The organism is Pseudoalteromonas atlantica, from assembly GCA_007988745.1.
Taxonomy (GTDB): Bacteria; Pseudomonadota; Gammaproteobacteria; order Enterobacterales; family Alteromonadaceae; genus Pseudoalteromonas; species Pseudoalteromonas atlantica.
In genome coordinates, this window is sequence record BJUT01000017.1 from 1 (window position 1) to 57,671 (window position 57,671).

General features: G+C 41.4%; 44 protein-coding genes and 1 tRNA gene (1 of these 45 running past the window's edge). 22 read left to right on the forward strand and 23 right to left on the reverse strand.

From position 1 onward, the window contains the following. Positions 1-150: 150 nt before the first annotated feature. Together nadA and PAT01_RS09195 are read left to right on the forward strand one after the other, a co-directional pair. A complete protein-coding gene (nadA, locus tag PAT01_RS09190) occupies positions 151-1,191 on the forward strand; it encodes a quinolinate synthase NadA (RefSeq protein ID WP_004589501.1) in 1,041 nt (346 codons plus the stop codon). A gap of 167 nt (positions 1,192-1,358) precedes the next feature. Then, positions 1,359-1,448: transfer RNA gene (locus PAT01_RS09195), tRNA-Ser, on the forward strand. Positions 1,449-1,606: 158 nt separating this feature from the next. Here PAT01_RS09195 and PAT01_RS09200 read toward each other — a convergent pair. Genes PAT01_RS09200 through PAT01_RS09210 form a run of 3 tightly spaced genes read right to left on the reverse strand, consistent with a single transcriptional unit; the run spans position 1,607 to position 4,780 of the window. Beyond that, entirely contained in the window at positions 1,607-2,674 is a 1,068-nt protein-coding gene (locus PAT01_RS09200) for an ABC transporter substrate-binding protein (protein ID WP_154945377.1), read from the reverse strand. Next, positions 2,671-4,116: a sensor histidine kinase gene (locus PAT01_RS09205; RefSeq protein WP_154945378.1), complete on the reverse strand. Its 1,446-nt coding sequence runs from the start codon at positions 4,114-4,116 to the stop codon at positions 2,671-2,673. The genes PAT01_RS09200 and PAT01_RS09205 overlap by 4 nt, the downstream gene beginning before the upstream one ends. Further along, entirely contained in the window at positions 4,109-4,780 is a 672-nt protein-coding gene (locus PAT01_RS09210; protein WP_029774040.1) for a response regulator transcription factor, read from the reverse strand. The genes PAT01_RS09205 and PAT01_RS09210 overlap by 8 nt, the downstream gene beginning before the upstream one ends. A gap of 272 nt (positions 4,781-5,052) precedes the next feature. Here PAT01_RS09210 and PAT01_RS09215 point away from each other — a divergent pair, with 272 nt between their 5' ends. From PAT01_RS09215 to PAT01_RS09245, 7 genes are all read left to right on the forward strand, one after another. Next, positions 5,053-6,378, forward strand: a complete 1,326-nt coding sequence (locus PAT01_RS09215; protein ID WP_154945379.1) for an OprD family outer membrane porin — start codon at positions 5,053-5,055, stop codon at positions 6,376-6,378. Between the two features lie 190 nt (positions 6,379-6,568). Next, positions 6,569-6,751, forward strand: a complete 183-nt coding sequence (locus PAT01_RS09220) for a hypothetical protein (protein WP_054983681.1) — start codon at positions 6,569-6,571, stop codon at positions 6,749-6,751. A gap of 42 nt (positions 6,752-6,793) precedes the next feature. Next, a complete protein-coding gene (locus tag PAT01_RS09225) occupies positions 6,794-7,897 on the forward strand; it encodes a 4-oxalomesaconate tautomerase (RefSeq protein WP_054983682.1) in 1,104 nt (367 codons plus the stop codon). 332 nt (positions 7,898-8,229) lie between these two features. Continuing rightward, positions 8,230-9,342 carry a Bug family tripartite tricarboxylate transporter substrate binding protein gene (locus PAT01_RS09230; protein ID WP_024032569.1) on the forward strand — a complete coding sequence of 371 codons (1,113 nt, stop codon included), beginning with the start codon at positions 8,230-8,232 and terminating at the stop codon, positions 9,340-9,342. A 74-nt stretch (positions 9,343-9,416) separates the two neighbouring features. Beyond that, entirely contained in the window at positions 9,417-11,405 is a 1,989-nt protein-coding gene (locus tag PAT01_RS09235; RefSeq protein WP_055255331.1) for a tripartite tricarboxylate transporter permease, read from the forward strand. An 84-nt stretch (positions 11,406-11,489) separates the two neighbouring features. Beyond that, positions 11,490-12,353, forward strand: a complete 864-nt coding sequence (locus tag PAT01_RS09240; RefSeq protein WP_024032571.1) for a universal stress protein — start codon at positions 11,490-11,492, stop codon at positions 12,351-12,353. A 125-nt stretch (positions 12,354-12,478) separates the two neighbouring features. After that, positions 12,479-13,348, forward strand: a complete 870-nt coding sequence (locus PAT01_RS09245) for an alpha/beta fold hydrolase (protein ID WP_154945380.1) — start codon at positions 12,479-12,481, stop codon at positions 13,346-13,348. Between the two features lie 55 nt (positions 13,349-13,403). Here PAT01_RS09245 and PAT01_RS09250 read toward each other — a convergent pair whose 3' ends face one another. Then, positions 13,404-13,796, reverse strand: coding sequence for a DUF2750 domain-containing protein (locus tag PAT01_RS09250; protein ID WP_004588808.1), 393 nt, complete (start codon positions 13,794-13,796; stop codon positions 13,404-13,406). A gap of 368 nt (positions 13,797-14,164) precedes the next feature. Between PAT01_RS09250 and PAT01_RS09255 the strand changes: the two genes are divergently transcribed. From PAT01_RS09255 to PAT01_RS09300, 10 genes are all read left to right on the forward strand, one after another. Further along, the gene (locus PAT01_RS09255; protein WP_096739789.1) at positions 14,165-15,208 is read left to right on the forward strand and encodes an alkene reductase; all 1,044 of its coding nucleotides are present in this window, start codon (positions 14,165-14,167) and stop codon (positions 15,206-15,208) included. 196 nt (positions 15,209-15,404) lie between these two features. Next, a complete protein-coding gene (locus PAT01_RS09260) occupies positions 15,405-17,678 on the forward strand; it encodes a TonB-dependent receptor domain-containing protein (protein ID WP_138579704.1) in 2,274 nt (757 codons plus the stop codon). A gap of 86 nt (positions 17,679-17,764) precedes the next feature. Beyond that, a complete protein-coding gene (locus PAT01_RS09265) occupies positions 17,765-18,892 on the forward strand; it encodes an alkaline phosphatase family protein (protein WP_138579705.1) in 1,128 nt (375 codons plus the stop codon). After that, positions 18,889-19,950 (forward strand): alkaline phosphatase D family protein, encoded by a 1,062-nt coding sequence (locus tag PAT01_RS09270; RefSeq protein WP_138579706.1) that lies wholly within the window; start codon positions 18,889-18,891, stop codon positions 19,948-19,950. The genes PAT01_RS09265 and PAT01_RS09270 overlap by 4 nt, the downstream gene beginning before the upstream one ends. A 160-nt stretch (positions 19,951-20,110) precedes the next feature. After that, positions 20,111-23,404, forward strand: coding sequence for an exodeoxyribonuclease V subunit gamma (gene recC / locus PAT01_RS09275; RefSeq protein ID WP_138579707.1), 3,294 nt, complete (start codon positions 20,111-20,113; stop codon positions 23,402-23,404). Next, positions 23,391-26,954 carry an exodeoxyribonuclease V subunit beta gene (gene recB / locus PAT01_RS09280; protein ID WP_154945381.1) on the forward strand — a complete coding sequence of 1,188 codons (3,564 nt, stop codon included), beginning with the start codon at positions 23,391-23,393 and terminating at the stop codon, positions 26,952-26,954. The genes recC and recB overlap by 14 nt, the downstream gene beginning before the upstream one ends. Then, complete coding sequence (gene recD, locus PAT01_RS09285) at positions 26,951-28,909, forward strand: exodeoxyribonuclease V subunit alpha (RefSeq protein WP_138579709.1); 1,959 nt, start codon at positions 26,951-26,953, stop codon at positions 28,907-28,909. The genes recB and recD overlap by 4 nt, the downstream gene beginning before the upstream one ends. Before the next feature lie 695 nt (positions 28,910-29,604). Further along, positions 29,605-30,003 carry a hypothetical protein gene (locus PAT01_RS09290; protein WP_096042570.1) on the forward strand — a complete coding sequence of 133 codons (399 nt, stop codon included), beginning with the start codon at positions 29,605-29,607 and terminating at the stop codon, positions 30,001-30,003. A gap of 465 nt (positions 30,004-30,468) precedes the next feature. Beyond that, entirely contained in the window at positions 30,469-31,518 is a 1,050-nt protein-coding gene (locus tag PAT01_RS09295; RefSeq protein WP_154945382.1) for a hypothetical protein, read from the forward strand. 87 nt (positions 31,519-31,605) lie between these two features. Continuing rightward, complete coding sequence (locus PAT01_RS09300; protein ID WP_154945383.1) at positions 31,606-32,673, forward strand: hypothetical protein; 1,068 nt, start codon at positions 31,606-31,608, stop codon at positions 32,671-32,673. A gap of 59 nt (positions 32,674-32,732) precedes the next feature. Here PAT01_RS09300 and ttcA read toward each other — a convergent pair whose 3' ends face one another. The 11 genes from ttcA to ccoN form a co-directional block, all read right to left on the reverse strand. Beyond that, the gene (ttcA, locus tag PAT01_RS09305) at positions 32,733-33,650 is read right to left on the reverse strand and encodes a tRNA 2-thiocytidine(32) synthetase TtcA (protein WP_029774533.1); all 918 of its coding nucleotides are present in this window, start codon (positions 33,648-33,650) and stop codon (positions 32,733-32,735) included. Positions 33,651-33,753: 103 nt separating this feature from the next. Then, positions 33,754-34,680, reverse strand: a complete 927-nt coding sequence (gene uspE / locus PAT01_RS09310; protein WP_024032584.1) for a universal stress protein UspE — start codon at positions 34,678-34,680, stop codon at positions 33,754-33,756. A 106-nt stretch (positions 34,681-34,786) separates the two neighbouring features. Next, positions 34,787-35,524 (reverse strand): FNR family transcription factor, encoded by a 738-nt coding sequence (locus PAT01_RS09315; RefSeq protein ID WP_024032585.1) that lies wholly within the window; start codon positions 35,522-35,524, stop codon positions 34,787-34,789. Between the two features lie 68 nt (positions 35,525-35,592). After that, positions 35,593-36,264 carry a sulfite exporter TauE/SafE family protein gene (locus PAT01_RS09320; protein WP_138579712.1) on the reverse strand — a complete coding sequence of 224 codons (672 nt, stop codon included), beginning with the start codon at positions 36,262-36,264 and terminating at the stop codon, positions 35,593-35,595. Then, positions 36,257-36,424, reverse strand: coding sequence for a cbb3-type cytochrome oxidase assembly protein CcoS (gene ccoS, locus PAT01_RS09325; RefSeq protein ID WP_002963071.1), 168 nt, complete (start codon positions 36,422-36,424; stop codon positions 36,257-36,259). Before ccoS ends, PAT01_RS09320 begins: the two co-directional genes overlap by 8 nt. Further along, positions 36,421-38,796: a heavy metal translocating P-type ATPase gene (locus tag PAT01_RS09330; protein ID WP_154945384.1), complete on the reverse strand. Its 2,376-nt coding sequence runs from the start codon at positions 38,794-38,796 to the stop codon at positions 36,421-36,423. Before PAT01_RS09330 ends, ccoS begins: the two co-directional genes overlap by 4 nt. Before the next feature lie 8 nt (positions 38,797-38,804). Continuing rightward, positions 38,805-39,296 (reverse strand): FixH family protein, encoded by a 492-nt coding sequence (locus tag PAT01_RS09335; RefSeq protein ID WP_138579714.1) that lies wholly within the window; start codon positions 39,294-39,296, stop codon positions 38,805-38,807. A gap of 141 nt (positions 39,297-39,437) precedes the next feature. After that, on the reverse strand, positions 39,438-40,472 hold the full coding sequence (gene ccoP, locus PAT01_RS09340) for a cytochrome-c oxidase, cbb3-type subunit III (protein ID WP_054982343.1): 1,035 nt from the start codon (positions 40,470-40,472) through the stop codon (positions 39,438-39,440). After that, entirely contained in the window at positions 40,469-40,654 is a 186-nt protein-coding gene (locus tag PAT01_RS09345) for a CcoQ/FixQ family Cbb3-type cytochrome c oxidase assembly chaperone (protein ID WP_004588824.1), read from the reverse strand. The genes ccoP and PAT01_RS09345 overlap by 4 nt, the downstream gene beginning before the upstream one ends. 5 nt (positions 40,655-40,659) lie before the next feature. After that, positions 40,660-41,334: a cytochrome-c oxidase, cbb3-type subunit II gene (gene ccoO, locus PAT01_RS09350; protein ID WP_004588825.1), complete on the reverse strand. Its 675-nt coding sequence runs from the start codon at positions 41,332-41,334 to the stop codon at positions 40,660-40,662. Between the two features lie 12 nt (positions 41,335-41,346). After that, positions 41,347-42,780 carry a cytochrome-c oxidase, cbb3-type subunit I gene (gene ccoN / locus PAT01_RS09355; protein ID WP_004588826.1) on the reverse strand — a complete coding sequence of 478 codons (1,434 nt, stop codon included), beginning with the start codon at positions 42,778-42,780 and terminating at the stop codon, positions 41,347-41,349. Positions 42,781-43,119: 339 nt separating this feature from the next. Here ccoN and PAT01_RS09360 point away from each other — a divergent pair, with 339 nt between their 5' ends. From PAT01_RS09360 to PAT01_RS09370, 3 genes are all read left to right on the forward strand, one after another. Then, positions 43,120-43,545 carry a hypothetical protein gene (locus PAT01_RS09360; RefSeq protein ID WP_054982344.1) on the forward strand — a complete coding sequence of 142 codons (426 nt, stop codon included), beginning with the start codon at positions 43,120-43,122 and terminating at the stop codon, positions 43,543-43,545. An 895-nt stretch (positions 43,546-44,440) separates the two neighbouring features. After that, positions 44,441-47,143, forward strand: coding sequence for a TonB-dependent receptor (locus PAT01_RS09365; protein WP_154945385.1), 2,703 nt, complete (start codon positions 44,441-44,443; stop codon positions 47,141-47,143). A 103-nt stretch (positions 47,144-47,246) separates the two neighbouring features. Further along, positions 47,247-48,599, forward strand: coding sequence for a hypothetical protein (locus PAT01_RS09370; protein WP_024032591.1), 1,353 nt, complete (start codon positions 47,247-47,249; stop codon positions 48,597-48,599). A 67-nt stretch (positions 48,600-48,666) separates the two neighbouring features. On the opposite strand, the gene PAT01_RS09375 is transcribed toward PAT01_RS09370, so the two are convergent. From PAT01_RS09375 to PAT01_RS09410, 8 genes are all read right to left on the reverse strand, one after another. Next, the gene (locus tag PAT01_RS09375; RefSeq protein ID WP_004588905.1) at positions 48,667-48,918 is read right to left on the reverse strand and encodes a hypothetical protein; all 252 of its coding nucleotides are present in this window, start codon (positions 48,916-48,918) and stop codon (positions 48,667-48,669) included. 17 nt (positions 48,919-48,935) lie between these two features. Further along, positions 48,936-49,772: a peptidoglycan binding protein CsiV gene (locus tag PAT01_RS09380; RefSeq protein ID WP_154945386.1), complete on the reverse strand. Its 837-nt coding sequence runs from the start codon at positions 49,770-49,772 to the stop codon at positions 48,936-48,938. Continuing rightward, positions 49,772-53,245, reverse strand: a complete 3,474-nt coding sequence (gene mfd / locus PAT01_RS09385) for a transcription-repair coupling factor (protein WP_054982347.1) — start codon at positions 53,243-53,245, stop codon at positions 49,772-49,774. Before mfd ends, PAT01_RS09380 begins: the two co-directional genes overlap by 1 nt. 51 nt (positions 53,246-53,296) lie before the next feature. Then, a complete protein-coding gene (locus tag PAT01_RS09390) occupies positions 53,297-54,190 on the reverse strand; it encodes a carbon-nitrogen hydrolase (protein ID WP_138579720.1) in 894 nt (297 codons plus the stop codon). Beyond that, positions 54,187-55,242 carry an agmatine deiminase family protein gene (locus PAT01_RS09395; RefSeq protein ID WP_138579721.1) on the reverse strand — a complete coding sequence of 352 codons (1,056 nt, stop codon included), beginning with the start codon at positions 55,240-55,242 and terminating at the stop codon, positions 54,187-54,189. The genes PAT01_RS09390 and PAT01_RS09395 overlap by 4 nt, the downstream gene beginning before the upstream one ends. A gap of 57 nt (positions 55,243-55,299) precedes the next feature. Next, entirely contained in the window at positions 55,300-55,908 is a 609-nt protein-coding gene (locus PAT01_RS09400; protein WP_138579722.1) for a PilZ domain-containing protein, read from the reverse strand. A 381-nt stretch (positions 55,909-56,289) separates the two neighbouring features. Then, the gene (locus PAT01_RS09405) at positions 56,290-57,057 is read right to left on the reverse strand and encodes a haloacid dehalogenase type II (protein ID WP_138579723.1); all 768 of its coding nucleotides are present in this window, start codon (positions 57,055-57,057) and stop codon (positions 56,290-56,292) included. After that, positions 57,057-57,671, reverse strand: partial view of a peroxiredoxin-like family protein gene (locus tag PAT01_RS09410; protein WP_154945387.1) — the 3' portion only. Its footprint extends 36 nt past the window's final position; only the last 615 of its 651 coding nucleotides appear in the window; its start codon lies beyond the right edge, outside the window; its stop codon occupies positions 57,057-57,059. Before PAT01_RS09410 ends, PAT01_RS09405 begins: the two co-directional genes overlap by 1 nt.

The following is a 57,671-nucleotide window of genomic DNA, read 5'->3' on the forward strand; positions in this document are numbered from 1 at the left end:
CTTCTAAAAAATCTCAACTCTTCTCTTATTTTATTTAAATCAGTTTCTTATTTTTATTTATAAACAGCATGCCCAGATAGCTGTTATTTGCCCGTGTATTCTCGTATAATTTGCCGTAATTAATGCACTGTAGATGAAGTGGTCGAGAACATGAGTCTAGCTCAAACTATTATGCCTGAAGGTTATATCTTTCCTCCTAAGCCAGCGCCGTTGACTAAAGACGAGCAAGGCGAATATAAAGCACGTATTAAACAACTACTGCAAGATAAAAATGCAGTGCTGGTAGCCCATTACTACACAGATCCTGAAATTCAGGCACTTGCCGAAGAAACAGGGGGCTGTGTTGCCGACTCATTAGAAATGGCACGTTTTGGTGCTCGCCACGATGCAGACATGATCATCGTTGCAGGCGTACGTTTTATGGGTGAAACCGCTAAAATTTTAACGCCAAACAAAACAGTTGTTATGCCAACGCTAGAAGCAACGTGTTCGTTAGATATTGGTTGTCCTATTGATGAGTTTTCAGCGTTTTGCGATCAGCACCCTGATCGTAAAGTTGTAGTGTATGCAAACACCTCTACAGCGGTTAAAGCCCGTGCAGATTGGATCGTAACCTCATCGTGCGCGCTTGAAATTGTAGAGCACCTAGATGAGCAAGGTGAAAAAATTATTTGGGGCCCAGATAAACACCTTGGTAGCTACATTCAAAAAAATACTGGCGCCGATATGATCATGTGGAACGGCGCATGTATCGTACACGATGAATTTAAAACAAAAGCGCTTAAAGATATGAAAGCCCTGCACCCAGACGCGGGTGTATTGGTGCATCCAGAGTCACCTGCAGAAATAGTGGCACTGGCAGATGCGGTTGGCTCAACCAGTCAACTAATAAAAGCTGCGCAAACAATGGATAACGATAAGTTTATTGTAGCGACAGACCGCGGTATTTTTTACAAAATGCAGCAGCTATGCCCAGAAAAAGAGTTTTTTGCAGCCCCAACAGCGGGTGAGGGCGCGTCATGTAAAAGTTGTGCACATTGCCCGTGGATGGCAATGAATGGCTTAAAAGCGATAGAAGAAGCTCTGATAGACCCCCGTGGTAAAGAAGTGTTTGTAGATATGGACTTACGCGAAGGCGCGCTCAAGTCACTTAATCGCATGTTAGACTTTACAGCTAGCATGGCTAAGTAATTAGCCTAATGCATAAAAAACGGCTAAACCCTAAGGTTTAGCCGTTTTTTTATAACTAAAGTAAATTGCTGATTGATTATTAGACACTTAACAGCACAAATTTAAAAAGACCTTGCACCTGTGTAACCTATTTCATACTATAACGCGCTGTTGCTAAGCAACACCGTGGAGGAATGGCTGAGTGGCTGAAGGCGCACGCCTGGAAAGTGTGTTTAGGTTAATCCCTAACGAGGGTTCGAATCCCTCTTCCTCCACCATCATTCTTGAACCCAGTTATTGAATATCAATAACTGGGTTTTTTAATGCCTGCTGCCCAAACCTTAGTTATACGCTAATAGGCATGTATTTAGTGGGTAATCTCAATCGGCCCTTAAAGTCGTTCCTTTAAGTAAGTGACATGGTATAAGTCCCGAATTTATTGGTACTCAAATAACGCGTTTTCCCATTCCTGAATGATTATTTGGCGCTTCATCTGATCGTCTATCACTAATATTTCTATGCCAAGGGGGACGGGGCGCAGCTGACCTTCTGATATATCAAGTAAATGTTTATGCTTAATTCTTACTTCGTTATTTATTGGCTCAAAATTAGTAAAGTTGGCCATGTCTGTTTGCCCTTGTACAGACACTAAGTAATCAATAAACAGCTGTGCGCCAATTACATTTTTAGCATCTTTAGGAATAATGGCACTGCGCATAATAACCGAGGTGTAGTCTTTAGGTTGCACCACAATAATATTAGGGTGCTGCGCCGCCCATGTGCGCGCATAAGAGCTTAATATGTTATAGCCAACAGTGAGCTCGCCCGTTGAAAGTGCCTTGAGTATGTCGGCGCTGCGTCTAAATACACGCGTGCTGTGATAGCCAAACGATTCAAGCATTCGGCCATAGCTTGAGCTTTGCTCGCGGTCATGAGCCCACAGCAAATAGCCTATGCCCACTTGAGTAATATCGTAAATGCCAATGCGGCCTTTAATTTGCTCACTGCGCCTACGAATTAGCTCTAATAATTCGTTGCGGCTACTTGGTGCGACCTCTTCGCCTAAAAATTCTTTATTAAATGCAATTACCGCTGTTTCATAGGTAAAGCCAAATACTTCATTTCGCCATTTAGCCCATGCAGGAAGCTTATTTGTTTGCTCAGAGCTGTAAGGGTGTGCGTAACCATCGTTAACTAACTTTACCTGCAAGTTCATTGCTGAACTTAATAACACGTCGGGCGGGTTTTTAACGTCGGCTAAAAATTCGCTATACACTTCGAAAGTACTCAGCTCGTAGTAATCAATTTGTACAAAAGGGTATTTTTTTTGAAAGGCCGATAAAAAAGGGGCAATTTCCATTTTGTCAGCGCCGCCATATATTTTAAGCACGGATTTATTTTCGCTTTGTGCCGGAAATACTAAAGGGGTTTTTGCTGCAACGAATGGCGAGCCTACAAAGCACGTAAAAACAACGGCAATATAAATCAGCGATAAAAGTTTCAATGTTCGTCCTCGGTCAGCATTAACGGAAAGTTTATTTCAAAAATAAGCCCCGACGGGGTGTTATCAAGCAGCTTAATAGCAGCGTTATGATGCTCTGCTACCTCCTTTGCAATGCTTAAGCCTAGGCCACTGCCGGCACGTGGGTCGCCTTTACTTTTGTAAAACCGCTCAAACACATGTTGTTTTTGCGCATCGGGTACACCTACGCCTTGATCAGCCACGCATAATCGGGCTATGTAGCCACTGTCTGTACTGTGAAGCTCGGTAGACACATTAACTTCTTTGTTTTGCGGGCTAAATTTAATCGCGTTTTCTAAAATGTTGCGTAGCATTTGGCTAAGTGCAAACGAATCACCATTGATCATTAAATTATCATCACCTTGATATGTGATGATCACGCCGCGTTGAATCGCCGATACCGCTACATCTCTACACACAGACTTTACCAGCTCCGGCAACGAAAGCGTTATTAAAGGCTGGCTATGAAAGCGGTGCGCAAGAGTGGCTTGGTTGAACAGTTGCGTAACGGTGCTGTCGAGTAAATCTGTTGAATATAAAACACGATTTAACTGCTCTGTTCTTATTTTTTCATCGCTTTCTTCAATGGCATTTTGCGCCTGGCTTTTAAGGCCTGCTAGGGGCGTTCTTATTTGATGGGCGACTTCGCCGGTAAAGCGCTTTAAATGATTAAGCGAGACTTCTAATTGCGATATAAAATGGTTAATGGTTGAAATTAAATCGGCCATTTCTTTAGGAACCGACATATCAATAGGGCGTAGATCAGTGGGGGAGCGCCGACGTATTTTTTTATTTATGCTGTAAATAGGGCGCAAAATTTGATTTACTCCCAGTAATATAAGCACAATAGCTATTACAAACGTTAAAATAACCATTTGTATTACATTTAAATTCATTTCATAGGCGAGCTGATCGCGAGCTTGGGTGGTTTGGCCTATTAAAATATTTACATCAAACGATTCACCCACTTCATAAAGCTTATCTGAGAGTAAAATAAAGCGGTAGTTTTCGCCTTTGTAATCACCTTCCCAAAATTGTATCAGTAGGTTATCTCGCGGGTCATACTCTGCACGTTGCCACTGGGTGTCGGCTTTTTGTAAAATGTGTTGATATAAGCCATTGTAACCGGTTAAGTGCTCGCCTTGATTTTGTGTTATTTGATACACCAATCTGTCATTTGAGGCCATCGAGAGAGTTTCGAATGTAGCGCTGGGTAAATCAACAACAATTTCGTGGTAATCAATGTGGGTATTTTCAAAAATTTGTAAAGCAGCACTGGCAAGTAGTCTATCGTATGAAATTTGGGCGGCGTTTTTACTGTAATTATTAGCCATAAAATAGGTTATAAGTGTAATTATAACCATTAAAGCAATGGTTATTGTAAGCAGCTGCCGGCGAATAGAGGGGAGGGTTTTGCTACTCATTAGGCTCTGCTAAAAGATAGCCTAAACCACGCAGTGTTTTTATATCAACACTGCTATTTACCAGCTTTTTACGAAGCCTTGCTACGTAGGTTTCTATGGCGTTGGGGCTGGGTGAGTCGTCAAACGAATATAAGTGATCGAGTAACTCATCTTTATTAAGCACTTTGCCTTGATGCGTTAAAAATATTTCTAGCAACCTAAATTCTCGTTGTTTTAAATCAATAAGTTCTTTAGCAATAGTGACCGTGCATGATTTTCGGTCAAAATCGAGATTGCCATAACTTATAATGTCTTTGCCTAGGCCTTGGTTACGCCTAAGTAGGGCGCGGCAACGGGCTTCTAATTCGCCAAAATCAAAGGGTTTAGTGAGGTAATCGTCTGCGCCTAAGTCGAGTAATTCTATACGGTGCTCTACTTGAGCGCGTGCCGTTAAAATTAATACAGGCGTATTTGATGAGCGAGCCCTGAGCTTTTTTAATATTTGCTCACCGTTTAAATTGGGCAAGTTTAAATCAAGTAAAATAAGGTCGTACTCATGGCGTTTTAACAGCGAATTAGCCACATCACCACTGGTTACAAGGTCTATACCTTGGCCCATTTTGGTGAAACGTTGGCAAATTGCTTCTCCTAACACTTCGTCGTCTTCAACTGCTAAAATTCTCATTAAGCACACCCGCAAAGTCGCAATTAAAAAATATAATTTTAAGTTGTGCAAGACACTAAACAATTACTGCAACGTTTACAATAAACAAATGCCTTCGTTTATAGCAAGATAAGCTATAGTTTTAATTTAATAGCCAAAAAATACAATTGCCTAAAATGTAATTATCTTGTGACAGGTTTGTGACAGGTTTGCCGTGTAAATTGCAACATGAATAAACTGATACACACTACACACAACTATAAATTTAATTAAACAAGGTAGCGGAGACAACTATGGCTCAACAGTTCTCTAAAATATTTGCAGTAACAGGCGCAGTATTAACTTGTGTTTCTATTCCTTCGTACGCTTCTTTTAATGGGCTTACAGAGCAAGACGAATTTAATATTAAGCTAAGGTCAATTTACTTTGACCGCGATTACGATAACGACGCCAGCGACGACGCAACGTTTGCACAAGGCATAGAGCTCAATTATCAATCGGGCTATTTTAATGACTTAATTAGCATGGGTGTCTCTACTTATACCGTACTTAATTACAACTCAACCGGCAGCGCACAAAATAATATTTTACCCGCAGGGGATGAAAAAGGCGGCGTTGACGATAGTTTTTCTAAATTTGGTCAATATTTTATCGACGTTAAACTTGGCGACAATGGCCATGTAAAAATAGGCGGGCAAAAAACCAAAAGCATGTTGTTAAAAAGCTCGGGTAGCCGCGCAATTCCCAATACTTTTAGAGGTGTATTTGGTGACTACAAGTTTGGTAATACCAAAGTATATGGTTACGCCTACGATAAATGGAGCCGCCGCCACGACGACAAGTGGGAAGATTTTTCTACCGACCAGTCAGATAACGGCGCAATTAGTGTTATTTGGGGTGTGGGCGCAAGCTACAAAAAAGACGCGCTAAAAATAGACGCGGAGTATTTAAACTCTCATGACTACTTATCAAAGCTTGGGCTTAAAGGCAGTTACGCTATAAAGCTCGATCACAGTAAGTTAACCCTTTCAAGCGGCGTATTTACCTCACAAGACGATGGCGATTTATTTGTAACCGGCGCAGAGGGTGGCGATTTAGATGATGAAGATGCACTCGGTGCGGTTTCCGGCGTTACTAAAAGTGAAAACGATGGTTTTGCCTATTACCTAGATGCCAATTGGAAAAAAGATATTTGGACACTAGGCGCCGCATTTACCAAAGTGAACGATGCTTGGATTGAAGATAACTTTAGCGGCGATCACGGGACTAACCCGTTTCCCACGCGCTCATTAATTGGTGCCGATTTAACAAACCAAAATGAGTCAACTTGGCAGGCTCGCTTAGGTGTTGACCTAAAAGCAGTGGCACCGGGTTTAACCACAAAGTTTTATTACACCAGCGGCAGCGATGCAGAAAATTCAAGCTTAGGTAAAGCAGGTGGCACAGCCGATGAAAAATATTGGGCCATTGATACACGCTACAAAGTAGCGGCTGTAAAAGGCTTAAGCCTACGTTGGTTATTTTTAGATTACACCACAGATGAAACTGGCAGTGTTGATGGTGTAAAAGGAGACAGAGCAGATCACCGTGTATATGTAGATTACACCATTAAGTTTTAAACGCCCCCTTCGATTGGCTTTTAACGCGCAGCATGAAAATGCTGCGCGTTTTTTAATTTTTAAAAGTTATTTTTTAATCAATTTTTATTTCGTGACAGGTTAGTGACAGTTTGGCTCCTTACTCTTAAAAAAAGGGCAACGTTTTGATAACGACGTTACTTGTTTTTAATTGCATTGAAAGGGCGAAACGATGAACTCAACACACGCTACACCTCAGTTAAAACCTACGCCGAGAGCCATTCACTTTCGTGCAAATAGCCAACAAACAGCCACGGCTGCGAGTGCAACAAGTAATACTAATTTTGCCCCTCAATCTTTGCAAAGTAAGCAAGAGCAAGTGCAAGAGTGCGTGGTTATTTTAAGTAATAACTAACCCGTTACTGCTCATTTAAATTGATTTAGAAGCTGGATTATTATGACTATTCAAAAAAAAATACCTTGTGTCATTATGCGCGGCGGAACGTCTCGCGGGACTTATTTTTTAGCCAACGATTTACCGAGAGAGTGGGATAAACGCAAAGAAATTTTAACTGCAGCAATGGGCTCAGGCGATCCGCTGCAAGTAAACGGCGTTGGTGGAGGAAACTCACTAACCAGTAAAGCGGCCATTATTTCACGCTCAACCGACCCCGATGCAGACATTGATTACTTATTTGCGCAAGTTGCTATTGAGCAAAATGAAGTCGATATAACCCCTTCGTGTGGCAATATTTTATCTGGTGCAGCACCTCTGGCAATTGAATACGGACTGGTTACTGCAAACGACGGTGAAACAACGGTACGGGTTAAAAATGTAAATACCAATACCCTGATTGAAGTTGTGGTACAAACGCCTAACGGCTTTGTAGAGTACGAAGGAGATGCCACCATTGATGGCGTACCAGGCTCTGGGGCTCCTATTTTACTTAAGTTTTTTGATGTGTGTGGCACTAAAACCGGTGAATTACTGCCTACTGGCTCTGCACGCGATACCTTTGATGGCGTAGAAGTAAGTTGTGTGGATGCTGCCATGCCAATGGTACTAATACCTGCACCATCACTGGGTGTAAAAGGCTCTGAAACTAAACAAGAGCTTGATGCAAATACAGAGTTACTGCAAAAAATAGAAAGCATTCGCCTGCAGGCGTCACTAAAAATGGGCCTTGGCGATGCAACCGGAAAAGTCATTCCTAAAGTCGGTTTACTGTCGGTGCCGCAATTTGGCGGTACGATAACTTCGCGCTACTTTGTGCCGCAAAATTGCCATACCAGCCATTCTGTTACTGGGGCAATTTGCGTGAGTGTTAGTTGCATGTTGCCAGGCAGTGTGGCGTACGACTTAATTACCCCACAAAGCTCAGAGCAGCAAAATATAGTAGTTGAACACCCCAGCGGTAAAATAGATTTACTACTTGAGGGGCGCTTTGAAAACGACACGCTAGATATAAAATCGGCGGGGCTAATGCGCACAGCCAGAATGTTATTTAAAGGTGAAGTACACATACCTGCAAAAGTATGGGATGAAAGCAAAATAGCTTAACTTATACCAATGGGCAAAATAGCTCACTTAATTAAGCGAATTGGTGTTAAGCCTTAGTAAACCAACCGAAAATGCGATAGCAGATTGTCTGTTATCGCTTTTTTTATGCTTTAAATAAATAAGACAAAGTTTATTTTTATTTAAAAACAATGCCTTATAAATAATTTTAAATTAATGGATAGTTTGGCATCGATGACAGGTAGATGACAGTTTCGGCTATTAGTCTAGCTGATGTTAACTTCTTTTAACGAAATACTTTCATCTACGTAATAGATGCAATGACGTTATTAGGACCTATTTAAATAATTGCAGCGAATAACAGAGGTCAAATTATGAAGATTAAATTAAGTACTTTTGCACCTAATCGACTAAAAGCAATGCTTGTTGTGTTAGCAGCAAGCACTTGTATCAGCTCAGCTTATGCAAACAATAACGACGAAGTAAGCTTTGATGGTGAGCGAGTAGAGTGGGTTGTGCCTTTTAAAGAAGGTGGCGGCTCTGACACATGGGCACGTTTTTTTGGCCCACGTTTTTCTCAGCATTTAAATGGTAAACCTGTGGTTGTGGTTAAAAACATTCCAGGTGGTGGCTCTACCAAAGGTGCTAACCGCTTTGAGCGCCGCGCTAAAGCAAATGGTTTAAATGTATTTAGTACTTCTGCCTCTACACAAATCCCTTATTTACTTGGCGATTCACGCGTTAGATACGAAGTAAAACGTTGGAACGTGATTATGGCCACACCGACAGGTGCGGTGGTATATGTGCGTCCAGAGCTGGGTATTAAAAACGCATCAGAGCTTGCCAAATTGCAGGGTCAAAAACTTAAATTTGGTAGCCAACGCGCCGCGTCAATGGACTTGGTTGGGTTATTAGCCTTCGACATGCTTGATTTAGACATTCACGCCATTTTTGGTATGAAAGGCCGTGGCAGTGCGCGTTTATCGTTTGAACGTGGCGAGGTGGATATCGACTTTCAAACTACCTCTGCCTACTTAAAAAAAGTACAGCCGCTAGTTGATGAAGGCAAAGCGATACCGCTTATGTCGTTTGGCGTACTTAATAAAGAAGGCAAAATTGTACGCGACCCAACGTTTCCTGACTTACCACACGTAGGCGAAGTATACGAAATGATTCACGGTAAAAAGCCAACAGGCGTTGAATACAACGTATGGAAAACCTTTTTTGTAGCCGGTTTTGCCGCGCAAAAAGGACTGTTTTTACCTAAAGGCACCCCAGATGACGTTATTGCAGAGTGGCGCAATGCAGCACAGCGCGTCATTGATCAAGACAACTTTAAAGAAGAGTCTGAATTAGTACTTGGCCAATACCCACAACTTGTAAACGAAGATGCAGTAAACACACTGAGTTCAGCACTGACAATTTCTGAAACTGACAAACAATGGGTAAGAAATTACCTAACCGAAAACTACAACGCGCGTTTTTAAAAAGCCATGTTGATTTGTTGTACACACAGTGGCTCGCATTTAGTGAGCCACTTTTTTAATCTAAGGAGAGCAGTATGTTAGATGCATTTTTAATTGCGCTACAAACTATTCTTACCCCCACACACTTAATGTATTTATGCGGCGGCGTTTTTTTAGGCTTGCTGATTGGTATTTTTCCGGGTTTAGGCGGCATAGCGGGTTTATCGTTATTACTGCCATTTTTATATGGTATGGACCCAATTTCAGCGCTTGCTATGCTTATTGGCCTAGTGGCGGTTATTCCAACCTCTGACACCTTCACCTCTGTATTAATGGGTATTCCAGGCTCCAGTGGCTCACAAGCCACAGTGCTTGACGGCTTCCCACTGTCTAAAAAGGGTCAAGCAGCGCGTGCGCTTTCAGCAGCGTTTGCTTCGTCATTATTTGGTGGCCTTTTTGGCGCGATTATTTTAACGCTGTTTGTACTGATTGCCCGCCCCGTTATTTTAGCGTTTGGCTCGGCCGAATTATTTATGCTTACTTTACTAGGTTTAAGCATGGTGGGTGTATTGGCCGGTAATAGCCTAGTAAAAGGCTTAAGCGCATGTGGCTTAGGTTTATGTTTAGGCTCACTTGGCGGTGCTCCTGCAACCGGTGAATACCGCATGGTATTTGATAACGGTTACCTTATGGATGGGATTCCGTTAGTGGTTGTTGGTTTAGGTATATTTGCATTACCTGAGATTATCGATTTACTGCGTCAAAACCGCTCTATTTCAGAAGCTTCCGAGCTGGGTAGTGGATGGTTTGAAGGCGTAAAAGATGTTGTTAAAAATAAATGGCTAGCCACGCGCTGTGCTGCTATTGGCTGTGTTGTTGGCGCACTACCTGGCCTAGGTGGCAGCGTAGTTGATTGGATCTCTTATGGTCATGCGGTGCAAACCTCTAAAGACACCGAAAACTTTGGTAAAGGCGACATACGCGGTGTTATTGCCCCTGAGTCATCAAATAATGCCAAAGAAGGCGGTGGCTTAATTCCGACCTTATTATTTGGTATTCCAGGCTCTGGCAGCATGGCTGTATTTTTAGGTGGTATGGTTTTAATTGGCTTAGAGCCAGGCCCTGCGATGATCACCACTGACCTTGATGTTACTTACACCATTGTATGGTCACTGGCACTTGCTAATGTAATTGGCGCGGGCGCGTGTTTACTAATTTCTAAATGGGTAGCAAAAGTAACAACTATTCCTTACACGCTCATGGCACCATTTATGGTTATGGTGATCTTTTTTGCGGCGTTTCAGGCAACCCGTGATTTAGGTGATTTAGTCGCACTTATTGGCATTGGTATTTTAGGCATATTAATGAAGCGCTTTGGATGGCCACGACCGGCATTTTTAATTGGTTTTGTACTGGCAAGCGGCATGGAAACTTACCTTTATCAAGCTATTCAGTTTGACGGCATAGAGTTTTTATTAAAACCGGGCGTGATTATTATTGGTGCATTAACCGCGCTTTCTATTTTCTTTGCAGCACGCCACTCTATTAAGGCTGCTAAAAAAGAAAAAGCCAATAAAAACACGGCTAATGCTGAGGTAAAACCAACTAACCTTAAACCACAAATCGCGTTTTCTGGCTTTGTTTGTTTAGTGTTTGCATACGGTTTGTATGACTCGTTCCAACGCACATTTTTAGGAGGAGTATTTCCTGCCGTGGTTTGCTCGTTCATGTTAATACTCTCTGCTGTTGTGCTGATCAAGCTGCTACTTAATAAAGTAGACGATGCTGTAAATTACGATAATGAGGTCTCTGCGGGCTATGTAAACGACTCAAGCGTGACTGGCCTTTGGCATTATGTATTTTGGCTGTGTGGCTTATTAGCTGGGTGTTTTTTACTGGGCTATGTGATTTCGATAGCGTTGTTTTTCATAATATTTTTACTTGTAAAAGCACGTATATCAATTGCTAGAACATTAACACTGACAGTGTGTGCGTTAGCATTCTTACTTACTTTATCGCACTTTATGGTATTAGATTTACCAAGCGGTTACCTACAAGAAGTGGCAAGCTTTACGCAGCTGTAAACGCCGCCGTGCTAAGCAAAACAAGCAGCGCTTAGCACGGTTTACATTCGCTCTAAAAGGCACTGGCTTAAGAAGGATATAATTATGATTTCACCTAAGCTTATTTTAATGCCGCTTTCTACAAGTGGGCATGTAACAGAGCGCTTAAAAGGAGGCTTAGCCGTTGCTAAGTATTTTAATGCGCACCTTGATGTTTATCACACGCACTTAGACCCAAAACGCTTTTTGCCAACAGGGCAGCTTGGCTTACCAACTAAATTGGTAAAAGAGTTAGACTCTGTAGCAGGGCGCTTTGCAACAACCGAATCGGCAAATTTAAAAACCGAATTTGTTAGTTTATGTGCCCAGCAGCAAGTTAAATACACTGATGACAGCGCAGAGCATCCCACGCACCCAAGCGCTTCATGGCATATTAATATAGGTGTGCGCAGCGAAATAATTGCAGAGCAAGGCAAAGTTGCTGATTTAATTATTATTCCGCAGTCTAAAAGTGGTAAATCAACCTCGACCTTTGAGGCATCGGTAATGCGAAGTGGTAAACCTATATTACTGGTACCACGGCAAATGACCCACTTTGATATAAAAACAGTGGTGATTGGTTGGAACGCCAGTACCGAGGTATCGCGCGCGCTCACTTACAGTTTACCGCTTTTAAAACAAGCTAAAAAGGTTGTTATTTGCACCAGCGCAAGTAGCGCCGATAAAATGCCAAACGGCCATGAAGTAGTTAAATATTTAGCCCAGCACGATATTAAAAGTGAATTTGTAACATTTAATAATGGCAGGCAATCGACTGCTAAAGCGTTTATGTCGGTAGCGCAAATGCATAATGCTGATTTAGTGGTGATGGGCGCATTTACTCACAGGCGAATCCATGAGCAAATTTTTGGTGGTATGACTAACTACATGCTAGCAAACACCACCTTGCCAATACTTATGGCGCGATAACACTTAAAGCTTAAAAACTAAATTTTACCCAAAAGCCGATATTTACGTTCAATATCGGCTTTTTATTAAAGCTCCATATGATAAAACTAACCATTACAATAATAAAAGTTAATGGGTAGCAGCCTATGTATACGCTTTCGCAGTGGCAATCAAGCGGGCAGTTTATTGATATAAATGCCCAGCAAATTTTTACTCAAACAGCGGGGGATGCTAATAACCCCGCGCTCCTTTTGATACACGGCTTTCCTAGTGCAAGCTGGGACTGGGAAGGTATGTGGGATGAGCTCAAAAAACACTACTTTTTAATTACACTTGATATGCTGGGGTTTGGCCTTTCGGATAAGCCAATAAATGCGGCTTATAACATTACAGAGCAAGCTGATTCATACACGCAATTTTTAAAGCGTTTAGATATTACCAATGTACACCTATTAGCCCATGATTATGGTGATACCGTGGCTCAAGAGCTATTAGCAAGGCAAGTTGCTGCTCAAAGCGACATACGCATACACAGTGTATGCTTTTTAAATGGCGGGTTATTTCCACACATACATAAACCTTTATTTATCCAAAAGCTGCTACTTTCAAAACTTGGTTGGCTAGTACCTAAGCTAATGAGCAAACAAAAGTTTGCTAAAAATTTAATCACTATTTTTGGTAAAAACACGCCACCAGCCCCTATGGTAATTGATACCCTTTGGGCGTTGTTAATTTACAACAAGGGTTTACGTGTGATGCCCAAGCTAATTAAATATATTACACAGCGAAAACAAAACGAGCAGCGCTGGGTTGGGGCAATGATTCATAGCGATATACCGCTTACGTTTATTACAGGTGAGCAAGACCCAATATCGGGTAAACACATGCTTGAGCACTATAAAAAAACAATACCTAATGCGCGCGTACAAGGGTTTGTTGAACTTGGGCACTACCCACAAATAGAAGATGCCAAGGCTATAACCGAGGCTTATTTAAATTTTAGAAAGCAGATATAAAAAACGCGGCTATTTTAGGCCGCGTTTATAAACTAAATAACGTGATGCTGGCTACTTAGTATTTTCTTTTTTTAGGAATTTTTAACTGGCTTTCAAATTCATCAGGAAAAAGCACCGTGCCGTCGTCCTCTTCGGTAGGGAACACCGCAATAAGTAGGTCGTCTTCTTCAAGGCCGGGTGTCCAGCGGCTAAACCAATCTTTAGTCGGAATGGCTTTTGGGGTACAGCCTTCCCATTCGCCCGTGGCCCAAGCTTGTGCAAAATCGCGGGTTGGCCACACTGGTACACAGTCGTCATCTTCGTTGGCAAGCATTACGCAGCCATCATCGTCGTTTAAAATCCATACTTGTTTGTACTGTTGTACGGTTTCAAACATAAAAGCGAGTCGTTTTTTTGCCCCTAGCCCTAAAATTACGGTTTGTTCTTCAGTCGCATTTGCAGTTGTCATAATTGGCTCACTCTTTATTGCTTCAAATTTGAATTTTACTGTTACAAGTATATCGAGTTATGTGACAGTGTGTTGAAAAATTATTATTTAACCTGAACTCTGGATAATAAATCTATCTCTAGCAGCTATTTTAAGCGCTAACTGCGTTGAATTTACTGAAAATCTCTGGCTAGAGAAAATAAGCTTAACTATCATCATGATAAAATATGTTAGTAAATCTTTTAACCAGAGTTCAGGTTATTTAATTTTGTAATTCAGATCTGTTTTGGTACTCCCTAAGTATATTTTGAGCGAGCATTCAAAATTGCCCTTGAATGTTGTTAAAAAGGCCGCATCTCATATGCATACTCTTAATGAAGGATTTAACAATGACCACAGATTTACTGGCCCCGTATACATTAAACGACTCACTTGAACTTAAAAATCGCGTTTTTATGGCGCCTTTAACCCGTTGTATGGCTGATGATAATTTAGTACCTACGCAAGATATGGTCGAATATTATGCGCGCCGTGCCGATGCTGGCTTAATTATTAGCGAAGCCACTATTATTCGCCCAGATGCACAAGGCTACCCAAATACACCGGGGTTATTTACCAGCGAGCAAATTCAAGGCTGGAAAAAAGTAACCGACGCCGTACACGCAAACGGCGGTAAAATGTTTGCACAGCTTTGGCATGTTGGCCGTGTTGCTCACCCTCACTTTTTTGACGGCGAAGTATTAGCGCCATCGGCAATTGGTGTTGAAGGCTCTGTACCACGTATGCGTGAGCTGACATACATTACGCCAAAAGCGGCCACTAAAGAGGATATTAATTCATTGATAGCCGACTTTGCTAAAGCGGCCGAAAACGCCATTGAAGCAGGTTTTGATGGTGTAGAAATTCATGGCGCAAATGGTTATTTAATTGATCAGTTTTTACATTACGCTGCAAATGAGCGCACAGATGAATATGGCCAAACACCTGAAAATATGGCGCGTTTTGCAATAGAAGTGACCGATGCGGTTATTAATGCTGTAGGTAATGAGCGTACGGCAATTAGGTTATCGCCAGGTGCTTATTTTAATATGGAAGAAGATAAGCGTGATAAAGCGGTATTTGATTATTTATTAGCGCAGCTAGATGACAAAAAACTGGCTTACATTCATGGCGGTATTTTTGATGACAGCACTCAATTTGACTCTTTAGAAGGTAAAACAACCTCGCAGTATTTGCGCGCTAACACTAAAACCAGCCTTGTAGGGGTAGGTAGCTATAGTTTTGATGATGCAAAACAAGCAATAAACAATGACCAGTTTGATTTAATTGCGATTGGTCGTCCATTTATTGCTAATCCAGATTACATTAGTAAAGTGGCTAATAATGAAGAGCTTGTTGCTTATAGTGACGAGATGTTAGCTAAACTATTCTAATGAATTAGTATTTATATATAAATCAGCCTAGGTTTTTGTGCTTAGGCTGACTTACAAATGACATAACAAAGCCATAAAAACCCCACATTTTTTTAACACCCCTGTAAATAAACTTAATTTTTGTTGTCATAATTCGAAATCATACTGTGCCCGCTTTCATAATTACTTTAGATAATTAAAACCAAACGGGATCACAATGTACGCTTTAACTAATAAATCGATTTTGAGCATGGCAATTGCTATGGCTGTATCAACATCAGCTTATGCAAATGACAACGAAATAGAAGAAATAACCGTTACTGCAAAACCAACCAGTTACGCAAATAATGTGATTGAGCCTGCAATGCTTGATCAACAAACAACGGTTTCGAGTGTGTTATCGGTTATCGATAACTTACCTGGCATTAGCATAAACGAAGGCGATGCATTTGGTGGCGATGACTGGTCTACCACAATTACTATGCGTGGTTTTAGTATTGACTCAAACCAACAGCAATTAGGGATGACCGTTGATGGTATTCCTAACGGTGGCTCAAACTATGGTGGTGGCGCTAAAGCAAACCGTTACCTAGACACTGAAAATTTAGCCACTGTAGAAGTAGGCCAAGGCACCTCAGACATTAGATCGGCATCGCTTGAGGCATTAGGCGGTACATTTAACTTTGTAAGTAAAGCGCCAAGTCTTGATAGCAGCACCACTTTTGCTTACACCTCGGGTAGCCACGATGCGACCCGCTTTTACGTTAAGCACGAAACGGGTACTTTATTTGATAATACACAAGCGTATGTAAGTTACTCGCAAACTGATACTAGCCGCTGGATTGGCTCGGGTAGCAATGGCGGAAAAGATAACCAACACGCAGAGCTTAAATTTGTAACAACGCTTGCTGATTTAACAATTACAGGGCGTTTATCTTACGATGATGTAAGCGAGACTAACTACAACAGTGTAAGTCTTGCGCAATTTGAACAAACGCCAGAGTGGGATCAGCTAACGTGGAACTGGACAGGCGTTCCACATTACGACCAAATGTTTGCTGAGGGCTGGGGTACACTGCGTGAAAATACGTTAGCGTATTTAAAGTTTGAGTATGCACTTTCGTCAACATCGCTTATTACAGTGAGCCCTTATTATCATAAAAACTCGGGCCGTGGCGATTGGATCCCACCGTATTTAACAACTCCAGTAGATGAAAACGGCAACCCAACTACAGAGGGCGGCACTAACGCAGGCTCTTACGGTTTTGTAGATAGCGCAGGTAACGCACTGGCACCAAACGAAGGTTGTACGGCAAGTTTAAGCTGGCCGTGGGAGTCGGGCCCTGGTTTAAACCCAGCATGTTACGATGATACGGCAATACCTGTAATGTCGTATCGTCATACGCATTACAAAAAAGACCGCTTAGGGGTTACTGCCAACTACCAAGCTACGTTTGGCATGCACGACATAGAAGCCGGTTTTTGGTATGAGCAAAGCGACCGTGACGAGTCTCGCGATTGGCACAAAGTAATTAATGCCAGCATTTACCACCACTTTGATAGCACGCCATACTGGACCCAGTATAAAAACACTTTTGAGACCGACACCCTCAAATGGTACGCGCAGGATTCAATGGCTCTTGGCGATTTCACGCTTAACGTAGGTGTTAAAAAGTACCTTGTTGATATTGAAAAGTACGACCATTATCAAAATGCCACAACCGCTAAAGTTAATAGTGACTCTGATGTGTTATTTAGTGGTGGTATTTTGTATCAGCTAAATAACTCAACCGAGCTATTTACCAGCTATAGCGAAAACTTTGCAGCCATAAAAGACGGTGTACTTGAGCGCGACAGCTCTGATTTATCAGCCATTGAAGCTGAAACCGCTGAAAACATCGATTTAGGTGTACGTTATCAAAATAACGCGTTAAACCTGACCGCAACAGCGTATTCAATTGAATTTGATAACCGTATTACGTTTATTGCCCCAGGTAGTGACACTGGCGGTATTGATTACACCATAGGTACAAATGGCTCTTACTTAAATGTAGGGGGTATTGAATCGCAAGGTTTAGAGCTGTCGGCAAGTTACATGCTAAGCCCACAATGGAGTGTATATAGCTCGTACACGAATAATGACTCAGAGTACAAAGGCGATGCACCCGGGTTTGAAGCCGGTGAAAAAGTAATAGACTCAGTAGATGACTTATTTGTGCTATCGACCGATTACTTTAGCGGTGATTTCCGCTTTGGTTTATCGGCTAAATACACCGGTGAGCGTGGCGAAGTTGATGGCTATACCGTGGTTGATTTAAACGCAGGTTACGCAACCGATATAAACGCAGGACCATTTAAAGCTATTGATGTTGCCTTTGTTGTTTATAACGTTACCGATAAAAGCTATTTAGCGGGTGGTACGGGTAATGGCAGCACTTACTTTATTGGTGCGCCACGTACAGCAGCACTGACGTTATCGGCTACGTTTTAATAGCCATAATGTACAGTAAATAATTAAAAGCCCATCTTTGATGGGCTTTTTGTTAAAGGTACACAGTAATTAGGTACACAGTAGTTATGAACTCAATTATAAAAGCCACGGTATTTAGCATCATTGTATTAATCAGCAATACCGCGAGCGCAGCGCAAAATGTAGTGCTAGTGACCCTTGATGGTGTGCGCTGGCAAGAGGTGTTTAGCGGCGCAGATAAAAACCTCATTAATAATGCCGATTTTGTTAAAAACCCAACGCAATTAAATAAGCAATTTTGGGCGCCTACCGCCAGTAAGCGCCAGCAATTACTCATGCCATTTTTAACTCAGCATGTGGCTAAAAAGGGCGTAATTGTAGGTGATAGAGCAAAGGGCTCTAATATGTCGGTGAGCAACCCTTGGTATTTTTCATACCCTGGGTATAACGAAATTCTCACCGGTGAAGTAGATGAAAAAATTAATAGTAACAATAAAGTATTAAACGCCAATAAAACCATTTTAGAGCGCCTAGATGAGCGTGCAGACTTTAAAGGTAAAACCGCTTTGTTTGGGAGCTGGGATGTATTTCCTTACATTGTGAATACTCAGCGTAGTAACGTGTATGTGAATGCGGGTTTTATGCCCATAGAAAACGATTTATTTGCTGATGCTAAGCTTTTAAACGCGTTGCAAAATGAAATTCCAAGCCCATGGGGAAACGTACGCTTGGACAGTTTTACTTACCGATTTTCCAAAGGGTATATGCTGGCAAAAACGCCGCGCTTATTAGTTATTAGCTTAGGTGAAACCGATGACTTTGCGCACGATGGCCATTACGACCAGTATTTAAAATCTGCAAGGCAAAGCGATGCGTTTATAAAAGACTTATGGAGCACAATTCAAACTACACCGGGCTATAAAAACAACACAACGCTTATTGTTACCACCGACCACGGCCGCGGAAGCAGTGCAAGTGACTGGCAGCATCATAGCTCTAAACGTGCGTTGGCCGAGCTGCATTTAGCGGGTAATAAATTTCCTGAGGGCATTGTCGGCTCTGAGCATATTTGGCTTGCTGCCATTGGCCCTGCAATAAAAGGGCACGGTTTAATTACAACACAAAATGAGCTTAAACAGTCGCAGGTTGCAGCCACTGTTTTAAGCGCATTTGGTATAAACCCAAAACACCTAAATTCAAACATGGCACCGCCAATAAGTGAGATTTTAAAATGAAGCAGTTAGTAAAACCTATTACACACGCCGTATTAGCATTAGGGTTAGCGTTTAGCGCAAATACTATGGCAGCCCCTTCAAAAATTTTATTTGGCTCGTGTGGGCATCAAGATAAAGACATCCCAATATTTGACACCATTAATAAAGAGCAGGGCGATTTATTTATATTTTTAGGTGACAATATTTACGGCGACACCAACGATATGACGGTACTTGCCAATAAATACCAAAAATTAGGTGCAAAACCAGGCTTTAAAACACTAAAAGCGAATACGCCAATCATAGCGATGTGGGACGATCACGACTTTGGTCAAAACGATATTGGTAAAGACTACCCACATAAAGAGCAATCTCGCCAAATTATGCTCGATTTTTGGGGCGAGCCTAAAAGCTCTCCTAGGCGCACCCGCACGGACGGCATTTACACGTCGTATATTTATGGTGAGGATGAGCAAACCGTACACGTAATAATGCCCGATTTACGCTGGAACCGTGATGCGCTTAACCACGTAAGCGAGCTTGAATATTACACAAAGCGTAAGCTTAATAACCAAGGCCCGTATAGCCCAACAGAGGTGAAAGGCGCTTCTATGCTAGGTGAGGCGCAGTGGCAATGGCTTGAGCAAGAGCTTAAAAAGCCTGCGGCTATAAAGCTAATTGCCTCAAGCTTGCAGTTATTACCCGATTTTACAGGGTGGGAGTCGTGGGCTAATTTCCCAGAGGATCGTAACCGTTTATTTGCGTTAATTAAAAAACATCAAGTGAATGGGGTTATTATCATCAGTGGCGATACGCACTGGGGCGAAATATCAAAGTATCAACAAAACCTTGATTACCCTTTAATAGAAATGACCAGCTCAGGCCTCACTGAAAAGTGGAAAGACGTAAGCCCAAATAAACACCGTGTAGGTGATTACACCCATAATGTAAATTACGGCGATTTAAGCATAGATTGGCAACAAGCAGATCCGGCCATCTCACTTAAGCTTAAAGGAATAGATGGTAAAGTGATTATGCAAAGCGCATTTAGCTTATCAAGCATTAGCCCTTATAAATAAAATGACCTGAGCAATAAAACGCACAGTGATTAAAATTAACGCTGTGCGCTTAAACTCCCTGCTAACCCGCTGATTTATTAGTGCCAATTTGCTGATTGCGCTACCCCTATAAATGAAAATATCTTAAACTGGTTTTACTTCAAGTAAGGACTCCAGTTGTATGCTCAATATTATTCAATCAAACCGTATGGAAGCGCTGCAGGCTCAGTTTAATCAGCTGTTAAAAGTAAACCCGCTGCAAAGCCCATTCGATAAAGAAGTGGTATTAGTGCAGTCGCCGGGTATGTCGCAGTGGCTAAAAATTGGTTTAAGCGAAAACTTAGGGTTAGCCGCGCAGGTTGATTTTCCGCTGCCATCGAGCTTTATATGGCAGTTATATCAGCAGTTACTGCCCAATGTACCTAAAGAGTCGGCATTTAATAAGCCTAACCTTGCTTGGAAATTATTTGCAATACTGCCCAGCTGTATTGATGAACCGCTTTATTTGCCCTTAAAAACCTATTTAGATGGCGATCTAGACGGGCAAAAAACCTTTGCCCTGTGTGAAAAAATTGCCGATGTGTACGACCAATATTTAATGTACCGCCCGCATTGGATTGCCACTTGGGATAGCGGACAAGACGAACTTGACGATGTTGATGTAAGCATTGCCCCGTGGCAAAGCGATTTATGGCGAAAGCTGGTGGCGCACAGTAAAGCGCTTGGGCAAAGCCAATTTCATCGTGCCAATATGCAAGGGCAGTTACTCGCCGCCCTTGAGAATATGGATAATAGCTTACTACCTAAGCGCATTAGTTTATTTGGTATATCGGCGATTGCGAGCTCGCAGCTTGAGGTGTTTGAAGCCTTGAGCAAAAAAACAGAGGTGTTTTTATTCTTTTTTAATCCTAGCGAGCATTATTGGGGCGATGTGGTTGATGAAAAAACAGCAGCCAAAATAAATGCCAAATACGCCAAAATGCCGCTTTTAGAAGCGCAGCAAAAAAAACAAACTAACCCTGATGAAGAATACTACTTTATAGGTAACCCGCTTTTATCGTCATGGGGAAAACTAGGGCGCGACTATTTTGAGCAACTCGTACAACTTGATGCGCGTTGGATTGATGGCTTTATAGATGCGTTTGACGATAGCTTACTGGGCCAAATTCAAAGCGAGATTTACCAACTGGCATTTAAAGGTGAGTCACTTACCGATAACAAGCAGTGGTTTATAAATGATGAGGGCAAATTGCCCATTAGCGACAGCGACACCAGCATTACTTTAAGCGATTGCCACACACCGCTTAGAGAAGTTGAGCGCTTACACGACTATTTACTTACTTTGTTTAATCAAAACCCGTCGCTCACTCCTAAAGACATTATTGTAATGATGCCTGATGTAGGTACGTACAGCCCGTATATTGAAGCGGTATTTGGCGGCGCGCAAAACACCAGTCGCTTTATTCCTTATGCATTGGCCGATTTAGCCATAGAGCAAGAAAAACCGGTGCTGAGCTCGTTTGCCAGCTTAGCCAATTTGCCGTTTTCGCGTTTTGGTGTTTCGGATATTCTTGATTTATTGCAAGTAACACAAATTGCCGAAAAATTTGCGCTAGAGGCGCACGAGTACGAACAAATTCAATATTGGCTTGAGCGTGTAGGGGTTAAATGGGGTATAAATGCTGAGCACAAAAGCAGCTTTGACTTACCCGCAATAGATTTAAATACCTGGCAGCATGGTTTAAACCGTTTACTGCTAGGCATAGCCCAGCGCGATGAGCAATGCCCGTTTAACGGCATTTATAGTGCCGATGAAGTAGAGGGCATGGCGCTTGATACCCTTAATAAATTGGTGCATTTTATTGATGTACTGCAGCGCTTTAAAGATGAGCTAACCCCTGATGATACCCTTAGCAATAAAGCGGATATTTTATCTGAGCTAATAAATGCTATTTATTTCAATGAAGGCGAAGACAGCTGGGATTTACTGGTACTGCAAAATGTTTTAGAGGAGCTTAAAAAGCACCACGATAATGGTGATTACGATAAACATGTATCGCAACGAATTGTAAGCTACCTGATAAAACAAGGCATTCAAGAAAAAGGGGTAGGGCAGCGCTTTTTAGTGGGGCAAGTTAACTTTTGTACACTAATGCCTATGCGCGCCGTGCCGTTTAAAGTGGTGTGTATGCTTGGCTTAAACGATGCCGATTACCCACGTACGGTGCAGCCAATAGGGTTTGACTTAGTGCCGTATTCTAAAAAACAAAAAGGTGACCGTTCACGTAAATTAGATGATCGTTACTTATTTTTAGAAGCCCTCCTGAGTGCCCGCGAAAATTTATACATAAGTTACATTGGCCGCTCGTGTTTTGACAATCAACCGCGTATGCCATCGACCTTAGTAAGCGAGCTTTTAGAGTACATAGGCCGCAGCTTTACGTTAGCAAATGAAAGCGAAAAAACGCTGCCTGAGTGTTTAATTAATCAACAGCACTTACAGCCTTTTAATCGTGCGTATTACACAGCAGCTGATGAAAAACTGAGTAATCACAGTTTTAATCCTATTTGGCTGCCAAGCGAGCGCATAGACGCGCAGCCGCTAACAGCCATTGATGTAACAGCGCCCGCGCAATTAGAGCTTGATGTATTTATTCGCAGTGTGTGCAACGCCCAAGAGAGCTTTTACCAGCAAACATTAGGTTTACGCCTTCCTGAATTTAACGAAGTAGCAAAAGATGAAGAGCCTTTTAGCCTAGATGCGCTGCGCCGCTACTTTTATTTAGACGAAATACTGCAAGCTAACATTAATGAGCAACCTTTAAGTACAGAGCAAATATTGCAACGGGGGGAGCTGCCACAAGCCAATGTGGGCAATTTAGTGTATGAGAGCATGGCGCACCGAGTAGATGCACTAGCCGGGCAAGTAAAAGAGCATATTAAAAGCGGCAAAACCGACCCGCTTGAGGTGTCTTTACGCATAGAGAACACCACCATTGAGGGCTGGCTTAATCATATTTACCTTCAAAAACAAGTGTTTTACCGAAGTGCCAGTATAAAGGCCAAAGATTTAATTAAGGGCTTTATATATCACCTTGTTGCACAAAGTATGGAGCAAAATGTTGAAACCCTTTTACTGGGGCTCGATAAGCAAATTAGCTTTGCACCGCTGAGTAAAAATGAGGCTGATGCCTTGCTCAGTGATTGGTTTTCACTATACCAAGCCTTGCGCAAAGAGCCTGTGGCATTTTATCCGGTAAGTGGCTATGAATACGTTAAAAGTGGTGGCGATATTGGCAAAGCCATTAGCAAGTTTAACCCACAATACATAGGGCGCGGCGAGGGCGAAAACCCGTATATTCGTTTAACGGTGCAATCGCTCAATGACTGCCAAGAAGAGTTTATTAAGTGGAGCGAAAAATTACTCTCCCCATTACATGCACATGCAAAGGAGAGTGACCATGCAAGCGCTTAATCCGCTAACAATGCCGTTAAAAGGGCAAAGTTTAATAGAAGCCAGTGCGGGTACGGGTAAAACCTACACCATTACCGGGCTTTATTTACGTTATTTATTAGGCTTGCAAATACCAGGGGAGATAAACACCCCGTTAAGCGTTGAGCAAATACTTGTGGTTACCTTTACCGATGCCGCTACGCAAGAAATTAAAGACCGCGTACGCAGCCGTATTATTGCTGCGCGCGATGCATTACTTGGCCAAAACCCAAATGATGAATTAATAGAAGGTGTAATAGCCGCAGTAGATGATAAACACCGCGCCTTTGATTTACTCGATGCCGCCGCTAAATCTATGGACGAAGCCGCTATATTTACCATTCATGGTTTTTGCCAACGCATGTTAAAGCAGCATGCGTTTGAATCGGGCGTTGCTTTTAATCTTGAATTTATTTTAGATGAGCGTGATATACTGCTCGACACAATTAAGGATTTTTGGCGCGCCTTTGTATACCCACTTAATAAAGAACGCACTGATGCTATTTTAGAGGTGTTTGCAGCCCCTGAATCGCTATTTAGCCAAGTTAGTAGTGTGCTAAATAAAGCCAATGCGAATATAGTGCCGCAAATAAACTTAGATGACGTATTTAAAGCTCGGGATGAGTACATTGCTAAAGTACCCGCTTTCAAAAAAGCAGTGCTGGAGCAAGAGTTTATAGCTGCAATAAAGGGCTCGGGTTTAAGTGGCTCTAAAACACCTGGGCGAAAAGGTAGTTTAACGGCCCTTGAAGGATTTTGTTTAGGTGATGAGTTATTTTTTGAATTTGGCACCAATAAATACTCGTTTGAGGTGTGGAGCAGCGAAAACCTAAGTGATGCCAGTAATTATAAAAAAAATCAGCCATTATTTAGCCACCCTCTGCTTAGCCTGTTTGATGAGCTCAGTGCACTTAATACTAAAATTAATCAGGGTCTTAAAATTGCTGTTGTACAAACCGCAGCTCGGTGGGTTAAACAGGCAATTGTAAAACGCAAGCAAGAGCAAAGTGTGATCACCCCAGATGATTTACTGACTAATTTACACAGTGCTTTAAATGCCGAGCAGGGCGAGGCTTTATCGCAAAAAATAGCGCAGCTATTTCCTGTTGCCATGATTGATGAGTTTCAAGATACCGATCCGATTCAGTACGGAATTTTTAGCAAAATATACGGCCAAGAAAAAACGACGCTTGCCATGATAGGCGACCCAAAACAGGCTATTTATGGCTTTAGGGGCGCTGATATTTTTACCTATATTGGCGCAAAAGAGTCGGTAGAGCCTGAGCAGCAATTTACTTTAGGTACCAATTTTCGCTCAAGCACCGATATAGTAAGCAGTGTGAACAGTTTGTTTTCTAAACATGCCAATAGCTTTATTTATAACGATGCCATACCGTTTAACGCAGTAGCAGCAAAAGGCAAAAAAGCCGATGAAACATTTACAATAGATGGCAAACCTGCCACCGCGTTTGAATTTAATGTATTTGTAGATGAAGCTGCAGATGAAAAAAACAAACCCACCAGCAAAGGCGTTGGGCAAGGGCATTTGGCCAGCTATTTTGCCAATAAAATAGTGACATTGCTTGAGCAAGCCGAGCAAGGGCGAGCGTGCATTGGTAAGCATAAGGTGACCGCTGCCGATATTTGTATATTGGTGCGCGACCGTGTAGAAGCGCAAATAATGAAAAAAGCACTGAGCAATGCCAATATTGCTAGCGTGTATTTATCGCGCGACAGTGTTTTTAGCCAAGAGCTTAGCCACCATTTACTTAACTTTTTAACGGCATTGCATGGGCAATATAACGAGTCATTACTGCGCGGCGTATTAGCTGGGCCGTTATTTTGTTTAAGCTACAACGAAATTTACGCCCTTGCTGATGATGAAAATAAATGGCAAGAGCACTTAAACTTTTTTGCTCAACTTAGCCATATTTGGAACAAGCAAGGCGCAATGGCGATGCTTGAGCGTTTGTTAAGCCATAATCAGCTGAGCGCTAAGTGGCAAGGACTTGGCTATAACGTTGAGCGCTGGTTAACCGACTTTAGACACTTAGGTGAAATACTGCAGCAAAAGCAAATAGAGCTAGAAGGCACTTTGCGCTTGCTGCGTTGGTTTGCACAAAAGGTTAGCCAGCAAGATGGCGAAACCGTGCAAGTACGCCTAGAGAGTGACGCCAACTTAGTTAAAATTGTGACTATGCATGCCTCAAAAGGGCTCGAGTATCCGCTGGTATTTATGCCTTTTGCCAGTGGCTATCGCGAAACTAAAGAAGCGCTTTATCACCAAAACGGCCAGCTAGTTTACGATTTAAGTAAAAACGAAGACGCCTTAGCACAAGCCGAGCAAGAACGCCTAGCTGAAGACTTACGCTTACTTTATGTTGCCCTTACCCGCGCGGTACATTTTTGTGCACTTGGGGTGTATAACATAGGGCAAGGGCAAAGTAGCCGTTTGGCTATACAAAGTAGTGCATTAGGGCATGTGTTATTTGCAGGGCTTGAGCTTACAAGTAGCCAAACGTGGCGCACCCACTTAAATGAATTTTGCGACGCTCACACCGAAATGCATTATCAGCAATTTACGGCTGAGCAATTGGCCGAACAAGGCCAATTAACACTTAATAGCGCAGTGCAGCAAAGCCAAGCGTTAAGAGTTAATACGGTTACAGCCAACATAGAGCGAGATTGGCGAGCAACCAGCTTTAGCGCGCTGAGCTTTAAAAAGCACACCGATCATATTGAGCCTGGGCGCAGCGATGAAGATCATGAAAAAGATGAATTTGCTAACAGCCAAGATGAAATACCATCGCCTTACAGTTTCCCCAAGGGGGCGAAGCCTGGAAGCTGTTTGCATGAAATATTTGAGCAAATAGACTTTACCAGTGCGCAAGTACACCCTACAAATCCAGAGCAAAATTTAGCAGAGGTAGTTAAACATGCGCTGGATAAATACCATATTAGCGAAAGCTGGCAACACGTGACCGAGCAATGGGTGCTTGATTCGTTAACCTGCCCCTTAAACAATGAGGGATTAAGCTTAAGCCAATTAGCCCCGACAGATTGCCTAGTCGAAATGGAATTTAATTTACCTTTAGATAGTTTAAGCGCGCCTCAATTAAACGAAATACTGGTTAAGCATTTTGGTTTTACCCAAAGCAAACTCGAGTTTGCTCATGTAAAAGGCCTGTTAAAGGGATTTATAGATTTAATTTTTTGCTATCAAGGGAAGTATTATATTTTAGATTATAAGTCTAATTACTTAGGCAATACGCCCGCTGATTATGAAAGCGACCTGCTAGAGCAAGCCATGAATAGCCATCAGTATCATTTACAGTATTTAATTTATAGCGTTGCGCTGCACCGATTACTCAAACAACGCATTAGTGATTATGCAATAGAAACCCACTTAGGCGGGGTTTATTATACGTTTTTACGCGGCATGCCGGCGGGCAAAGGGGTGTATTTTAATAAGCTTAGCGCAGAGCAAATCACACTATTAGATGGCTTATTTAGCCAAGGAGCCATGTTATGAGTGACTACCCTATGCAGCAAAGCCTGTTTGATGAGCCGCCAGCACCTGCCCAACCGTTAAATACGGTGGAGCTGCTTGACTACTTATTAGATGAAAAACGCATAAGAATGGTAGATGTAAAGCTTGCCTTAATGCTGTGCGATAACCAGCAAAACGACGTGTTTTATATAGTGTTATTGCTGTGTTTAGCACAGCAAAGCCAGCATAGCTGTTTAACATTAAAAGAAGTCGACTGGCAAAACCCGTTTAATTTACGCCAAAGCGACTTTACTAAAACCGAGGGCAATGTACCAAATATTACATCGCCTTTTAACGAAGCTTTTAACTACCTCGATGCGCTTAGCTGTTTAAGTGCCCATAACAGTGTGGGCGAGGCCAAACCCTTACAGTTATTTAACGAACGGCTTTATTTTGCGCGCCTAGCTGATTATGAGCACACCTTAGCTACACGTTTACTTGCGATGAGTGAGCGCCATTTAAATATAAATACCCAGTTACTCAGCCAATTATTAAATGACTACTTTGTTGATAACTCAGCGCTTGCGATTGATTGGCAAAAAGTAGCTTGTGCTATTGCCGCAACAAAAGGCTTTAGCGTTATTACGGGCGGGCCAGGGACAGGTAAAACCACCACCGTGACTAAGCTATTAGCTATTTTACAGTCGCTTTATAAAAGTGCACCTTTAAGCATTAAACTGGTGGCGCCTACAGGTAAAGCGGCAGCCCGTTTAAGTGAATCAATTTTAGGTGCAAAAGAGCAACTTAAAAATATTCCTGAGGATATAAAGGCCTTAATTCCCGATAGTGCGCAAACCATTCACCGGCTTCTAGGGGTTAAACCCTTTACTAATAAATTTAAGCATAACAGCACCAATCCGCTGCATTTAGATGTACTTATTATTGATGAAGCCAGCATGGTTGATTTATCACTCATGGCTAAATTAATAGAAGCACTGCCTGCGCATGCGCGTTTAATATTGCTTGGCGATAAAGACCAACTTGCCTCGGTAGATACCGGCAGTGTAATGAGTGACTTATGCCAAGGGTTAGCATTGGGTGAAACGCCTAATTACTCGCAAGCACGATGTGATGAGCTCAATACTTTATGTTTTAAAGGAGAGGCTAAATTAGCGGCGCCTGGACATAGCGAATTTAAACTAGCCGATTGCATTGCATTTTTACAACACAGCTACCGATTTGATGCACAAAGTGGCATTGGCCAGCTTGCGCTGGCGGTTAATACTAACCATAACGGTATTTTAAAATACGTAGAGCAACAAAGCACACAAGGGCAATTTAACGATGTTATTTTAGATTATGACTTTGTTGCAAAACCCATAGAAAAATTAATAAACAGTGCTGCTAAGCATTACGCTCATTATTTAAATTTAATTGCACAAGGGGCTAGTGTTGCAGATGTTCACGCGGCGTTTTCTCAATATCAATTATTAGCCGCCGTGCGTGAGGGTGATTACGGCGTAAATAGCTTAAACAGCCGCATTGAACGCGCACTTGTGCAGCAAGGGTTAATATCGGTAAGCCCCAACCAGCGCCATTACAGTGGTATGCCTATTATGGTGAGCCAAAACGATTATCAACTTAAGTTGTTTAATGGGGATATTGGTATTTTAATGCCCGATGAAAGCGGGCAGTTAAAAGCGTTATTTATTGATGAGCAAAACACGGTTCGGGCGTTTTCACCTGCGCGCCTGCCTGCTCACGATAAAGTGTATGTAATGACCATACATAAATCGCAGGGCTCGGAGTTTAGTTATACGGCTATGGTTTTACCGCCGCTTAAACACGCCAGTATGGGTGTAAATAGGCAGCTGGTGTACACAGGAATAACACGTGCTAAAAACACCTTTGAGCTGGTGGCCGATAAAAAAGTACTGCAATTGGCCATGAGCAAAAGCGTATCAAGAGCCTCAGGGTTGTATGAAAGACTAAAGTAGTTAACTTACTTTACTGATGATTATTTATTCTAATTACCTTTTATAATGTGGGTTAATGCTTTAAAAAATGTAGTAGTAAATTTAATGTTTCTCGGAATCAGAAAAATAGCGACTTCTATACTTTAATCTTCATAACAGTTTGATGGGCTTAAAATCATTCAAAAATACTGTAGTAATGATTGGTTTGGTTATAAGCGCAGCTACTAACGAATTATAATTAACTTAGAAAAAAGGGGTTACGATAAATTATAACTTTGGTGATTTTTAAAAGCGAAATATGAGTTGCATCTAATAAGCTGTATAGGGAAACATCTACGGCAATATGTATAACTAACCCGCAGCACTCATTGGAGGCATCTCTAGCTGTGTAAAACTCTTATTTAGAATAAATTTTTGTCTGACTATTAACGCAATCACCCTAGCCCAGCATAGCTTACTTAATTAGCAAATTAGTATAAGTTTATACTGAACTTACTCTTTTTATAAAGCCGGTTTATTTATAAAATTTTTAAGAAAAGTTAGTTTTATACTGCTGTAAGTTTAAAGCAGAGAGAAAATTATTTTATTAATGGTTCTCAAGGTTGTTTATTGTTATGTTTATATATAATAAATAATAAGAAAAGACTCTATTGAAAGTTAATATTCATTAGGGTATATTTTTCGCTCATTTAATTTATATGGAAATTTATTCAGTTATGCTAAAAAAAATTATTATCAGTGTTTTACCCGTACTTGCTCTAGCTGGTTGTGGGTCAACACCGCCGATTCAAGCACAAGAAAAAACTATTGCATATCAAGGACAAACTTATGTGTTTGGTGGTCAGTATGATGAGAATCGCAACGAATTACAACTTACTGTAAATGGAGATCCTTTATTGAAAGGGCGCTTTCCCCCATATACTCCTACACTAAACTTAGCAAGTGACTATCAAGATGTACATATTTCTAGTTATTGTTACTTTGGCTCAGTTTTGAGTAGCAAAGGAGGGGTTTTTGGTGCAGTGGCTGGTGCAATTCAGTCATCAAACTCAAAGTCTGGCGATAAGTGTGATATTAAAATCGGTGGTGAAACAATAGAAAGCCTATATTTTTAGTTCAGCTTAAGAATTATCATCTTAGATCAAGTGTTCTGCTTGATCTCTCAACTTAGCATTTCCACTTCGATATTTCCTTCAAAATACAATTTAGATAGCTTTTATTAATATAAGCTTCTCTTAAAAGAGTAGATTTATTCGTGACTTAGATTACTAGTAAATATTAGTCATTTTAAAAAAGAAAAAATATTTAAGTATACATTAATTCATTCACCAAAGTGTTAAAAATAGATGGTAATTCTATTATTATAGAATCGTTACAGTCCTAAATATTGCAATTATTTAAATTTAAGTAATTGAATATACAGTCAATATAGATTTAACAGAATTTAAATGATAATAAATTGTTGCATTTTTGAGCGTTGTTCCTAATACTGGTCAATGCATGTGCGCCTGCACATGTGTAAATGAATACCTTAAGTACATAGGCATAAAAATAAAACACTGAACACATTAAGGATTTATATGAACAACTCTAAACGAACACACACACTTAAATATCTACTTTTTGCCAGCGCTGCGTTTTTAATGAGCTTTTCTGCACTGAGTAAAGAGCACAAAATTATACTGATCCACGGCTTGCAGGTATCGCAAATAACCAATAAGTCGGGCAGCGATGTAATTAACGACGGTGAAACCTATTGGAATAACCGTGCTGATGAACGTATTGATTGGCCTGCCTATGAGCGCATTGAAGGTAAAATTGCGACCGATTGGGTATGGCCTAAATTAAAGCAAATATCGCGTTCTAACTTATGTGCTGATGGCTGTGTGTTAGTGACGCATTCAACAGGCGATTTAGTTGCTCGCCATATTATTGATAACCAAGCTAATTGGCTTGAAAATGCCGGCCTGACACCACTTAATATTGTGGCGACCTTTGATTTAGCGGGAGCAGGGGGCGGCAGCGAGCTTGCCGATATTGCCGTAAGTGCTTTAACTGGCGCAGCATGGAACTTTGCAGTGGATGCAGCACTCAAATGGTGGTTAGGCAGCGATGTAACAGAAGCGGTGGGCGTATTACACGATTTAAAAGTAAATAACGCACGCAAAATTTCGCCGTTTCCAGATGCGCGTACGCCGCGTTTACGTTTTGTAGCCGATGGTAATGAGTACCTAGGTTTAACGGGCGGGTTTTTAAAAGGTAATGATGATTCGGTGGTGGCATCGCATTCATCGTGTGGAGCAAGCGCGGCTAAATCGTTTGGTAGTTGTAGTAGCAGTATTGATACTAATGGCCAGTTAAAATCACAAGGCGATGCCGTTAATAGCTTTATGCCGCACCATTATCCAATGATGATGAGCGACAGCTACAGCCACAACGAGATCCATAATGCGCAGCGCAAAGGGAATGTCACAATTGCCATGAACAATATAAATGTAGATGGTCAAAATATTGGCTTTAACACATTTGATAAAACAACGGGTACTTGGTTTTGGAAAAAACACTACCGCTATATTAAGGATTCAAACACACAAAGTGCCTCGGCACTTATTTATAGCGTGATCCCTTAATAAGTACCTAAATTTTATAAACGCGTTAGGTATTAAACGCTAGAGCGTGTAGTTATTTGCTGCACGCTTTGAAAGGATTGATGCAACATGAAAAAGTTTTACATTGGTGCCGCTGTAGTCAGTATTGCGATGTTTTTACTGTGGTTTACAAATAAAAATGAAGTTAAAACGCTTGAGCCTCCCGCTGCGCTGGCAATAAAAAATAAGACAGATCCAGCAAGCCCAGATAAAAACACGGTAATAACCATTGATGTGCCAAAACAAAAACAGGCAAAAAGCCCTCCCAAAATACATTATGATCAGCACTTGGCCAGTGCCGCAGAGCATGTGGCAATGCAATACCAAAGCGCACTAAAATACCCGCCTTATTCGCAGCCTTTAAGCGCACTTGATGAAGACCGTTTAAAGCCTAATCAGTTTTACCCAGTTACAAGCCCCATTGACGATGCGGGTAATGCCCTCGTTGTTAGTTTAGATAAATATCGGTTTGTATATCCGCAAGAAATAACCATTAATATTGCTGCGCAAAACCTAGCAGAGGTAAATGTAGCGCTAAGCGATACCGATACTAAAGCCTCAATCAGTTCAAAAACCACCACAGCTCAGCAGGGTGAAGCTACGGTTAAATTTAAAGCCAGTGAAGACTACCCGCGAAATTTACAGCTATTTGTAGAGGCAAATGTTGCAGGTAAAAAGGTACCTGCAGTAGCGCAAATACAGTATATGCCACCCAGTGCGACGCTTATTGATTTTGATAATGCCTATGCACAAAACGAAAACATGATAGCCACAGCCCATTTAAAAGTACTTAAAAGTGGCTTATATAGAATTAGAGCTAATTTATACAGTGATACGACCCCACTTGCACATTTGGTGACTAAAAAGAAACTTTCACAAGGCAGTCAAACGGTGGATTTAAAGGCGCATTGGTCGGTATTACCACAAGGGGTGGTTAACATGCGTTTAAGTGACTTTGTGATAGAGCGCATGTCGCCAAGCCAAGGTGAGCGTAATAGTTTTGGTAGCAGTGAGATTACTGAGTTTGAAATTACAGATTTTGCCTACGATAGTTTGCAACAGTTGCCTTATCAAGCAAACGAGCAAGAGCGAATGAGTTTAGAGTTTTTAAAAGGGTTAGCTGATAAAGGCGCTTAGCAGGATTAATGAGTATAAAAAAAGGGGCGAGTAGCCCCTTAACTGTATTTTTAAAACCGTTAGCTTAGGTTAATAGTAACCACATCAGCTTGTTGCTGTTGGTTTTCATCTTCATCGCTGACAGGCGCGTTAGGTATATCTGGTTTATCGAGTGCTATATCGCCGCCATCAATAACGTCGCCGGTTTTTAGGTTTTCAAAGTCAAATAGTTCTGTATCGGCTAAATGCGAAGGCACCACATTTTGCATTGCAGTAAAAATACTCTCAATACGCCCAGGGTGGTCTTTATTCCACTGCGCTAGCATGTTTTTAGTGTGTTTACGTTGCAGGTTTTCTTGTGAGCCACATAAGTTACACGGAATAATAGGGTAGCCTTGGCTAAATGCGTATTTACTTATATCGGCTTCTTTACAATAAGCGAGCGGACGAATAACCATATGCTCGCCGTTATCGCTCATTAATTTAGCCGGCATGCTTTTAAGTTTACCGCCGTAAAACATGTTTAAAAAGAGTGTTTCGATCATGTCATCGCGGTGATGGCCAAGGGCAATTTTAGTTGCGCCCATTTCTTTGGCTGTACGGTACAAAATACCACGACGTAGGCGTGAGCAAAGCGAACACGTGGTTTTACCCTCAGGGATGATATCGGTAACAATGCTGTAGGTGTCTTCTTCTACAATTTTGTATTCAATATCTTGTTTATCAAGGTACTCAGGTAAAACGTGTTCAGGAAAGCCTGGTTGTTTTTGATCGAGATTAACAACAAATAAATCAAATTTAATGGGCGCCACACGCTTTAAATGTTTAAGCATATCAAGCATGGTGTAACTGTCTTTACCACCCGATAGGCATACCATTATACGGTCGCCTTCTTCTATCATGTTAAAGTCCATGACGGCTTGGCCTGTAAGACGGCGTAAACGCTTTTGTAGCTTATTTAAGTTGTATTGAGCTTTGGCTTGAGCTGAGTGAGACACTACGCCCCCTTATAAAACAATGCGGCAAATTATTTGCTGAAAATAAAGTGGCGTATTATATACCCAAGTACTATGGGGATTAAAGCGCTAGTTAAGGCTTTGTTTAACTTTTGGCAAGCGGGCTTACGTAGCCATCAGGTTTTAATGCCAAGACATCGCAATCAAGGCTATCAATTACGTGCTCGGCAGTGTTGCCAACCAATGCGGCACTGAGCCCCGTGCGCCCTACGGTGCCAATCACCACCAGTTCGCTATTTAAGCGATTTGCTACATCGGGGATCACATCCTCCGGTAGGCCTTCTTCTATAAAGCATTGCTCATTAGTTAAACTAAAAGTTTTAGCAAGCTCGTTGGTGGATTCTATGTGGTGTTTTTTTACAGATTCGTTATAAAGCCCAGGGTTAAATTCTGGTATCTCTATGGCAATATTAATGGGGGTAGCAGGGTAGGCATTAACTAAGTTAAGTTTAGCGTTGGCAAGTTCACATAAAAATTGTGCATCTTTAATAATGCGTTTATTAAGGGCTACATGCTCATCGTTTTCACTAACCGCATTGACCGCGGCTAAAATATTACCTTGCTCAGGCCAAGCCATTTCTTTTACAAATAACACAGGTGTGGGGCATTTACGTACTAAGTGCCAGTCGGTAGGGGTAAAAATAACCGATTTTAGCGCACCATGCTGATGGGTACTTTTAACAACTAAATCATATTCTTGTTCAATAACGGTATTAATAATGGCTTCAAAAGGGCGGTTATGCCAGACCACCTGGGTGGTGATATTTACATCTGGGTAGGTAGAAATTATATCCTTAAGCCATAATTCTCTATCGTTTATAACGGCTTTTCGCATTGCTTCGCGCTCTTCAAACGACAACATAGTGGTCATTTCGTAAGAAAAGTCGTAAACAGTCATAAAGGCGGTAATACTGGCGCCTGACTTTTTGGCTAAATCAATCGAGCGAGCTAAACCGTGATGGTCATCCTTAGTGGGATCAATAACGGCTAAAATACGTTTAATAGTGTTCATATGCTACTCCCTTTTTAACTTACTTTCAGTGTAACGTAAATACACAGCAGTTAAAGGGGTAGCACTCAAATTGTTGTTCTAAATCAAAGTTACAACACCTATTAGCTTAGCAAGGCTTAATTATTGCTGCCGTTTTGGCCAGTGCGTCACTGTCTAAAATAGTAATAAATTTACCTTCTACCTTTATTAAGTCCGCTTTTTGAAAACGACTTAATAAGCGGCTGATGGTCTCAACGGTTAGGCCTAAGTAGTTACCTATTTCACCACGAGTCATGGTAAATCTAAACTCTTTACGCGAGAACCCGCGCTCGCCAAAGCGCTCCGAAAGGTTATAAATAAAGCTCGCTAGGCGCTCTTCTGCCGATTTTTTATTAAGAAGTAGCAGCATTTCTTGATCGTAGGTAATTTCGCTACTCATTAAACGCATAATTTGTTGGCGAAGTTTGGGTAATTTACCTGCTAACTCATCGAGTGTATCAAACGGGATTTCGCATACCATTGATGTTTCAAGTGCTTGCGAAAAGCTCTGATGAGCCATTTTACTAATAGCATCAAAGCCGACTAAATCGCCGGCTAAGTGAAAACCGGTAATTTGCTCATCACCTTGTTCAGACAATGTGTACGATTTAAATGAGCCTGAGCGTACTGCATAAATTGCATTAAGCGCAGCACCGGATTCAAACAAGTAGTCGCCTTTGTGCAGGGGCTTTTTGCGTTCAATGATTTCGTCAAGTTTATCCATTTCTTGGCCATTTAACGAAAACGGCAAACACAATTGGCTGATGCTGCAGTTGTTACAGCTAATTGCACAATTACTTTTAGCGCGACTTTGAGAGAAATCCATAATTTAATCCGTTTTAATTTTTATACACAGCAGTGAAAATAAACCAAGTGGCTTAATGCCGCTGACGATTAATGTACTAGTTTGTCGGTGGCAATGATCAACAGGTACACACCATACCAAATTATAATACTGCCTAACACAATTCGCGTCCATGGGTGGTTAATAACACTATTAAGTTTTTGGGCGGCCAGGCCTAAGGTGATCATGGCCGGAAAGGTGCCAAGCGCAAAGCAAAGCATCACTAGGGCACCATCAAATGCGCTAGGGCTGGTCATTGCCCATGTGAGCGCTGAATAAACCAAACCACAGGGTAGCCACCCCCACAAAGCGCCGTAACCCAATGCTTTAGCTGTTGAATCTACTGGCATTAAATATTTATTAAGCTTAACTATATGCTGCCAAATAAGTGTTTTGCCTATTTTTTCAAGCCATTGCAAAGTGGGGCCTAAGCGCATTATATACACGCCTACCAGCAGCATAAAAATAGCCGCGATGAATGAAAGGGTTACAGAAAAAAACGTATTTTGCTTTGCAAATTGGCTACTTATACCCGCAACGAGTGCGCCAGCCAGCATGTAGCTACAGGCTCGGCCAAGGTTATAAGCAAATGAATAAATAACAGATTGGCGTTTGTTACTGGCCAATTGCAATGAGCTGGCAATACCACCGCACATGGCAAGGCAATGTCCGCTACCAATTAAGCCCATTAAAAAGGCGCTGGTGTAAAGTGGGTCAATCATTACTTTTGTTGTGTTGTTCTTTATCATCTTCAAACAAAATACTATGACCTTGTTTGTTTAAATCAGAGAATTGCTCGCTTTTAACGGCCCAAAAAAACACGCCAATGGCAATAATCACAAATAATATGGCAATCGGGATTAAAATATAAATTATGCTCATAACTTTAAAAGCCTTAGTGAATTACTAATCACAATAATTGAGCTGGCAGACATACCAATAACGGCCATCCACGGGGCAACAAGCCCAAGCGCTGCAAGCGGTAAAATAGAAGCATTATACAACAAAGACAGCGCCAGGTTTTGCTTAATGATTCGCCTGGTTTGCTTAGCAACTTTGAGTAGGTGCGCAATTGAGGCTAAATCACTGTTTAACAGCACTACATCGGCACTGTTTTTAGAAATGTCGGCACCGGTTTCCATTGCAATGGATAAATGGGCACTGGCAAATACTGGGCTGTCGTTAATGCCATCGCCTACCATGGCAACCACTTCGTTTTGTGATGACCATTGCTCTACGGCGGTTTGTTTATCTTTAGGCGACAGGGCGCTTTGGCTGCTGTTGAGCTTTAATTGTTTTGCTATTTTTTGCCCAGCATCTGATGCATCGCCTGTGAGCATATGACAGCTCAAGTTTTGTGCTTGTAAGGTACTTATAAGCTCATTGGCACCGGGTTTTACTTTATCTATAAAGTAAAAACGAGCAACTACGCGTTTATTTATAAATAGGCTTGCTTGGGCATTTGTTTTTTTACTGTCAAACCAGCCGCTTTTACCAATAGCGTAATGTTCATCTGCGCTTTGTGCACTAATGCCCATACCAGGGTGTACAGTAATGTTTGTAAGGGCAATCTCGGTGGTGGCGTATTTATTAAATGCACTGGCTATGGGGTGCTCAGAATAACGCTCTAACTGGGCTGCAATATTAAGCGCTTGCTCTTTAGAGATTGTGTCATCGAGTATATCAATGGCATCTAAGCTAAATTTACCTTGTGTGAGGGTGCCTGTTTTATCAAAGGCAAACAGCGTTAATTGCGAGAGGGTTTCGAGCACATGTGCTTGTTTAATTAACACCCCTTTGCGGGTGAGCGTGGCTACAGCGCACGTTAATGCGGTAGGTATAGCAAGGCTAAGCGCGCAAGGGCAAGTGGCAACCAATACAGAAATAGTGATCCAAAACGCGTGCTCTGGGTCAATTTGGTACCAGCCAACGGCCGTTATAGAGGCAAAAACTAGCAAGCAGGCAATAAACCACTGGGCAACTTTATCGGTAATTTCTACCAGTTTAGGGCGCTTGGTAAGCGCAGTGTGTTGCAAGTGTATAATTTGGTTTAGTAGGGTGTTTTGGCCAATTTTATTTATTTTTATTTCTATTACGCCATCGTGATTAACACACCCGGCATATACATTGTGGCCAATAAACTTATTAACGGGCTGATGCTCACCGGTCATCATCGACTCATCAACGCTTGTTTGCCCCTTGATAAGCTCTCCGTCAGCGGGAATAGTTTCGCCAGCTTTTATGAGTACAACATCATTCAGCTTAAGTTTTTTTGCAGCAATAATATGCTCTTGGCCGTTATCATCAAGGGTGCGGGCGGTTAAAGGTAGCAGCTTTTGTAAGTTGGCGGTAAACTCGCTGGCTTTTAATCGGGCCCTAAACTCAAGGTATTTACCTAATAATAATAAAAAGGTAAACATACATACCGATTCAAAATACACTTCGCCTACTTGCATAAATGTGGCATAACAGCTGGCGCTATACGCACCAAAAATAGCCAGCGAAACAGGTAAGTCCATATTTAACTGTTTTGCTTTTAAGCCATTAATAGCATTAGTTAAAAAGGGTAATGCGCTGTATAAAATAACGGGGGAGGCAAGCACTAGGCTTATCCACCTAAAGTATTGCTCAAAGTTATTATCCATACCCGAGAACATGCCAAAGTACATGGCAAAGGCAAACATCATCACTTGCATGGTCATCAGCCCTGCAACACCTAAGCGGCGTATATAGGCTTTTGCTGTTTGTTGCTTTTGTTGGGCTTCGTCATCGGCTTGAAACGGGTAAGCTTTATAGCCAATTTTGGCTAAGGAAGTAATAATTTCGCTTAGCGGGGTTTGGGTTTTATCCCATTGGATCATGGCACGGTTAGTTGAGGTATTAACATCAACGCGCTTTACCGTTTTTAAGCTAAGTAATTGCTTTTCGATAAGCCATGCACACGCGGCGCAGGTAATGCCTTCAACACTTAAAAGTACTTGGGATAAGTTATCGGTTGTGGCTATAAACTCATCTTGTATGTCTTCGTTGTCGTAGCTTTTAATAAGCGCGAGTTGCTCAGGGACTAACTGCTCTACTTTACCAGCGCGTACGGTGCGGTATTTGTAATAGTCGGTCATGCCTTGGTCAACAATGTTTTGCGCAACTGCTTGGCAGCCAATACAGCACATAGGCTGTGGCGTGTTATCTATTGTTACGGTTGCGCGAAATCCATTTGGCACACTTTCAAGGCAATGAAAGCAAGAAACGCTCATAGTGGTGGCTACTTATAATTTGGGGTAACTAACAAAGGCTGCTCTGTAGGAAGAGTAATGTTTTCTTTTAACTTCCAACTATCATCCACCGGCTCTATAAATACAGAGTAAGCACCTGGTGTGTAGTTATCTAAAAGGGCAGTAAATTCTTTATTTGCATTAGGGGTAAGCGTTGCTTCAAAGTCATGCGCTTTGATGGTGCGATGATAAAAAGACAGCTTTAAAGCGTGTACGTTACTATAATCGCCTTTGGTAAAGGCAAAACTGGCACGCTCGTTTGTAACATTAAGCTTGCCATGTAAAAACAGAGCTTTGGCTTTTTCAAACTTAGTAAGTTCTAAGTTTATTGCTTTGCCTTTTTTATAGTAATCATCAACCACCATATCTGGGCCGTTGCCCACAGCAGTAATAATTAAGGTTATGCACCCAATAATGGCCGCTAGCGGAAAAAAGATTAAAAACCAAGGCCAAAAATTTTTATACCACGGAGTAGGTTGCATAGTTGCTCTAAAATTAGTTTAGGTAGGGCTATTTTATAGCAAATATTTGTAAAAGACTAAAAAAAAGCCTCCGACTGGAGGCTTTTTTGATCTGGATTAATCTGTTGAAATAAAAAGATTAATTAATAGTTAACTCGGTGTTTATTTATCTTGCGATAAACTGTAAACATAAGCAGTTAACAGGTGAATTTTATCTTCACCTAAAATGTCTTTCCATGCTGGCATTACACCGGCGCGGCCATGGTTAAGGGTTTCTTCAACAGCGCGTTGAGAGCCACCGTATAACCAAATGTTATCTGTAAGATTTGGTGCACCAAACGGTAAGTTATGTGCAACAGAGCCTTTACCATCTGCACCGTGACACGCGGCACACATCGCAAACTTAGCGGCACCTGCAGCGGCATCTTTTTGGTTAACAGTACGACCAGACAAGCTAAGTACGTGCGCTGTCATTTCTTTAACGCCTTGCTCACCAAGTGCTGCACTCCAAGAAGGCATTGCTGCTACACGACCATAAAGAAGTGTTTCTTTAATTTTGTCTGGTGAACCACCGTATAACCAATCTTTATCAGTTAGGTTAGGGAAGCCAGTTGCACCACGTGCATCTGAACCATGACATTGAGCACAGTTTTGCGAGAATAAACGCTGACCAATTTCAAGTGCTAACTGGCCGTCTGTTTGTTCATGCTTTTCGCCATTTTCAAGGGCTACTTGCTGCGCTGCATCACCTTCAAATTTAGAGTTAACTAAATCTAATACTGGTACTTGTGCAAGCTTGTTAAAAATAGGACCAAAGCGCTCTTGTGCTGCTTCGTATTCTTTATCAAGCTTTACATAGCGGCCTTCTTCTTTTGCTTTAGCCGTAGCTTCTTTAGATTCAGCTAAAGAGGTAATACCTTGGTTAGAGCTTGTCCATTTACCTAAGCCTTCCCAGTTACCTAAACCTGGATAAGCTGCTAAGTAATATACCGACCAAATAAATGTTGCGAAGAACATGTACGTCCACCATTTTGGTAGTGGATTATTTAGTTCGGTAATGCCGTCATATTCATGTCCGCAGTCTTCACCTTCTTTTACGCCAGCATAGTTTTTAAGGTTCCAAACTAATAAGCTAAAAATGATGATTAAGCAGGCTAGGGTTAATACAATAACCCAAATACTCCAAAAGCTAGTCATTTTTCAGACTCCTTTTCCTCGTTAGAGAGTGTGTTGTTATGTTTTTTTTCATCTTCGAAAATGGCATTAGCAGCGTCATCAAAACGATTTTTGCTACGCTTGCTGTATGCCCATACAACAATCACAATAAACAATACTAAAATTACCAGAGTCAAAATGCCTCTGTATGTTCCGTAATCCATAATAATTACTTCAAGTGGGTGCCAAGTTGCTGTAAATACGCGATTAGGGCTTGCATTTCTGTTGCGCCTTCGCCGTTATTCATAGCGTTAACTTTATCAACATCTGCTTGTAGCTCTTCGTCGCTGCCATAACCTAAACCCGGGTGTTTAGGGTTTTCTGGGTTAATAGCAAAAGTATCACGGAAAATTTGTAGTTTTTTCAGAGTCAGGCTGGTATCAACCTTTGTCTCTGCTAACCAAGGAAAACCTGGCATGTTCGACTCAGGAACCACGGCGCGTGGGTCAACTAAGTGTGCATAATGCCAATCGTCCGAGTAACGGTTACCTACACGTGCAAGGTCAGGACCAGTACGTTTAGAACCCCATTGGAAAGGGTGATCCCATACTGATTCGCCCGCTACAGAGTAGTGACCGTAACGCTCAACTTCATCACGAAAAGGACGAATCATTTGTGAGTGACAGTTATAACAACCTTCACGTACATAAATGTCACGACCTTCCATTTCAAGCGCGTTAAGTGGGCGCAAACCTTCTACAGGTTTTGTTGTATCGTCTTGGAACATTAGCGGAGTAATTTCAACTAATGCACCAAAACTAATAGCAAAAACAGTCAGAATAGCCATTAGGCCAACGTTCTTTTCTACTATTTCATGTTTGTTTTGTGAATTTTTATTGCTCATCATCTCACTCCGTTATGCTAATTGTGCTTGCGCGTCTAACTTCAGTGATTCTTTCTCAGCTGAAATTGTACGCAGAACGTTATAAGCCATAACTAACATACCTGTAACGATGAATACACCGCCTACAAAGCGCATAATGTAGAAAGGATGTGATGCTTCTAAAGACTGAACAAAGCTGTACATTAGTGTACCGTCAGAGTTAACTGCGCGCCACATTAGACCTTGCATAACACCTGAGATCCACATTGCAACAATGTAAAGTACAACACCTACAGTGTGTAACCAAAAGTGCGTGTTAACCAATTTAACGCTGTACATACGACCTTGTGCGAATAACGCAGGAATAAGGTGGTAAATAGCACCAATTGAAATCATCGCAACCCAACCGAGTGCACCTGAGTGTACGTGGCCGATAGTCCAATCTGTGTAGTGAGATAATGCATTTACAGATTTAATTGCCATCATTGGGCCTTCAAACGTAGACATACCGTAGAAAGACAATGAAACAACTAAGAAACGCAGTACTGGGTCGGTACGTAGCTTATGCCAAGCGCCAGAAAGCGTCATTATACCGTTAATCATACCACCCCAAGACGGTACAAATAGGATAATAGACATAACCATACCTAAACTTTGCGTCCAATCAGGAAGCGCAGTGTAGTGAAGGTGGTGAGGACCTGCCCAAATGTAAAGTGAAATAAGTGCCCAAAAGTGAACTACCGATAAACGGTAAGAGTAAACTGGGCGACCTGCTTGCTTTGGTACAAAGTAGTACATCATACCTAAGAAACCAGCCGTTAGTAGGAAACCTACAGCGTTGTGACCGTACCACCACTGAACCATAGCATCTACCGCACCTGCGTAGATTGAGTATGATTTAGTTAATGACACAGGCACTGCCATGCTGTTTACAATGTGTAGCACTGCAACAGTAATAATAAAGCCAGCGTAAAACCAGTTAGCAACGTAGATGTGCGATACTTTACGTTTGATCAGCGTACCAAAAAATACCACTGCGTAAACTATCCATACTACTGCGATTAAAATATCGATTGGCCACTCAAGCTCTGCATATTCTTTAGAGCTAGTAATACCCAGTGGTAATGTAATTACGGCTAATACAATAACAAGCTGCCAACCCCAAAAAGAAAAAGCGGCGAGTTTGTCTGAGAAAAGGCGCGTTTGACAAGTACGTTGAACGACGTAATAAGACGTCGCAAAAAGTGCACTGGTACCAAATGCGAAAATTACTGCGTTCGTGTGTAACGGACGTAGTCGAGAGTATGTTAACCATGGTGTATCAAAGTTAAGTGCTGGCCAAGCTAATTGGGCAGCAATCAGAACCCCAATACTCATGCCAACGATGCCCCAAATCACTGTCATAATAGCGAATTGGCGTACAACTTTATAGTTATACTCAGTTTGTGATGCTACTGTTTGGCTCATTTTCTGGCTTCCGCTGCAATAAATGCGTTTAGAAATGAATTACCCACCGTTTAAAGTGGGGCCTACTATTTTCCCCAAGCGTATTACCTAAAACGTTCAAAGCCTGAATGCTTCAGAAAACAAACTCGAGAAACCCTTATTTTTTGCGGGTGAAATGATAAATTTTTTGGCCTAAAAAAGATAGGTCAATTACATAAAATTATGACATCAATCAAAGTTTGTGAGTTTGTTGTTTATTTTTTGATACAGATTGTACCTATATTAACCAAACATCACACTGGCTATTGTTATTTCATAGCATGCTAATTAAGATTTGTTTTTATTTAGCGCGAATTTGTTATGCATATATATAGATTATCTTTGTTTTTAATGCTGTTTTTTGTATTAACAGGCTGTGACAATGCCAACCAAAAAGATCAAAAAGCACTGTTAAAAACAAATTGTGACACGAATCAGCGCTGTATTTATAATACCGGTGTTAAAGTATGGTTAAGTGATAAAAATATTACCCCCGAAACCCCCTTTAGTATTTACCTTGATTTACCCGCCCACCTAAAAATAGATAACGCTAAGCTTGAAAGTATAACCATGTATATGGGTTTTATTCCGCAAAAGTTCACTAAAGAAGCAACTATTTATAAAAGTGACACTATGGTGGGCATATGCTCTGAGAAAAATATGCTGTGGCAACTGGTGCTTAATTTAAGCAATGTTCAAACTGGTGAGCAAATCACTCACTTTTATAATTTTTACGTAACGTATTAAGGTAACCTTTTCCTGCCAAACATTTTTTTAACTAGCACATAACAAAAGTCAGCTATTAATTAGGTATTACTATAATAAGGCACTATTATTAAGCGGTACGTCTTATATATGGCAATAGCAGGTGTATAAAATTGTATTTAAAGCACTAACACACATTTAAACCTCTTTGCTGCCTTGTATGCTGAAACTTTTTTTATTCTCATCTGTTTTATGTTGGTGTGCTTACTCGTACTTGTTATGGAGTGAATTGTCTTACGCCAATAGGGTGTATTTTACTTGTTTATAGTAAAAGCGTATTGCTTGCATTACCGAGCATGTAAAAGTAGATCCTGCTTAGTTTCATGATAACTATTTTAATTAAGCTAAACGCCCTCAAATTAAGACCCTCTAATGATTTGCTAAATCAAATAACTCCTCCCGTTTCGAGCAAACGTTGAAGTCTCGCTGAACAAAAAATATTACCAAAAAAACTAAATAAATAGCTTAATAAGACTATTTAAGCGGTAAATCTGCATATTTATGGTTATTAATTTTATTACAGCTTTACGGTTTTACTAATGCGCTGTGATTAATATGTTAATTTTTCTAAAAAGGGTATATTTATCCATTAATTACATTTGATTACAATCTGCATAACTTTGATTTCAGGTGTGTTTTAATTGCTTTATATTAGTTTTATCTCAATGATTTTTAATTGTTTTTTTTAGTTAACACTGAAACAAGTTATAACCTTTGTACCTTTTTTGGTTATTCTTTTTTGATGTTGTATATATAGCGATCTTCCATTAAGTTTTTGTTCAGTTAACTCAGCCTAAGTTGCCCCCCCTGACTCACAATTCTTATAAAAAGTGAGCATTACCAATCAAGGTAAATTTCCAACAAGTAGGGTTTATTCATGAAAAAATCAACTCTTGGTTTAGCTGTAATCGCAGCAATCCCAATGTTCTCAAGTATGCAAGTAGTAGCGGCCGAAGATGGCGCAAACGCTATTGAAAAAATTCAAGTAACGGGTTCTCGCATTAAGCGTTCGGATATGGAAAACGCCAGTCCAGTTACATTAATTGGTGCAGACGATATTAAAGCAATGGGTGCAACAAGCATCGATAGCGTATTACAAAAGATGACTGCTACTGGCGGTGCAATGACCAACCCAGGTATTAACAATGGTTCGGGTGGTAATGCTTCTATCGATTTACGTGGTTTAGGTTCACAACGTACATTAGTACTTGTAAATGGCCGTCGTATGATCAACTCGGGCACAGGCGCTGCTTCTACTGTCGATTTAAATACTATCCCTGTTTCTATGATTAAATCGGTTGAAGTACTTAAAGATGGGGCATCTGCTGTTTATGGTACTGATGCGGTTGCTGGTGTTGTGAATATCATTTTAAAAGATGATTTCGAAGGCCTAGACATGAATGCTAACACAGCAATCACTGGCGAAGGCGATGCTACAGAAAATTCAGTTGACTTCACTGTAGGTACTTCATTCGATAAAGGTAATATTGTTATCGGTATGCAGTACACTGACCGTGGTAAAGCATCGCAGGCAGATCGTAGCTTTTCTAACTGCCCACTTGCTGAAGGCTCTAACGGACTTTACTGTACAGGGTCTTCATATAACGAAGGCGGTCACATTTGGAACGGTAATGGTGAAAAAGGTACCACCGTTGATGCTAGCGGTAAAGATATTAGTGTTTCATTAATTGATGACTCTGGTGTTACTGGTCGTGGTGGCGATTATCATCGTTACACTAATGAAGATGCTTACAACTATTCTCCTTCAAGCTATCTTTACACGCCAATGGAGCGCTTAAACTTAACTGGTCTTGCTACTTATGAGCTATCTGATGACACAAGTTTATTTGCTGAGTTTACTTATACTAAACGTTGGTCAGAGCAGCAAATGGCGCCTCAGCCAGTATGGTTTGATTTTGAATATACAGAAGATATGGGTGATTCACTTCTAAGTCAAAGCTATGATAATCGTGTTGACTTAGATGGCGATGGCTACTTAGATAAAGATGCAAATGGAAATTACGTCACGCAAGAAACTAACTACCAATACGGTGATAAAATTTCTTACGGACGTCGCATGTCTGATACAGGTGCACGTTATTTTGAACAGTCAGTTGATACAGTAAGAGCTGTTGTTGGTGCTCAGGGTTTCATTAGTGATTACTCTTGGGACATATCAGCTAACTTTGGTCGTAACGATTCAGTTGATAAGCTAAGTAATCTTCATAATATGGGTGCCATTCAAGATCAGATCTTAGAGGGAAGTTTTAACCCACTTGATCAAAATGCATGGACATCTGAAGATTTCCGTAAAAATGTTTACACTGAAGTAAACAATGGTGGTAGTCAGTTATTTATCTTAGCAGCATCTGTTTCAGGTGAAATGTTTGAAATGCCAGCTGGTTATGCAGCGTTTGCAGCAGGTGTTGAACGTCGCCAAGAAAAGGCGTGGTATACGCCTGACTCGCTTACAGCTCAAGGCTTAGCTAATGATCCTATGGTAGAACCAACATCAGGTGGTTTTGATGTAAATGAAGCTTATGTGGAATTTGCTATCCCATTACTTGCAGATGCACCTTTTGCTCAAAATGTAGAGCTAAGTGCTGCAATTCGTGCTTTCGATTACAGTACTTTTGGTTCTGATGAAACATGGAAACTAGGTCTTACATGGAAAGTAAATGAAGAATTAATGTTGCGTAGTGTTGTTTCTACAGCTTTCCGTGCACCAACAGTATCTGAACTTTACTCTGGTAATTCACCTTCTTTCGAGCAAATTAGTTACCCTGGCGCTCAGGAGCAGGCAGAAGTAACTGTAGGTGGTAATGACCAATTAACACCTGAAGAAGCAGATACACTAACGGCAGGTATTGTTTATGAGCCGCAGTGGCTTGATGGCTTCTCAATGACATTGGATTATTACAAAATCGAAATTGAGAATGCAATTGCGTCTGTTGATAATCAATACATTGTTGATCAATGTTTAAATAATGCTGGTAATTCAAGCTCTGCTTTATGCCAATCTTCTAATGTGTCAATGGATGCGACTGGTCGAGTTAAGTTTAATAACCAGCTACAAAATATTGGTGCAGAGGAAACATCTGGTATCGATTTAAACTTAGCGTATAGCTTCGAAGCTGCTGGCTTAAATTGGAAAGCCGGGTTAGATACAACTTATTTAGATGAATATGTAGTAACTGTACTTGATGAGACAGTAGATTATGCGGGTCTTATTACATCAGGTTCTGGTGGGTATGCAGATATTAAATCTAATTTAACACTAAATGTATCAGGCGATCGTTGGGATGCACAGTATCAAGCGCGTTATATTGCTGGTATGGATAGCTACTCTTGTTTAGATGATGCTGACAGCTGTTATGCACCTACGACTCCTTCTGTCGTTTATCACGATATTAGCGGTAGCTTCTTAGTTAATGATAGCCTGTCTCTATCTGCGGGTATCAACAACTTATTTGATAAGCAACCTCCTTACTACACAGGTAACAACGATTCTAACACTGACCCGTACACATACGATGTACTAGGCCGTCGTTTCTTTGCTGGTGTAAACGTTAAGTTTTAATTAGCACATTAATCGTATTAAGGCTCAGTGTTTACTGGGCCTTTTTTATTGAACAAAATTAAGGAGACCAGTACACTTATACACTCAATAAAAGGAGAGTTGTTTGATAAAACAAGACGAAAATTTATCTTTTGTCATAGAACCAGAGTTATCCCCTCGCTCTGAGCAGCGTATCGACCTGTATTTTTCTATACCCAATGAAATGGGTATAAACGTGCAAACCCTCAGTGAAGAGTCTTATTTTAATAACCACTTTAAATCGCACTTAGCTTATAACGCTAAAAACATACACTTACCCTTAGTGCGTAGCCGCTTTGTTAGTAAAAACAAAGGTGAGCAACAAGATTACCGCCAAAACCTTAATTTGTACTGTTATCAGGTGCGTTTAGCGCTCGACGCTGATATTAAAGATGCATTAAAGATTCAAGAAGTGGATGCTTTTTATGCCCGTGCACAAGAGCTGTTTGAGCAAAGTGAAGGGCTGCTAAAAAAGCTGCGCAGATATACCCCCGATGATGAAAAGCTGGTGCCGTTTTACACCAATGCCGATAACTATTTAAGTTGGCATGTTGAGCAGTCGTTTTTAAAGCTATTAGATGAAGGCCCGCGCAGCAGTGACTTTGCGAAAGAGCGCAACGACTTACTGCAATTTTGTAAAAACGAAAATACATACCGGTTTGAGCAAAATTACAACTCAGAAACCACGTTGCAAGATGGTAACCGCATTACAAATAAAATGCGTTTACTGCAGCGCCTAATAGAGCACGGCGTTATTTTGCATCGCAATACGCGTTATTTAAATAGTTACCTAAAGCGTTTAGTAAAAGGCACGGTTACAGCTGTCATTATGGCATTTGTAATGGTGGTTATACTTAACGCGCGCTCAACCTTTACCGAAGTAACCGCTACCCTTATTTTAATATTAGGGGTTATTTACGGCTTGCGAGAAATATTTAAAGAAGACATTACACGGGTAATTTGGCGCGCTATTGTGCGCGGGCGTCCTAAATGGCGGTTTGTATTTAAAAACAGCATCACTAAAGACCGCGTTGCAAGTCAGTTTGTGTGGCTTGAGTATATGCGTTTTAAAAAAATCCCTAGTGAAGTAAAAACAATATTTTCAAAAAGGCGTCAGCAAAACAAGCTAGCCGCGCAGTGGCTGCATTTTGCCAGTGAAACACGTGTTTCAGCTAAAGAGTTTTTACCAGGCTACGATACTCTACAGCAAAGTATGCGTTTTAATTTGGCGCCCTTTGCACGGTATTTAAAACGCGGCGAGGGCAAGCTGTATCATCTAGATGGTAATAAAATATCAAAGCAAGCGGTTGAAAGGCGCTACCAGTTAAATTTAGTGATGGTATTAAAAGACGAGGAAAGAACTTTATACCAGCGTTACAAAATAACCCTTAATCGCAGTAAAATAGTTAATATTGAACTTATTTACTCTAAAAAATAGAAAATAAAAAAGGGATAGCAACGGCTATCCCTTAGTGTCATGTAAATTTACCTAATTTAGCGCAGTATTACTGTGTAATACCGTGCTTAGAATAAATAGTTACCTTGTCTGAAACGAGCGTTATTTCAATGTTTTTAGACTCATCACCCCATACACAATTAGTATGTAGGGTTTTTTCTACGCAGTTATCAGCAGAGCCTAAAATAGCTTCTACTTCGGCTTTATCCATGCCAACTTCAATTTTTTCGTAGTTTTCTAGGCTTACTTTTGAACAAGCTGCCAGGCTTAGCGTTGCTGCGATGATCAGGAGTTTTTTCATTGTTATGTCCTATTGATTTAGTGTTTATACTTTCGTATTTGTACAATCATGCCCATACGAGGATGATCAAAGTAATGGATTTCACCACTAATTACACGTTTAAATTGTGAAAAGCGGGCCGATTCTATATCCCCATTAGGTAGTTTTTCGTTGACGTCAAAATCAGCGGTTATGTACAGGTAGTGGCGTAAATGTATTTTAAATAAACCATCTAGCTCCCAATAGCTTAGGGGCTGCTCTGAGGTATCAAATAGCTGTGGCTTACTTTGTACTAAGCTAATAAAGTCGGGATTTGAATAATTAGGCGTAGTGTTAACGTCGCGTTTTATATGATCCCCAGAAATTAAATGTATACTTGGCGCACGCGATTTACTTGCCCCTTCAAAGCGCCAGCCGGTATGTAGTAGCGGGGCTAAACCTTTTCTGTCTAAAGCGCGGCGCTGGGCAGTAAATTGTAATTGCTCAGGTGCGAGTAAATAGGGCTCATCCATCGTATCTTGTGCCGGTGCTAATGGCGTAACGGGCAACTCGTCGTAACTTTTCATAAAGTCGATACTGTTATCACACACACCCGATTGTGGGTTGGCATTAACTAAAGAATCGGTAAACGAGCGTTTTTGAAAGCGACTATCGCCATCTATACATGCCTGCATAGCTTGCTCTGTGTATAAAGGGGTGAGTAGCTCTAACGTATTTTTCGCCTTAATGGGCTCGTGCTTTAAGCTAAAGTCTTCTTGTAAATAGGGGGCAGGGCGCTGTTTAAATACCAGCACTTCTACTTCAAACCAACGTTCTGCAAATGCGGTGCTGCTAAATAAGCAACATAACACGATAAGCGATTTTTTTAGCAACATTAATGGCTAACCTTTTTTTCGAAATCTGCAATCATTGCAGTGACCATTTTTAAGCGTTCACGAGGGTTTACCTCATTAATTGCAAAGCGCAATTTATTTGCGCCATCCATTTTGTACACATGGGGTGCACTTTGTATCAAGCCTATGATGAAGCTAGGATTAACCTTCGTATTTTGGCTAAATTCAAAGTAGCCCCCTTTAGGGTTTGCCTCTATTTTTGTAATTCCTAAATCGCTAGCACGCATTTTGAGTTGCTGCATACTAAATAGGTTTTTAGTGGCATCAGGTAATAAACCAAAGCGGTCTATTAGCTCTACTTGTAATTCGTCCATATCGGCAAGGTTAGCACAACTTGCAATGCGCTTGTACATACCTAAACGCGCATTAACATCGTGTATGTAATCATCAGGTAGTAAGGCAGGGAGTTTTAAATCAACTTCAGTTTGCTGCTGAAGCAGGTTTTCAAGCGTTGGCTCTTTACCATTTTTAAGGGCATTAACCGCTTGCTCTAGCATTTCCATATACAAGCTAAAGCCAATAGTTTGCATTTGCCCTGATTGATCGTCACCTAATAGCTCACCCGCACCACGTATTTCTAAATCATGTGTAGCAAGGGCAAAACCTGCGCCTAAATCTTCCAACGACTCAATTGCTTGTAAGCGTTTGGTGGCATCTTTAGAAAGTGCTTTAGCATCGCCGGTTAATAAATAAGCATACGCTTGGTGGTGGCTTCGCCCAACACGACCGCGTAATTGGTGTAATTGCGCAAGGCCAAGTTTATCGGCTCTGTCCATAATAATAGTATTAGCAGTAGGCACATCAATACCGGTTTCGATAATGGTGGTACATACCAGTACATTGTATTTTTGATGATAAAAGTCTGTCATTATTTGCTCAAGCTCTTGCTCGCGCATTTGCCCATGAGCAGAGGTGACACTAGCCTCTGGCACCCACTCGCTGATCTCTTGCGAGACTCGCTCAATAGTCTCAACATTGTTATGCAAAAAGTACACTTGGCCGCCGCGTTTAATTTCACGCAGTATGGCTTCGCGTATTAAGTCGCTGTCGCGTTGGCGTACAAAGGTTTTAACCGCTAAACGCTTAGCAGGTGGGGTGGCAATAATAGATAAATCACGCATGCCGCTCATCGCCATATTTAAAGTACGCGGAATAGGTGTTGCAGTAAGCGTTAATATATCTACATCAGCACGTAATGACTTTATTTTTTCTTTTTGGCGCACACCAAAGCGGTGCTCTTCATCAACAATCAGTAAACCTAAGTCGTTAAATTTAATATCTTGCTGAATTAATTTATGTGTTCCAATAACGATATCAAGTTTACCGTCTGCCATTTTTTCAAGCGTGTCTTTTTGCTCTTTAGTTGAATTAAAGCGCGACAACACTCCCACTTCGATAGGAAAATCGGCAAAGCGGTCTTTAAAGTTTTCATAATGTTGCTGAGCCAGCAGGGTGGTTGGTACTAATACGGCTACTTGTTTGTTATCGTTAACCGCTACAAACGCGGCGCGCATAGCCACTTCTGTTTTACCAAAGCCTACATCACCACACACTAAACGGTCCATAGCAAGTTTTGATTGCATATCACCAAGTACGGCTTCAATAGCATTACGCTGATCGTCGGTTTCTTCAAATGGAAAGCTGTCGCTAAATTGGCGATAGCTTTGCCCATCGAGTGCAAATTTATTACCTGGTTTTGCTTGGCGCTGTGCGTAAATATCTAACAGCTCCGCGGCTACATCACGTACTTTTTCGGCGGCCCGTTTTTTGGCTTTCTCCCACGCATCTGAGCCAAGTTTGTGAAGCGGGGCGCTTGCTTCTTCACCGCCCGAATAACGGCTTAGCATATGCAGTGCCGATACCGGCACATACAGTTTTGCTTCACCGGCATAGGTAATGGTAACAAACTCAGTAATTACTCCTGCCGCGTCAATTGTTTGCAGGCCTTGATAGCGACCAACACCGTGATCAAGGTGCACAATTGGCTGGCCCTCTTTAAGCTCGGCTAAGTTGCGAATTAACGCATCTTGGCTTGCTTCGTATTTATGTTTACGGCGCCTGCGTTGCGACACCTTAATACCTAACAGCTCTTGCTCGGTAATAATAGAAAGGCTCGGTTTTGTACCCAGTACAACACTTTGCTCAAGAGGGCTTACAATTAAGCCTACATCGCTTTGGCTTTGTGTAAATTGCTGTAAGCTTTCAAATTCTTTAAACTTTAAGCCGCTTGGTTTAAGCACGCTTAATAAAGACTCGCGGCGACCATCAGACTCAACACTTAATAAAATACGGCTTTTTTTCTTTTTTTGTTCTGCCACATAGTTAATAAACGCGCCGTAGGGTTCGTGTTGTTTATGATCGATTCTTACTGCGGGCAGCTCGCTCACATTTAAGTTTTTATTGCCTGCTTTAGTGGGTAATTTAGCTTGCGATAAGCGTATTCGTGAAAACTCACCTAAATTAGAAAACAACTCATTAATAGGTTGATACAACTCGCTGGGCGCCAGAAGTGGACGCAGGGGATCTACTTTTCGGTTTTCGTAGCGTACGTTTACATCGTGCCAAAAGGTATCTGCGGCGTGTTCTAAGTCACCTAGTTGCATAACCGTAGTGGTGTTTGGCAAGTAATCAAAAATGGTGGCAAGCTTTTCAAAAAACAGCGGCATGTAGTATTCAATACCGGCAGGCCAAGTACCTTTGCTTACTTGCATGTAAACAGAGTCTTGCTCTGAACTGGCACCAAATTTATCGCGATAATTTATTCTAAAACGCTCAACGTCTGCTTCGTTGGTTGGAAATTCATGCGCGGGAAGTAACTCAATTTTCTCTACTTTTTCATCTGAGCGCTGGGTTTCTACGTCAAATAAACGAATAGAGTCGAGTTCATCGTCAAAAAAGTCGAGCCTAAATGGGTGAACACTGCCCATTGGATACAAATCAACAATAGAGCCACGTATTGCGTATTCGCCGTGCTCCATTACTTGTTGTACGTTTAAATATCCTGCTTGTTCTAAATTACTGCGCAGGTTATGGGTGTCGAGTTTATCGCCTACTTTAAAATTAAGGGTAGAGCCATAAATAAACGAAGCAGGCGCAGTACGTAGCATTAACGTAGATACAGGCACTATAAGTACGCTTTGCTGCTCGTTTTTTAAAGTGTTTAAAGTGGCTAAGCGCGCTGAAATAATATCTTGGTGCGGAGAGAAATGGTCATACGGCAAGGTTTCCCAATCAGGAAATACCATTACCGGGTTATCTGGCAATAAGTATTCGAGCTCGGTTTCAAGCCGTAATGCGCTTGGCGTATCTGGCGTAACTATAAGCACTAAATCGTTTTGCTGTTTTACACCTTCTGCAATGGCTATACTTAGTGCACTGCCAGTTAGCTGCCCCCATTGAATTTTATCTTTTTGAGATTTTACCCACGGCAAGGCTGCCCATTGCTCAAACGCCATTTAGTGCTCCATTTTTTAGTTGGCGTTTGCTCACAAACGCCATGCAGTTATTTAGTCTCGGTAAATTTTTGCTAAGTCTTGATAGTGATCAATTCTGCGGTCGCGTAAGTACGGCCATATACGTCTTACGTTTTCAGAGGCTTTTTGATCAAGTTCTACTACTAAAATTTGCTCATCAGTATTGTTCGCCTCTGAGAGCATTTCGCCTTGAGGCCCTGCAATAAACGAGTTACCCCAAAATTGTATACCTTCGCTTTGTCCGCTAGGGTCGTTTTCGTGCCCTACACGGTTACAGCTAATAACGGGTACGCCGTTCGCAACCGCATGCGCACGCTGGCTTATTACCCATGCGTCTTTTTGGCGTGTTTGCTCTGCGTTGTCATCACGTGGGTCCCAGCCAATTGCGGTTGGGTAAATTAATACCTCTGCGCCAGCCATGGCCATTAAACGGGCCGCTTCAGGGAACCATTGATCCCAGCATACTAAAACACCTAATTTACCTACTGAGGTTTGAATTGGCTCAAAGCCTAAATCGCCTGGGGTAAAGTAAAATTTTTCGTAAAAGCCAGGGTCATCAGGAATGTGCATTTTACGGTATTTACCCGCAATGGTGCCGTCTTTTTCAAGTACCACCGCGGTATTGTGATAAAGCCCAGTGGCACGTTTTTCAAACAGTGAAGCCACAATAACGATGCCGAGCTCTTTGGCAAGCTCGCCCAGTGTATTTGTGCTTGGACCCGGAATTGTTTCGGCTAAGTCAAATACATCCACATCTTCTGTTTGGCAAAAATACAGACTACGATGCAGCTCTTGCAAAACCACAAGCTGTGCGCCTTTTTTAGCAGCATCACGAATGCCAGCAATCGACTTTGCCATATTTTGGCAGGCGTTATCACTGTTAGTTTGTTGCACTAAGGCAACGGTTAATTTTGCAGGGCTTGTCATTGTGCTGCTCCAGCTAAAAATCCACGAGGTAATTGCATGGTAATGCAATGTAAACTACCAAATTGTTCAATAATAGGTAGGCAATTAACGCCAATAATAGTGTGCGCTGGGTATGCTTTTTGAACTTGCGCTAGCGCCAGTGCGTCGTTGTCATCGTTATACGTCGGGACTAAAACCGTATTATTGATAATCAAGTAGTTTGCGTACGTTGCCGGTAAACGGGTGTTGTCATCATCAAACACTGGTTTTGGCCACGGCAAATCAATTAACGTATATGGGGTATTATTTTGCGTTTTAAAGCTTTGCAGCTGCTTTTCCATCGCATCTAATGCGTTAAAGTGCTCATCTTCTTTAGCATCGCACTTAACATACACAAGTGTATTATTGGGGGCAAAGCGCACCAGTGTGTCGATATGGCTGTCGGTATCGTCACCGGCTAGGTAGCCATGATCTACCCATAAAAAGTCAGTTGCGCCTAAATGCGTTGTTAAAATTGACTCAATATCGCCTGATGATAAATTGGGGTTGCGATTTTTATTCAGTAAACATTCGCTGGTTGTAAGCAACACACCGTGTTCGTTAATTTCAATGCCGCCACCTTCAAGTACCACATTCAGGGCTTGGTAATCAGTGCTTGGATTACTTAGCTGGTTTACCAGTACTGCGTTAATTTTATTATCGAGGGAACTTTCGAATTTATTACCCCAGCCATTAAAGATAAAGTCGTAAATTTTAAGTTGGCGAGCGTCGTCAATATTTGCGCAGGTAATAGGGCCGTGATCCCGTGCCCAGGTATCGTTTGTTGGTGTAACAACAAAATGCACTTGGCTTAAGTTTATATTCGCTTTTGTTAGCAAGGCAGTAATGTGGCTTTTAAGCGCCGTGTTATGGGCAACAATAACAAGCTGCTGCACGGCTGTGATATGCGTTGCAAGCTCAACATAAACAGGCTCTACGCGTTCAAGCGTATCAGCCCAGTCGGTCTGTGCATGGGGCCAGGTAAGCATAACGGCGTCTTGCTCAGCCCATTCAGGTAAAAGTCTAAAGTTCATGAAGTTTTGATACAAATTACGGTGGCGCTAGTTTAGCATTTTACATGCATATGTCAGCTATTTATCGCTGCTAGAATCATCGTCAATTTGCTCGAGTTCTTGGCGTTTTTTTAGCTGGCGTGTTTGTGCATGTAAGCTGGCTCTGACAACTAATTCTTGGTCTGTGGTTCTTATTGCAGTAAACAGTAATGTGTATTGGTAATGTTCGCTGTCTTGTTTTTCAACGGCCACAACTTCTGTATAACAGTAAACGGCTGAGGCTTCGTGGTGCAAAAATAGCTTTGTTCTAAATGCTTGGCCTAATGCGTATACATCAGGCGAAGTAAAGCGAATACCGCCTCCGCCGTAGCTATCGCACTGTATGGCGTTATCTTGCGCTTGCTCTGAGGCTAAAATGTGGCTCATTATTAAATCGATTTTACGCGACTGTGCTTGTAAAAAAGCCGCCAGCTCTTGTGCTAAATCGCCTAGGTTTCTAAGGGGTCTTAAAGAGGCCTGTTCAAGCTCACTGACTTCGTTAGCTAGCTTAAATAGCGGAGGTATGTCGTCTTCAAGCGCGAGTTGAGATTGCGGCACTAACTGATTTTCTACAGCAAATAAGTTTACTCGAATGCTTTCATTTATTTGAAAGTATTCTTCAAATTCGCTTAATCTTTGACTGTTCATAATTATCTCCACTGCGTATTCATTAAATAGTAGCGTTGTGGGGAGTAAATTGCTAGCAGATAAAAATGCTAAATGGTTTGTTTATAAGCCAGTTTTTAAGAATGTTGATTAGGGCGTGTTGAACTTTGCGGATTGAAATTTGTTCAATCTAAGGGCGTTTAAATCGCGGCGTGAGGTTTGTAAACTAGTGGGCTCTATAACTGCTCCTGCGTTTCGCCTATTTATGTGGAATAACTACACTTCATAGGCTCTGCCTTGCCTAAAAACCAACCACACTGCTGCAAATTCAACTATCAAAAATCAACACGCCCTAATAAAAAAGCGGTCAATGTCATCCTAACATCGGCCGCTTGGGTATTGATTAATTAGCGCTGGGAGTGCTTATTTAAGTAGAGCGGCTAATTCATGTAAATCTTTCACAACGTGGTCTGGTTTTTTTACCAGTGGGTAAAGTGTTTTACCTGGGCGGGCGATAAAGGTTGTTTGTAACCCGGCTTCTTTAGCACCTGCTACATCCCAACCGTGCGCCGCTACCATCATTGCTTCATTTGCTTTTACATTTAATTTTGTTAACACCCACTTATAGGCACGTAAGTCTGGTTTATAAATTTTAATATCTTCAATGCTGTAACGCGCATCAAAGAACGACATTAATCCAGCGCTCTCAAACTGGGCTTTAACCCCTTTGTTTGAAGAATTTGTCAGACTTACTAACTTATAGCCCTGTGCTTTGAGTTTTGCCAGTCCTTCTTTCACATCTTTGTGAGGAGGTAGGGTTAAAAGCGGGGTGACAATGGCTGTTTTTGCTTGTTCATTCGTAATAGCTATGTTGTTATTTTTGGCAACCATGCGCAGCGACGCAACGCCAATTTGACCAAAATCGTGGTAATTGCCACTTACGGTATCAACGAGTGAATGATGCAACATGGTCGAAAACCAAAGTGGTAATAAATCCTCACGCCCGCCAAGCGCTTTACCAATAGAGGTGCGCATGGAGGTTAAATCTAACAAGGTTTCGTTTACATCAAAAATAAGTACTTTAGGTTTCGCTTGTGCCTGTGGCTCCTCAGCCATAGCGTAGCCAGAGGCAAGGCTAGTACCAACAAGAAGTGATAGGGTAAGGGTTTTTAACGATTTTAAGATAGACATTAGTGTTGCTCCGATTCAAGGGCTGCCAATACATCAGTAGGCTCTGCGCGTAGGGTATAGTCTTCGTTTAAAAAGGCATACGTAATTATGCCTTTTTGGTTAATTACATAGGTTGCTGGTAAAGGTAATGTATAACTTTTATTACCGTAGTACTTTTCAAAATCAATACCAAACTGGCTATAAAGCGCCACAATACGCTCGTCTAAAGTAAACAGTAAACCAAATTGCTCTGCTACCTTGTTATTAATATCTGAAAGCACATCGAATTCAAGGGCATTCTTTTGTGCGCTAGATAACGTCTCGTCGGGTAATTGTGGTGATATCGCAACTAACTGCGCATTGTGCGTTTTAAATTCGGGTAAGTGATCGTTAAGTGCTTTTAGCTCTAAATTACAATATGGACACCAGTTACCACGGTAAAAGCTAATTATTACCGGGCCATTATTTAATAAATCAGCGAGCTCAACTTGCTCAGCGCTATGATTGTTTAAGCTGAAATTGCTTACTTTAGCGCCTACCTGTAGCGCATTATCTTTTATATGCTGAGCAATGAGCTCTTCATTTGTCTGCGCCATAAGGGCTAATACATCGCCAGGTAGCTTCGCTTCTTTTTG

Coding starts and splice junctions, on each gene's coding strand:
- ccoP (WP_054982343.1), bottom strand. CDS start 40,472: ATGACTAGCTTTTGGAGTATTTGGGTTATTGTATTAACCCTAGCCTGC.
- PAT01_RS09240 (WP_024032571.1), top strand. CDS start 11,490: ATGATTTCACCTAAGCTTATTTTAATGCCGCTTTCTACAAGTGGGCAT.
- PAT01_RS09365 (WP_154945385.1), top strand. CDS start 44,441: ATGAAAAAATCAACTCTTGGTTTAGCTGTAATCGCAGCAATCCCAATG.
- PAT01_RS09235 (WP_055255331.1), top strand. CDS start 9,417: ATGTTAGATGCATTTTTAATTGCGCTACAAACTATTCTTACCCCCACA.
- PAT01_RS09405 (WP_138579723.1), bottom strand. CDS start 57,057: ATGTCTATCTTAAAATCGTTAAAAACCCTTACCCTATCACTTCTTGTT.
- PAT01_RS09375 (WP_004588905.1), bottom strand. CDS start 48,918: ATGAAAAAACTCCTGATCATCGCAGCAACGCTAAGCCTGGCAGCTTGT.
- PAT01_RS09225 (WP_054983682.1), top strand. CDS start 6,794: ATGACTATTCAAAAAAAAATACCTTGTGTCATTATGCGCGGCGGAACG.
- PAT01_RS09255 (WP_096739789.1), top strand. CDS start 14,165: ATGACCACAGATTTACTGGCCCCGTATACATTAAACGACTCACTTGAA.
- PAT01_RS09230 (WP_024032569.1), top strand. CDS start 8,230: ATGAAGATTAAATTAAGTACTTTTGCACCTAATCGACTAAAAGCAATG.
- PAT01_RS09335 (WP_138579714.1), bottom strand. CDS start 39,296: ATGCAACCTACTCCGTGGTATAAAAATTTTTGGCCTTGGTTTTTAATC.
- PAT01_RS09205 (WP_154945378.1), bottom strand. CDS start 4,116: ATGAGTAGCAAAACCCTCCCCTCTATTCGCCGGCAGCTGCTTACAATA.
- PAT01_RS09270 (WP_138579706.1), top strand. CDS start 18,889: ATGAAGCAGTTAGTAAAACCTATTACACACGCCGTATTAGCATTAGGG.
- PAT01_RS09395 (WP_138579721.1), bottom strand. CDS start 55,242: ATGAACTTTAGACTTTTACCTGAATGGGCTGAGCAAGACGCCGTTATG.
- PAT01_RS09265 (WP_138579705.1), top strand. CDS start 17,765: ATGAACTCAATTATAAAAGCCACGGTATTTAGCATCATTGTATTAATC.
- PAT01_RS09345 (WP_004588824.1), bottom strand. CDS start 40,654: ATGGATTACGGAACATACAGAGGCATTTTGACTCTGGTAATTTTAGTA.
- PAT01_RS09380 (WP_154945386.1), bottom strand. CDS start 49,772: ATGTTGCTAAAAAAATCGCTTATCGTGTTATGTTGCTTATTTAGCAGC.
- recC (WP_138579707.1), top strand. CDS start 20,111: ATGCTCAATATTATTCAATCAAACCGTATGGAAGCGCTGCAGGCTCAG.
- PAT01_RS09250 (WP_004588808.1), bottom strand. CDS start 13,796: ATGACAACTGCAAATGCGACTGAAGAACAAACCGTAATTTTAGGGCTA.
- PAT01_RS09315 (WP_024032585.1), bottom strand. CDS start 35,524: ATGGATTTCTCTCAAAGTCGCGCTAAAAGTAATTGTGCAATTAGCTGT.
- PAT01_RS09320 (WP_138579712.1), bottom strand. CDS start 36,264: ATGATTGACCCACTTTACACCAGCGCCTTTTTAATGGGCTTAATTGGT.
- PAT01_RS09330 (WP_154945384.1), bottom strand. CDS start 38,796: ATGAGCGTTTCTTGCTTTCATTGCCTTGAAAGTGTGCCAAATGGATTT.
- PAT01_RS09390 (WP_138579720.1), bottom strand. CDS start 54,190: ATGACAAGCCCTGCAAAATTAACCGTTGCCTTAGTGCAACAAACTAAC.
- PAT01_RS09215 (WP_154945379.1), top strand. CDS start 5,053: ATGGCTCAACAGTTCTCTAAAATATTTGCAGTAACAGGCGCAGTATTA.
- PAT01_RS09290 (WP_096042570.1), top strand. CDS start 29,605: ATGCTAAAAAAAATTATTATCAGTGTTTTACCCGTACTTGCTCTAGCT.
- recD (WP_138579709.1), top strand. CDS start 26,951: ATGAGTGACTACCCTATGCAGCAAAGCCTGTTTGATGAGCCGCCAGCA.
- ccoO (WP_004588825.1), bottom strand. CDS start 41,334: ATGAGCAATAAAAATTCACAAAACAAACATGAAATAGTAGAAAAGAAC.
- PAT01_RS09220 (WP_054983681.1), top strand. CDS start 6,569: ATGAACTCAACACACGCTACACCTCAGTTAAAACCTACGCCGAGAGCC.
- ccoS (WP_002963071.1), bottom strand. CDS start 36,424: ATGAGCATAATTTATATTTTAATCCCGATTGCCATATTATTTGTGATT.
- ccoN (WP_004588826.1), bottom strand. CDS start 42,780: ATGAGCCAAACAGTAGCATCACAAACTGAGTATAACTATAAAGTTGTA.
- mfd (WP_054982347.1), bottom strand. CDS start 53,245: ATGGCGTTTGAGCAATGGGCAGCCTTGCCGTGGGTAAAATCTCAAAAA.
- recB (WP_154945381.1), top strand. CDS start 23,391: ATGCAAGCGCTTAATCCGCTAACAATGCCGTTAAAAGGGCAAAGTTTA.
- PAT01_RS09300 (WP_154945383.1), top strand. CDS start 31,606: ATGAAAAAGTTTTACATTGGTGCCGCTGTAGTCAGTATTGCGATGTTT.
- nadA (WP_004589501.1), top strand. CDS start 151: ATGAGTCTAGCTCAAACTATTATGCCTGAAGGTTATATCTTTCCTCCT.
- PAT01_RS09360 (WP_054982344.1), top strand. CDS start 43,120: ATGCATATATATAGATTATCTTTGTTTTTAATGCTGTTTTTTGTATTA.
- PAT01_RS09295 (WP_154945382.1), top strand. CDS start 30,469: ATGAACAACTCTAAACGAACACACACACTTAAATATCTACTTTTTGCC.
- PAT01_RS09210 (WP_029774040.1), bottom strand. CDS start 4,780: ATGAGAATTTTAGCAGTTGAAGACGACGAAGTGTTAGGAGAAGCAATT.
- PAT01_RS09400 (WP_138579722.1), bottom strand. CDS start 55,908: ATGAACAGTCAAAGATTAAGCGAATTTGAAGAATACTTTCAAATAAAT.
- PAT01_RS09260 (WP_138579704.1), top strand. CDS start 15,405: ATGTACGCTTTAACTAATAAATCGATTTTGAGCATGGCAATTGCTATG.
- PAT01_RS09245 (WP_154945380.1), top strand. CDS start 12,479: ATGTATACGCTTTCGCAGTGGCAATCAAGCGGGCAGTTTATTGATATA.
- uspE (WP_024032584.1), bottom strand. CDS start 34,680: ATGAACACTATTAAACGTATTTTAGCCGTTATTGATCCCACTAAGGAT.